The organism is Streptomyces sp. NPDC014801, assembly GCF_043082085.1.
Classification (GTDB): domain Bacteria; phylum Actinomycetota; class Actinomycetes; order Streptomycetales; family Streptomycetaceae; genus Streptomyces.
Window position 1 is genome coordinate 452608 of record NZ_JBIBXG010000003.1, and the last position, 55650, is coordinate 508257.

51 protein-coding genes and 2 tRNA genes (2 of these 53 cut by a window edge) are annotated in these 55650 nt (G+C 75.1%); 33 read left to right on the forward strand and 20 right to left on the reverse strand.

Annotated features, from left to right (window positions below):
* The 6 genes from ACF1AL_RS08685 to ACF1AL_RS08710 form a co-directional block, all read left to right on the forward strand.
* A protein-coding gene (locus ACF1AL_RS08685) for a mycofactocin-coupled SDR family oxidoreductase (RefSeq protein ID WP_391825635.1) crosses the window boundary here: on the forward strand, positions 1-685 show its 3' portion. It extends 101 nt beyond the left edge of the window; 685 of the gene's 786 nt are visible here — the last part of the coding sequence; its start codon lies beyond the left edge, outside the window; its stop codon occupies positions 683-685.
* Positions 682-2268, forward strand: a complete 1587-nt coding sequence (gene mftF, locus ACF1AL_RS08690) for a mycofactocin biosynthesis glycosyltransferase MftF (protein WP_391818515.1) — start codon at positions 682-684, stop codon at positions 2266-2268. The genes ACF1AL_RS08685 and mftF overlap by 4 nt, the downstream gene beginning before the upstream one ends.
* Before the next feature lie 64 nt (positions 2269-2332).
* Complete coding sequence (gene acs, locus ACF1AL_RS08695) at positions 2333-4276, forward strand: acetate--CoA ligase (protein WP_386911580.1); 1944 nt, start codon at positions 2333-2335, stop codon at positions 4274-4276.
* Positions 4277-4289: 13 nt separating this feature from the next.
* Positions 4290-4922 (forward strand): SDR family oxidoreductase, encoded by a 633-nt coding sequence (locus tag ACF1AL_RS08700; RefSeq protein ID WP_391695801.1) that lies wholly within the window; start codon positions 4290-4292, stop codon positions 4920-4922.
* A 46-nt stretch (positions 4923-4968) separates the two neighbouring features.
* On the forward strand, positions 4969-5526 hold the full coding sequence (locus ACF1AL_RS08705) for an adenylate kinase (protein ID WP_366834833.1): 558 nt from the start codon (positions 4969-4971) through the stop codon (positions 5524-5526).
* Positions 5527-6226: 700 nt separating this feature from the next.
* A complete protein-coding gene (locus ACF1AL_RS08710) occupies positions 6227-7405 on the forward strand; it encodes an MBL fold metallo-hydrolase (RefSeq protein WP_366834834.1) in 1179 nt (392 codons plus the stop codon).
* 69 nt (positions 7406-7474) lie between these two features.
* On the opposite strand, the gene ACF1AL_RS08715 is transcribed toward ACF1AL_RS08710, so the two are convergent.
* Positions 7475-8569 (reverse strand): glutamate--cysteine ligase, encoded by a 1095-nt coding sequence (locus ACF1AL_RS08715; RefSeq protein ID WP_391695807.1) that lies wholly within the window; start codon positions 8567-8569, stop codon positions 7475-7477.
* A gap of 546 nt (positions 8570-9115) precedes the next feature.
* On the opposite strand from ACF1AL_RS08715, the gene ACF1AL_RS08720 reads away from it, so the two are divergent.
* The 12 genes from ACF1AL_RS08720 (at position 9116) to ACF1AL_RS08775 (ending at position 19872) form a co-directional block, all read left to right on the forward strand.
* Positions 9116-11152, forward strand: a complete 2037-nt coding sequence (locus tag ACF1AL_RS08720) for an ATP-binding protein (protein WP_391825636.1) — start codon at positions 9116-9118, stop codon at positions 11150-11152.
* Between the two features lie 50 nt (positions 11153-11202).
* Entirely contained in the window at positions 11203-11637 is a 435-nt protein-coding gene (locus ACF1AL_RS08725) for a roadblock/LC7 domain-containing protein (protein WP_366834837.1), read from the forward strand.
* A gap of 2 nt (positions 11638-11639) precedes the next feature.
* Positions 11640-12011 carry a DUF742 domain-containing protein gene (locus tag ACF1AL_RS08730; protein WP_366835057.1) on the forward strand — a complete coding sequence of 124 codons (372 nt, stop codon included), beginning with the start codon at positions 11640-11642 and terminating at the stop codon, positions 12009-12011.
* The gene (locus tag ACF1AL_RS08735; protein WP_366834838.1) at positions 11989-12672 is read left to right on the forward strand and encodes an ATP/GTP-binding protein; all 684 of its coding nucleotides are present in this window, start codon (positions 11989-11991) and stop codon (positions 12670-12672) included. Before ACF1AL_RS08730 ends, ACF1AL_RS08735 begins: the two co-directional genes overlap by 23 nt.
* Positions 12673-12738: 66 nt before the next feature.
* Positions 12739-13299: a GAF domain-containing protein gene (locus ACF1AL_RS08740; RefSeq protein WP_386911582.1), complete on the forward strand. Its 561-nt coding sequence runs from the start codon at positions 12739-12741 to the stop codon at positions 13297-13299.
* Positions 13300-13500: 201 nt separating this feature from the next.
* Positions 13501-14529, forward strand: coding sequence for an L-threonine 3-dehydrogenase (gene tdh, locus ACF1AL_RS08745; protein WP_366834840.1), 1029 nt, complete (start codon positions 13501-13503; stop codon positions 14527-14529).
* A 27-nt stretch (positions 14530-14556) separates the two neighbouring features.
* Entirely contained in the window at positions 14557-15750 is a 1194-nt protein-coding gene (locus ACF1AL_RS08750) for a glycine C-acetyltransferase (RefSeq protein ID WP_366834841.1), read from the forward strand.
* Between the two features lie 62 nt (positions 15751-15812).
* Positions 15813-16715, forward strand: a complete 903-nt coding sequence (locus tag ACF1AL_RS08755; protein WP_386583701.1) for a LysR family transcriptional regulator — start codon at positions 15813-15815, stop codon at positions 16713-16715.
* Between the two features lie 85 nt (positions 16716-16800).
* Complete coding sequence (locus ACF1AL_RS08760) at positions 16801-17379, forward strand: helix-turn-helix domain-containing protein (protein WP_391780368.1); 579 nt, start codon at positions 16801-16803, stop codon at positions 17377-17379.
* Entirely contained in the window at positions 17376-17900 is a 525-nt protein-coding gene (locus ACF1AL_RS08765; protein WP_391825637.1) for a GNAT family N-acetyltransferase, read from the forward strand. The genes ACF1AL_RS08760 and ACF1AL_RS08765 overlap by 4 nt, the downstream gene beginning before the upstream one ends.
* A gap of 30 nt (positions 17901-17930) precedes the next feature.
* Entirely contained in the window at positions 17931-18290 is a 360-nt protein-coding gene (locus ACF1AL_RS08770) for an MmcQ/YjbR family DNA-binding protein (RefSeq protein WP_366834844.1), read from the forward strand.
* Positions 18291-18579: 289 nt separating this feature from the next.
* Complete coding sequence (locus ACF1AL_RS08775) at positions 18580-19872, forward strand: MFS transporter (RefSeq protein WP_391818506.1); 1293 nt, start codon at positions 18580-18582, stop codon at positions 19870-19872.
* A gap of 73 nt (positions 19873-19945) precedes the next feature.
* Here ACF1AL_RS08775 and ACF1AL_RS08780 read toward each other — a convergent pair whose 3' ends face one another.
* Both ACF1AL_RS08780 and ACF1AL_RS08785 read right to left on the reverse strand, forming a co-directional pair.
* Entirely contained in the window at positions 19946-20857 is a 912-nt protein-coding gene (locus ACF1AL_RS08780; RefSeq protein WP_391818504.1) for a transketolase family protein, read from the reverse strand.
* Between the two features lie 30 nt (positions 20858-20887).
* The gene (locus ACF1AL_RS08785; RefSeq protein ID WP_391695828.1) at positions 20888-21595 is read right to left on the reverse strand and encodes a transketolase; all 708 of its coding nucleotides are present in this window, start codon (positions 21593-21595) and stop codon (positions 20888-20890) included.
* A 171-nt stretch (positions 21596-21766) separates the two neighbouring features.
* Between ACF1AL_RS08785 and ACF1AL_RS08790 the strand changes: the two genes are divergently transcribed.
* Both ACF1AL_RS08790 and ACF1AL_RS08795 read left to right on the forward strand, forming a co-directional pair.
* A tRNA-Pro gene (locus tag ACF1AL_RS08790) sits at positions 21767-21840 on the forward strand.
* A 95-nt stretch (positions 21841-21935) separates the two neighbouring features.
* The gene (locus ACF1AL_RS08795; protein ID WP_366834848.1) at positions 21936-22364 is read left to right on the forward strand and encodes a VOC family protein; all 429 of its coding nucleotides are present in this window, start codon (positions 21936-21938) and stop codon (positions 22362-22364) included.
* 91 nt (positions 22365-22455) lie between these two features.
* On the opposite strand, the gene proS is transcribed toward ACF1AL_RS08795, so the two are convergent.
* On the reverse strand, positions 22456-23868 hold the full coding sequence (gene proS / locus ACF1AL_RS08800; RefSeq protein ID WP_391825638.1) for a proline--tRNA ligase: 1413 nt from the start codon (positions 23866-23868) through the stop codon (positions 22456-22458).
* A 251-nt stretch (positions 23869-24119) separates the two neighbouring features.
* On the opposite strand from proS, the gene ACF1AL_RS08805 reads away from it, so the two are divergent.
* Complete coding sequence (locus ACF1AL_RS08805) at positions 24120-25073, forward strand: XdhC family protein (protein WP_391818500.1); 954 nt, start codon at positions 24120-24122, stop codon at positions 25071-25073.
* 43 nt (positions 25074-25116) lie between these two features.
* Here the strand turns inward: ACF1AL_RS08805 and ACF1AL_RS08810 are convergent, their stop codons facing one another.
* From ACF1AL_RS08810 to ACF1AL_RS08820, 3 genes are read right to left on the reverse strand one after another with little or no spacing between them, the layout of a single operon-like run.
* Entirely contained in the window at positions 25117-25653 is a 537-nt protein-coding gene (locus tag ACF1AL_RS08810) for an NUDIX hydrolase family protein (protein ID WP_366834851.1), read from the reverse strand.
* 15 nt (positions 25654-25668) lie between these two features.
* Positions 25669-26790, reverse strand: a complete 1122-nt coding sequence (locus ACF1AL_RS08815) for an amidohydrolase family protein (RefSeq protein ID WP_391825639.1) — start codon at positions 26788-26790, stop codon at positions 25669-25671.
* Between the two features lie 2 nt (positions 26791-26792).
* Positions 26793-28196: a glutamine synthetase gene (locus ACF1AL_RS08820; RefSeq protein WP_391780359.1), complete on the reverse strand. Its 1404-nt coding sequence runs from the start codon at positions 28194-28196 to the stop codon at positions 26793-26795.
* A gap of 135 nt (positions 28197-28331) precedes the next feature.
* On the opposite strand from ACF1AL_RS08820, the gene ACF1AL_RS08825 reads away from it, so the two are divergent.
* The gene (locus ACF1AL_RS08825; RefSeq protein ID WP_391780358.1) at positions 28332-29201 is read left to right on the forward strand and encodes a Cof-type HAD-IIB family hydrolase; all 870 of its coding nucleotides are present in this window, start codon (positions 28332-28334) and stop codon (positions 29199-29201) included.
* Positions 29202-29238: 37 nt separating this feature from the next.
* On the opposite strand, the gene ACF1AL_RS08830 is transcribed toward ACF1AL_RS08825, so the two are convergent.
* Complete coding sequence (locus tag ACF1AL_RS08830; RefSeq protein WP_391659576.1) at positions 29239-29859, reverse strand: class I SAM-dependent methyltransferase; 621 nt, start codon at positions 29857-29859, stop codon at positions 29239-29241.
* A gap of 181 nt (positions 29860-30040) precedes the next feature.
* On the opposite strand from ACF1AL_RS08830, the gene ACF1AL_RS08835 reads away from it, so the two are divergent.
* Positions 30041-31285 (forward strand): amidohydrolase, encoded by a 1245-nt coding sequence (locus ACF1AL_RS08835; RefSeq protein ID WP_391825640.1) that lies wholly within the window; start codon positions 30041-30043, stop codon positions 31283-31285.
* 84 nt (positions 31286-31369) lie between these two features.
* Here the strand turns inward: ACF1AL_RS08835 and ACF1AL_RS08840 are convergent, their stop codons facing one another.
* From ACF1AL_RS08840 to ACF1AL_RS08850, 3 genes are all read right to left on the reverse strand, one after another.
* The gene (locus tag ACF1AL_RS08840; RefSeq protein ID WP_386416534.1) at positions 31370-31714 is read right to left on the reverse strand and encodes a DUF3140 domain-containing protein; all 345 of its coding nucleotides are present in this window, start codon (positions 31712-31714) and stop codon (positions 31370-31372) included.
* 41 nt (positions 31715-31755) lie between these two features.
* Positions 31756-32235, reverse strand: coding sequence for a Dps family protein (locus ACF1AL_RS08845; protein ID WP_384213183.1), 480 nt, complete (start codon positions 32233-32235; stop codon positions 31756-31758).
* Positions 32236-32418: 183 nt separating this feature from the next.
* The gene (locus tag ACF1AL_RS08850) at positions 32419-33243 is read right to left on the reverse strand and encodes an alpha/beta hydrolase (protein ID WP_391659577.1); all 825 of its coding nucleotides are present in this window, start codon (positions 33241-33243) and stop codon (positions 32419-32421) included.
* Positions 33244-33376: 133 nt separating this feature from the next.
* Between ACF1AL_RS08850 and ACF1AL_RS08855 the strand changes: the two genes are divergently transcribed.
* From ACF1AL_RS08855 to ACF1AL_RS08865, 3 genes are all read left to right on the forward strand, one after another.
* Positions 33377-34564: a thiolase family protein gene (locus ACF1AL_RS08855; RefSeq protein WP_391825641.1), complete on the forward strand. Its 1188-nt coding sequence runs from the start codon at positions 33377-33379 to the stop codon at positions 34562-34564.
* Between the two features lie 116 nt (positions 34565-34680).
* On the forward strand, positions 34681-36189 hold the full coding sequence (locus ACF1AL_RS08860; RefSeq protein WP_391780354.1) for a long-chain fatty acid--CoA ligase: 1509 nt from the start codon (positions 34681-34683) through the stop codon (positions 36187-36189).
* 135 nt (positions 36190-36324) lie between these two features.
* Positions 36325-37098: a sulfite exporter TauE/SafE family protein gene (locus tag ACF1AL_RS08865; protein ID WP_391780353.1), complete on the forward strand. Its 774-nt coding sequence runs from the start codon at positions 36325-36327 to the stop codon at positions 37096-37098.
* Positions 37099-37136: 38 nt separating this feature from the next.
* Here ACF1AL_RS08865 and ACF1AL_RS08870 read toward each other — a convergent pair whose 3' ends face one another.
* Complete coding sequence (locus ACF1AL_RS08870; protein WP_391695863.1) at positions 37137-39470, reverse strand: ATP-binding protein; 2334 nt, start codon at positions 39468-39470, stop codon at positions 37137-37139.
* Between the two features lie 293 nt (positions 39471-39763).
* Here ACF1AL_RS08870 and ACF1AL_RS08875 point away from each other — a divergent pair, with 293 nt between their 5' ends.
* Both ACF1AL_RS08875 and ACF1AL_RS08880 read left to right on the forward strand, forming a co-directional pair.
* The gene (locus ACF1AL_RS08875; RefSeq protein ID WP_391825642.1) at positions 39764-40468 is read left to right on the forward strand and encodes a DUF4232 domain-containing protein; all 705 of its coding nucleotides are present in this window, start codon (positions 39764-39766) and stop codon (positions 40466-40468) included.
* A gap of 308 nt (positions 40469-40776) precedes the next feature.
* Entirely contained in the window at positions 40777-41526 is a 750-nt protein-coding gene (locus ACF1AL_RS08880; RefSeq protein WP_391780350.1) for a cobalt-precorrin-6A reductase, read from the forward strand.
* A 93-nt stretch (positions 41527-41619) separates the two neighbouring features.
* Here ACF1AL_RS08880 and ACF1AL_RS08885 read toward each other — a convergent pair whose 3' ends face one another.
* From ACF1AL_RS08885 to ACF1AL_RS08895, 3 genes are all read right to left on the reverse strand, one after another.
* Positions 41620-43695: an MDR family MFS transporter gene (locus tag ACF1AL_RS08885; protein WP_391825643.1), complete on the reverse strand. Its 2076-nt coding sequence runs from the start codon at positions 43693-43695 to the stop codon at positions 41620-41622.
* Positions 43696-43755: 60 nt separating this feature from the next.
* The gene (gene cobF / locus ACF1AL_RS08890; RefSeq protein WP_384214294.1) at positions 43756-44529 is read right to left on the reverse strand and encodes a precorrin-6A synthase (deacetylating); all 774 of its coding nucleotides are present in this window, start codon (positions 44527-44529) and stop codon (positions 43756-43758) included.
* A 330-nt stretch (positions 44530-44859) separates the two neighbouring features.
* Positions 44860-45399, reverse strand: coding sequence for a DUF309 domain-containing protein (locus ACF1AL_RS08895; protein WP_386583685.1), 540 nt, complete (start codon positions 45397-45399; stop codon positions 44860-44862).
* A gap of 107 nt (positions 45400-45506) precedes the next feature.
* Here ACF1AL_RS08895 and ACF1AL_RS08900 point away from each other — a divergent pair.
* Positions 45507-45580 (forward strand) — tRNA-Pro (locus ACF1AL_RS08900).
* Positions 45581-45862: 282 nt separating this feature from the next.
* Entirely contained in the window at positions 45863-46195 is a 333-nt protein-coding gene (locus tag ACF1AL_RS08905) for an STAS domain-containing protein (RefSeq protein WP_391695878.1), read from the forward strand.
* 116 nt (positions 46196-46311) lie between these two features.
* Here ACF1AL_RS08905 and ACF1AL_RS08910 read toward each other — a convergent pair whose 3' ends face one another.
* Positions 46312-47076 carry an IclR family transcriptional regulator gene (locus ACF1AL_RS08910; protein ID WP_391825644.1) on the reverse strand — a complete coding sequence of 255 codons (765 nt, stop codon included), beginning with the start codon at positions 47074-47076 and terminating at the stop codon, positions 46312-46314.
* Positions 47077-47164: 88 nt separating this feature from the next.
* On the reverse strand, positions 47165-48718 hold the full coding sequence (gene hutH, locus ACF1AL_RS08915; protein WP_391825645.1) for a histidine ammonia-lyase: 1554 nt from the start codon (positions 48716-48718) through the stop codon (positions 47165-47167).
* Between the two features lie 283 nt (positions 48719-49001).
* Between hutH and ACF1AL_RS08920 the strand changes: the two genes are divergently transcribed.
* The gene (locus ACF1AL_RS08920; protein ID WP_391659590.1) at positions 49002-49604 is read left to right on the forward strand and encodes a GNAT family N-acetyltransferase; all 603 of its coding nucleotides are present in this window, start codon (positions 49002-49004) and stop codon (positions 49602-49604) included.
* 45 nt (positions 49605-49649) lie between these two features.
* Here ACF1AL_RS08920 and ACF1AL_RS08925 read toward each other — a convergent pair whose 3' ends face one another.
* Positions 49650-50486 carry a TetR/AcrR family transcriptional regulator gene (locus ACF1AL_RS08925; RefSeq protein WP_391825646.1) on the reverse strand — a complete coding sequence of 279 codons (837 nt, stop codon included), beginning with the start codon at positions 50484-50486 and terminating at the stop codon, positions 49650-49652.
* A gap of 166 nt (positions 50487-50652) precedes the next feature.
* On the opposite strand from ACF1AL_RS08925, the gene ACF1AL_RS08930 reads away from it, so the two are divergent.
* Positions 50653-51696 carry a glycoside hydrolase family 113 gene (locus ACF1AL_RS08930; RefSeq protein ID WP_391695890.1) on the forward strand — a complete coding sequence of 348 codons (1044 nt, stop codon included), beginning with the start codon at positions 50653-50655 and terminating at the stop codon, positions 51694-51696.
* Positions 51693-53507, forward strand: a complete 1815-nt coding sequence (locus ACF1AL_RS08935; protein WP_391695893.1) for a glycoside hydrolase family 15 protein — start codon at positions 51693-51695, stop codon at positions 53505-53507. The genes ACF1AL_RS08930 and ACF1AL_RS08935 overlap by 4 nt, the downstream gene beginning before the upstream one ends.
* Here the strand turns inward: ACF1AL_RS08935 and ACF1AL_RS08940 are convergent.
* Both ACF1AL_RS08940 and ACF1AL_RS08945 read right to left on the reverse strand, forming a co-directional pair.
* Positions 53428-54177, reverse strand: a complete 750-nt coding sequence (locus ACF1AL_RS08940) for a class I SAM-dependent methyltransferase (RefSeq protein WP_391695896.1) — start codon at positions 54175-54177, stop codon at positions 53428-53430. The two genes, ACF1AL_RS08935 and ACF1AL_RS08940, sit on opposite strands and share 80 nt — an antisense overlap.
* Positions 54178-54188: 11 nt before the next feature.
* Positions 54189-55650 carry the 3' end of an aminotransferase class I/II-fold pyridoxal phosphate-dependent enzyme gene (locus tag ACF1AL_RS08945; RefSeq protein ID WP_391825720.1) on the reverse strand. 3488 nt of this gene lie beyond the right edge of the window, so 1462 of the gene's 4950 nt are visible here — the last part of the coding sequence; the start codon falls outside the window, past its right edge — the gene reads right to left on this strand; its stop codon occupies positions 54189-54191.

The window sequence follows — 55650 nt, forward strand, 5'->3', positions numbered from 1 at the left end:
GGACCGCTGCGCCGACGACCCCGACGTGCCCTACCCGCTCGCCTCGGCGGCCCAACTCGACGCGCTGGCGGCCGAGTTCCCGGCGGTGCGCGCCGTCCGCGCCGACGTGCGCGACGCGGACACGCTGCACGGGGCCGTGGCCCTCGCCGAGCGGGAGTTCGGCGGCCTGGACGCCGCCGTGGCCGCCGCGGCCGTCATCCTGGGCGGGCGGCCGCTGTGGGAGCAGAGCGACGCCGAGTGGCGCACCCTGCTCGACGTGGACGTCCTCGGCGTCGCCCACCTGGCCCGCGCCGCCGTCCCCGCCCTGCTGCGCCGGCCCCGGCCCCGCGGCGGCCGGTTCGTCGCCCTCGCCTCGGCCGCCGCCCACCGCGGGCTGTGGGGCCTCGGCGCGTACTGCGCCGCCAAGCACGCCGTCGCCGGCCTGGTCCGCGCCCTCGCCTGCGACCTGCGCGACACCGGCGTCAACGCCGTCGCCGTCTCCCCGGGTTCCACCCGTACGGCCATGCTGCGCGCCACGGCCGACCTGTACGGGCTGCCCGGCCCCGACGCCCTCGCCGAGCACCAGCTCACCGGGCGCCCCCTGGAACCCGACGAGGTGGCCGCCGCGATCGCCTGGGCCTGCTCGCCGGACTCCTTCGCCGTCACCGGCTCGGTCCTGCACGCGGACGGGGGGTTCACGGCATGACCCGTCTCTCCCACGACGCCCAGGACACCCCTCGGCCGGCCCGCGCGCTCCGTCTCCTCCCACCGCCTGCCGCCGACGCGCTGCCCGCCCCGCCCGACGACCGTCTGCCCGACGGGTTCGCCGTCGAGCTCGCCGCCGACACGCACCGCTCCGCCGACGGGCGTCTGCTGCTCGGCGGTTCCCCGCCCCGGCTGCTGCGGCTGACGCGGGCGGCCGCCCGGCGGCTGGTGGACGGCGGGTTCCCCGTCACCGGCCCGGCGACGGCGGCGCTGGCCCGCCGGCTGCTGGACAGCGGCGTCGCCCACCCCCGCCCGCCGCTGCGCCCCGTCGGCGACACCACCCTCGCCGTCCCGGTGCGCGACCGGCCCGGACAGCTCGACGCCCTGCTGACCGCCGTGCGCGCGGACCCCGCGACCGCCGCCCTGCCCGTCCTCGTCGTCGACGACGGCTCACGGGACCCGGCCGCGGTCGCCCGCGTGGCCCGCCGCCACCACGCCCGCCTGCTCACCCACCCGCACAACCTCGGCCCGGCCGCCGCCCGCAACACCGCGCTGCGCCACGCGCGCACCGCCTACGTGGCGTTCTGCGACTCCGACGTGGTGCCCGAACGCGGCTGGCTCGCCCCGCTGCTCGCCCACTTCGCCGACCCCGCCGTCGCCCTCGTCGCCCCCCGGATCGTCGCCCTGCCCGCCACCCGGCCCGGCGCCCTGGACCACTACGAACAGGTGCGCTCCCCGCTGGACATGGGGGAGCGGGAGGGACCCGTCGTCCCCGTGTCGGCGCTCGCCTACGTGCCGAGCGCGACCATCGTGGTGCGCCGCGCGGCCCTCGGCACCGGGTTCGCGCCCGGCATGCGGGTCGGCGAGGACGTCGATCTGTGCCTGCGGCTGCACGCGGCGGGCTGGCGGCTGCGGTACGTGCCCGCCGTGCGGGTCGGCCACCGCCACCGCACCACGCCGCGCGGCTGGCTCGCCCAGCGCGCCGGATACGGCACCAGCGCCGCCGACCTGGCGCTGCGTCACCCCGGACTGGTGCCGCCGCTGCACGCCGCGCCCTGGTCGCTGGCCGCCTGCGCGCTGCTGCTGACCGGCAGACCCCGGCCCGCGCTCGCCGCCGGCGCCCTCACCGCGGTCGCCGCCGTCCGCGTCGCCCGCCGTATGCCCGACGCCGACCACCCCGCCCGGGCCGGTGCCCTGCTGGCGCTCGCCGGGCTGCGCGGCACCGCCGAACAACTGCTGCGCTGCGCCACCCGGCACCACTGGCCGCTCGCCCTCGCCGCCGCCGCGGCGAGCCGCCGCGCCCGCCGCGTGCTGCTCGTCGCCGCGCTCGCCGAGGGCCTCGCCGACCACCGCCGCTCCGGCACCGCGCTGGACCCCCTCACCCACACCGTGCTCCACCGCCTCGACGACCTGGCGTACGGCTGGGGCGTGTGGCAGGGCGCCCTGCGCCGCCGTACCGCCGCACCCCTGCTGCCCCGCCTCGCGCGGCGCCGCAGGCCCGGACCACCGCACGCTCCCCGCGCGCCGCGGCCGCCCGCACCAACCTCGCACCAACCACCCCACGCGACGGTGGAGCGCCGGTGACGCGTACGCGCCCCGTGACGCCCACCCGCCGACCCCCGCACCCGTACGTCCTGGAGGAAGCAGCATGTCCCCGCGCCCCGACCCCGTCCTCAGCGCCGGCAGCACGCTCGCCGGAGCGGAGCAGGCGGCACCCCGGCCGCACGACGCGGCGGCCGACGACCGCCTGGCGTACTGGGCCCGGCAGGCGGAGCACCTGCACTGGCAGACGCCGTGGACCGACGTCCTCGACTTCTCCCGCGCCCCGTTCGCCCGCTGGTTCACCGGAGGCCGGCTGAACGTCGCGTACAACTGCGTCGACCGGCACGTCGAGGCCGGCCGCGGCGACCGCGTCGCCTTCCACTTCGAGGGCGAGCCCGGCGACCGGCGCACCATCACCTACGCCGCACTGCAGCGCGAGGTGTGCAAGGCGGCCAACGCCCTCGCCTCCCTGGGCCTGAAGGCCGGCGACCGCGTCGCCATCCAGCTGCCGATGATCCCCGAGGCGATCTACGCCATGCTGGCCTGCGCCCGCCTCGGGCTGCCGCACAGCGTCGTCTTCGGCGGCTTCTCGCCGGCCGCGCTGCGCTCCCGCATCGAGGACGCCGGCGCCCGGCTGCTGATCACCTCCGACGGCCAGTACCGGCGCGGCCGGGCCGAGCCGATGAAGGCGCTCACCGACGAGGCCACCCGGCACACGCCCGGCGTCGAGCACGTCCTCGTCGTGCGGCGCACCGGCGCCGACGTGCCCTGGACCGAGGGCCGCGACCTGTGGTGGCACGACCTCGTCGAGGACCGGCCCGACCGGCACCACCCGGAGGCCTTCGACGCCGAGCACCCGCTGTTCATCCTCTACACGTCCGGCACCACCGGGAAGCCGAAGGGCATCCTGCACACCTCCGGCGGCTACCTCACCCAGGCCGCCGCCACCCACCGCACCGTCTTCGGCCTGGACCCCGACCGGGACGTCTACTGGTGCACCGCCGACATCGGCTGGATCACCGGCCACACCTACATCGTGTACGGGCCCCTCGCCAACGGCACCACGTCCGTGCTGTACGAGGGCACGCCCGACACGCCCAGCCAGGCGCGGCACTTCGAGATCATCGAGCGCTACGGCGTCAGCGTGTACTACACGGCCCCCACCCTCATCCGCACGTTCATGAAGTGGGGCGAGCAGGTCCCGGCCGCCCACGACCTGTCCTCGATCCGGGTGCTGGGCAGCGTCGGCGAACCCATCAACCCCGAGGCGTGGCGCTGGTACCGCGAGCACCTCGGCGCCGGCCGCGCGCCCGTCGTCGACACCTGGTGGCAGACCGAGACCGGCGCCGTCATGATCGCGCCGCTGCCCGGCGAGCGGGAACCCAAGCCCGGCTCGGCGCAGACCCCGCTGCCCGGCATCTCCGCCAAGGTCGTCGACGACCAGGGCGTCCAGGTCGGCAAGGGCGAGAGCGGCTACCTGGTGCTGGACGCGCCCTGGCCCGCCATGCTGCGCGGCGTGTGGGGCGACGACGAACGCTACCGCGAGACCTACTGGTCCCGGTTCGCCCAGCAGGGCTACTACTTCGCCGGGGACGGCGCCCGCTACGACGAGGACGGCGACATCTGGCTGCTGGGCCGGGTCGACGACGTCATGAACGTCTCCGGGCACCGGATCTCCACCGCCGAGGTCGAGTCGGCGCTCGTCGCCCACCCGGCGGTCGCCGAGGCCGCGGTGGTCGGGGCGACGGACCCGACGACCGGACAGGCGATCGTGGCGTTCGTGATCCTGCGCTCCGGGGCGCACGACGGGGACGACGTCACCGCCGCGCTGCGCGAGCACGTGGCCCGCGAGATCGGGCCCATCGCCAAGCCGCGCCGCATCCTGGTCGTCTCCGAACTGCCCAAGACCCGCTCGGGGAAGATCATGCGCCGGCTGCTGCGCGACGTGGCGGACAACCGGCAGGTCGGCGACGTCACGACGCTCGCCGACGCCTCCGTCATGGACCGCATCAACGCCGGGCTGGCCGCCGAGCGGCCCGCGGGCGACTGACGGGCACGGGACGGTGCCCCGCGCGCACGACACGGCCGGCGGCCCGCTCGCCGGCCGGGTCGTCCTGCTCACCGGCCCGGGCGACACCGCCGCCCTGCTCACCGAACGGCTCGCCGCCCGCGGCGCCCTGGTGGTCACGGCCGCGGACCGGGGCGACGACCCGGACCGCACGGTGGAACGGGTCGTGCGCGACCACGGCCGCCTGGACCACCTGGTGAACGTCGTGACGGTGCCGTCCCGGGCGCGTGCCCTGACCGACCTGGCCCCGAGCGACCTGAACGACGTGCTCGGGCACGGCCTGGTGACACCGCTGACCTGGATCCAGCGGGCTCACGCCCACCGGATGGCCGCCCACGGCGGCAGCGTGGTCAACGTCGTCCCCGACGGCCCTCGGGACGGCCTGCGGGACGCCGCGCTCGCGGCCCTGACCGAGCTGACCGAATGGCTGGCCGCCGAGCTCGCGCCCCGGGTCGCCGTCCACACCGTCCTGCCCGGACCCCGCCTGGAAGACGGCGTGTTCCGGGCGGGCCTCGCCGATATCGTGACCGGCCTGCTGGCCTGTCCGCGCCCCGCGCGGCCGGACCCGGTGCACGGCCCCGTCCTCGTCCTCACCGGCGCAGCGCCACGACCGCGCCGCGCCGCCTGATCACCCGCGACCCGACCGCCACCTCGACCGGAAGGCACACCCCCTGATGCGACTCGTCCTCATCGGCCCGCCCGGAGCGGGCAAGGGCACCCAGGCCGCCCTGCTCGGCCGCCGCCTCGGCGTTCCGCACGTCTCCACCGGCGACCTGTTCCGCGCCCACGTCGGCGACGGGACCCCGCTCGGCCGAGACGCACAGCGCTACCTCGACGCAGGCGAACTCGTCCCCGACCACATCACCGAGGGCATGGTCCGCCACCGGCTGGCCGAGCCCGACGCCCGGCGCGGCTTCCTGCTGGACGGCTTCCCGCGCACGGTCCGCCAGGCCCACGCGCTCGCCACGATGCTTGCCGCGACCGGGACGTCCCTGGACGCCGTGCTGGAGTTCACCGCACCCGAGGACGTGGTGGTGGACCGTCTGCTCGGCCGCGGCCGCGCCGACGACACCGAGGAGGTCGTCCGCAACCGGCTGCGCGTCTACCGCAAGCAGACCGTCCCGCTCCTCGCGTACTACGCCGACATCGTCCTGCAGATCCCCGCCACCGGCACGGTCGAGGAGGTCGCGGCCCACACGGAGACGGCCCTGACCACCCTGAGGGCGGCCTGACCGGGCCGGAAGCGGGCGGCGGTCGCGGCCCGCAGGGCGTGAGCCGGGGGTCCGGACCGGCCGGGCTCGGCGCGCGTCGCTGACCGGGGCGGTCCGCGACGCGCGAACCAGAGGCCAGGAGCGGGCCGCGGTCGGGCACGCCCGGGTCATGCGCCGGGCGCGCCGGAGTGCCCGGCATGGCGGCCCGCGAGACCCGCACCGGCGGGCCGCACCGGCAGGCCCACACCGGCAGGCCCGGAGCGGGCACGCGGCGGGCAGGTATCGGGCAAGCATCCGGCACGCGCTGGGCTCGCGGGAGCGGGCGGCAGGGCGTGCGCGCGGCGTGAGGCCAAGGGCGCGGCGCGGGTTGGACCGGCTCGCCGCGGCCCGGATTCGGGCACGCGCCGGAGTGGCCGGCAGGGCGGCCCGCGAGGCCCGTACCGGCGGGTCGCATCGGCAGCCCCACACCGGCAGGCCCGGAGCGGGCACCCGTCGGGCCACGCCTCGGGCACGCTCCGGGCTCGTGGGAGCGGGCGGGCAGGGCGGTGCGCGGGGCGTGGGCCTGGGGCGCGGTGCAGGTGGGACGGGCTCGACGTGGGCGGTATTCGAGCACGCGCCGGTGGTGCGCCCTCTGTGCGCGGGGCGTGCGCCGGGTCGTCCGGCCGGGCGGGGGCCGTCGGGCGGACCATAATGGAACGCCCCGACGTCCACTGGAGGTGCCGTGACCGGCTCCCGTCCCACGAGTTCCGGGCTGCGCGCGCTGCGGCCGGAGGCCTTCGGCGCCGACCCGGCGGGTGAGCGCCTGGCGCGCATCCGCCGCTCGCCCCACTTCAAGGACGGCGTGTTCGTGAACCCCGGCGGTGCCGCCCGCACCCGCCCGTCCGGTTCCGCGGTGGACTTCGCCAAGGTCTACTTCGACAAGGAGGCCCGGCCCCGGCGCTCGCCGACGGGCACGGTCCCGGTGCACGCCACGACCCTCGCCGACCTCGCCCGGCCCCCGGCCACGGGGCTGCGGCTGACCTGGATGGGCCACTCCAGCGTGCTCGCCGAGATCGACGGGCGGCGGGTGCTGTTCGATCCCGTGTGGGGCGAGCGCTGCTCCCCGTTCCCGTTCGCCGGCCCCAGACGGCTGCACCCGGTGCCGCTGCCGCTCGCCGCTCTGGGCCCGGTCGACGTCGTGGTCATCTCCCACGACCACTACGACCACCTCGACATGCCCACGATCAAGGCGCTGGCCGGCACGGACACCCTGTTCGCCGTACCGCTCGGCGTCGGCGCCCACCTGGAACGCTGGGGCGTCGCCGCGAGTCGGCTGCGCGAGCTGGACTGGCACGAGGAGACCGAGGTCGGCGGGCTCACCCTGACCGCCACCCCGGCCCGCCACTTCTGCGGCCGCGGCCTGCGCAACACCCAGCACACGCTGTGGGCGTCCTGGGTCGTCGCCGGCGCGGAGCACCGGATCTACCACAGCGGCGACACCGGCTACTTCGACGGCTTCCGGGACATCGGTGCCGCCCACGGCCCGTTCGACGCGACGATGATCCAGATCGGCGCGTACAGCGAGTTCTGGCCGGACATCCACATGACCCCCGAGGAGGGCGTGCGCGCCCACCTCGACCTCCAGGGCGGCGCGCCGCACGGCGTGCTGCTGCCGATCCACTGGGCCACCTTCAACCTCGCCCCGCACCCGTGGGCCGAGCCGGGGGAGTGGACGCTGGCGGCGGGGGAGGCGGTCGGCCAGAGCGTCGCCGTACCCGAGCCGGGCGCGCCCTTCGAGCCGGGCGGCGAGCTGCCCACCCACCCCTGGTGGCGCGGCGTGTCCCAGACCCTCGCCCGCAGCTGGCCGGCCCCCCGGATCGCCCTGACGACCACCCGCGGCCTGGACCTGGTGGAGGACTGACGCAGGACTGACCGCGAGCCGCGGCACGCACGGGGTGGACGCGGTGAACGGCCGGCCGCCGGACCGCCGTCAGGGGGTGCTCTCGCGGAGGATCAGGTCCACGGCCGCCTTCGGACCGCCGGCGGCGAGGGCCGCGCGCTGGCGGTCCGCGCCCGTCCCCTGCTGCAGCAGCCGGTGGATCAGCGAGCCGACCTCGCGCGCGTCGCCGGAGGCGTCCAGCGCCGCGGTGACGTGCCGCAGCAGCCGGAACAGCATGTCGCCCGCGCGGTGCACGTCACCGTCCGGGGCGATCAGCGTGTCGCTCAGACCGTGCCGAGCCGCGTGCCACATCGCGGCCTGCAGCAGCTCCGGGGCGATGTCCGGGACGCCCACGCCCTCGTCCATCTCGGCCAGGGCCGTCTCCACCAGCGCCCGCACCACGCCGGCCAGCATGACGGCCTCGTCGGGGCGCAGCTGCACGTCGAAGCAGCGGATCTCGACGGTGGGGTACCGCTCCGACAGCCGGGCCTGCCAGTACAGCTGGCCCCGGTCGGAGATCAGGCCGCAGGCGAGCAGGCGTCCCACGCGGCGCTCGTAGTCGTCGAGGTCCCGGAAGAGCGGGGGCGGCCCGGCCACGGGCCAGCGGCTGAAGATCACCGTCCGCCAGCTGGCGAAGCCGGTGTCGTGGCCGTCCCACAGCGGGGAGTTCGCCGACATCGCGGTGAGCGTCGGCAGCCACGGCCGCAGCCGGTTCATCACCTGCACGCCGGCCTCCCGGCTGGGCACGGCCACATGGACGTGCATGCCGTTGACGAGTTGCTCGGCGACCAGCTGGGGCGCCTGCGCGAGCATGGCCCGGTACCGGGCGTGGTCGGTGACCGCCACGGCGTGCCGGCTGTCGCGCAGCGGCGGGGTCGCGGCGGCCGCGATCCGGCAGCCGTGCGCCTCGGCGCCGGCCGCCATGGCGTGCCGCAGCCGCAGCAGATGCCCGCCGACCTCGCCGAGGCCGTCGCACACGGGGGTGGCGACCTCCACCTGGGCCTGGAGCAGCTCGCTCTGCACCTCCTGCCCGCCGGTGAGACGGGCCTGGTCGGTGGCCATGCGCACCTTCTCCGCGAGCGGTACGGGAAGGCCCCTGACCGGATCCAGCAGCAGGTACTCCTCTTCCACACCGATCGTCGCCATCGCTCGTCCTTCACTCGGCGCGCCGGCGTGGCCGGCTCGGTGACAACCCCGGCCGGCGCCCGGCGGGCGGCACGGCCGGTCCGGCAGAGGTGCCCCTGCCTGCCGGCGCCCCGAGTGCCACCACCCGCCGCCCGGCAAACGGCGCCGCCCCGGCGAAAACGCACCGGCGGCGGAGACGGTCCGTCCGGGAACCAGCCTGATTACTCTAAGTGATGTTAAGGGGGTGACTTCGGGGTGACCCGGACGCGTCCACGCGGTCCGGACGGGGTGCCGTCCGGACGGAAAACCGAGCGCGCCGGACCTCGGCCGGCGACTCCGCCCGCAGGCGGCGTGACCGGTTTCGACCGGCTCTGATCGGTAATTTTACACCCCTGCCCGCCCCGGACGCGGACTTATCGGTCTGTCGTACGAAGGCTCATACCAGAGCGGGATGCTGAGCGGGGGACTTTGTCAACTGCCCACCGCACATGATGCTGAGGCGACTACTGTGAGTGTCCGTCGGGTGCCGCCCACCCGACCGACCAGGACCCCAGTACGAGGACACCGATGTCTCACCTCCGCGCACCGGCCGCACGCGCAGACCGCCGTGAGGGCGGCGGGCGGCACGGGCGGCCGGCAGTCCGCACCCACCCCTCCGTCCCCGAGGCCCACATACGACCGCAGCTGCTGCGTCTCGCGGTGCTCCCGCCGACCGCCGTCGCCCTGAGCGCCTGCGCGGCCGTGCTCTTCACCGTCCGTTCCTCGGGAGCACGGCCCGGCGCCACCCTGTGGGGCGTACTGGCCGGCGCCGCCGCCGTCGCCCTCGCGGGCATCGTCATCGCCGCCGTCGCCGCCGACCGCACCGCACGCTCCGTCGGCGACCGGGTCGGCGCGCTGCGCCACCGCAGCGCGCGCGGCGAGGCGGACCTGCGGGCCCTCGTCGAAGCGCTGCGCCGCGGCGACGCCCCGCCCGCCCGTGTCCCGCGCGGCACCCCGCCCCCCGACGCCGACGAACTCGACCTGCTCGCCGCCGACCTGGCCCGCGCCCACGACGCCGCCGTCGCCGCCGTCGTCCAGGCCGCGCAGCTGTCCAGCCAGGCCGGCAGCGAGCAGAAGCTGGAGGTCTTCGAGAACCTCGCGCGGCGTCTGCAGTCCCTGGTGCACCGGGAGATCTCCATCCTCGACGAGCTGGAGAACGAGATCGAGGACCCCGACCTGCTCAAGGGCCTCTTCCACGTCGACCACCTCGCCACCCGCATCCGCCGCCACGCCGAGAACCTCGCCGTGCTCGGCGGTGCCGTCTCCCGCCGGCAGTGGAGCCACCCCGTCTCCATGACCGAGGTGCTGCGCTCGGCGATCGCCGAGGTCGAGCAGTACTCCCGGGTCAAACTGGTCCCGCCGATCGAGGGCACCCTGCGCGGGCACGCCGTCGCCGACGTCATCCATCTGCTCGCCGAACTCGTCGAGAACGCCAGCGTGTTCTCCGCCCCGCACACCCAGGTGCTGCTGCGCGCCAACCTCGTCACCTCCGGGCTCGCCGTCGAGGTCGAGGACCGCGGCCTCGGCATGCCGGTCGAGGAGCAGAACCGGATGAACCAGCTGCTCGCCGACCCCGACCAGGTCAACGTCGGGCGGCTGCTCGCCGACGGCCGCATCGGGCTGTACGTCGTCTCCCAGCTGGCCCGCCGGCACGGCATCCGGGTCCGCCTGCAGAGCAACATCTACGGCGGTGTCCAGGCCGTCCTCGTCGTCCCGCAGGCCCTCCTGGGCACGGACACCGGCCTCCTCGGCGCGGACACCGGCCTCGGCACCGCACCGGCGCAAGCGGCCCCGCCGCACGACACCGGCACCCGCGCGCACCCCGTCGTCGTACCGCCGCACGACACCGGCGGGCACCCCGTAGCCGTACCGCCGCACGACAGCGGCGCGCACCCCGTCGTCGTACCGCCGCAGCAGGCGTACGCGACCGGGGCGCACCTGCACGCCGTGCCGCCGACCGAGCACCGGGCCGCCCCCGCCGGTCACGCCCACGCCGGCGTCCCGGACGGCGACGGCGCGGCGGCCGTACGGCCGGCGGACGGGGGCGGCGAGGCCGGAGTGCCGCCGCTGCCCGTGCGCGGGCGGCAGCCCGAACGGGCCACCCCCGCCGCGGCCGTGCCCGGCATCCGGCCCGAGGACCGGCCCGCCGTCGAGGAGATCGCCGGCATGCCGCCCGTCGCCCGCGCCACGGCCGTCCGCGGCACCATGGACAAGCCCCGGCTGCCCCGGCGCCGCGCCCAGGAGCACATCGTCCCGCAGCTGCGCGGCGGCCCCCAGCCCCGTCCCGAGGACGACGACGCCGGGCCCGACCCCCAGCTGATGGCCGCCTTCCAGCGCGGCATCGGCCTCGCCGAGGCGCAGCACGGCCCCGCCCCGGCGGGCACTCTCCGCCCGGAACCGGCCCCCGGCGCCCCCGCCCTGCACCTGCCGCACCCCCAGGGCCCGCCGGCCCCGTACGACACGGGCGCGCACCCCGTGCGCCTGCCCGTGCCACCCGACGGCCCCGGCACCCGCGCACCCGACCACCTCACCACCCGGCAGGACGGGAGCGCACCCGCCGGATGACCACCCCCACCGCTCCCGCCCACCCCCGTACCCCAAGGAGTCGATCCACCATGGCGAGCGAAGCGCCGACCGCCCAGGCAACCGACCTCGACTGGCTGTTGAGCGGCCTCGTCCAGCGCGTCCCCCACACGCACAGCGCCGTCCTGCTGTCCTGCGACGGCCTGGTGAAGTCCGTGCACGGACTCGACGCGGACAGCGCCGACCACATGGCCGCCCTGGCCTCCGGGCTGTACTCGCTCGGCCGCAGCGCCGGCGTCCGCTTCGGCGACGGCGGCGACGTCCGGCAGGTCGTCGTCGAACTCGACGCGACGCTCCTGTTCGTCACCACCGCCGGCTCCGGCACCTGCCTCGCCGTGCTCGCCGGACGCGACGCGGACGCCGCCGTGCTCGGCTACGAGATGGCCATGCTCGTCAAGAGCGTCCGCCCCTACCTGGCCACCGCGCCCCGCCAGCAGTCCGTCGAACCCCCGGTGATGCGGCCTTGAGCATGGCGGCGGCCGGGGAAGGGCCCTGGCTCGACGACGCGGCCGGACGCCTCGTACGCCCCTTCACGGTGAGCAACGGCCGCACCCGGCCCAGCGTCGCACTCGACCTGATGTCACAGGTGATGGCCACCGGGGCGACCCCCCTCGGCTATCTCGGCCCCGAGCACGCCCAGGCCCTCGACCTGTGCCGGGCACCCGTCTCGGTGGCCGAGATCGCCGCCCACCTGAGGCTTCCGGCGGCGGTCACCAAGGTGCTGCTGTCCGACCTCGTCGACACCGGGGTGCTCACCACCAAGCCCCCGGCGTACCACCACCAACCCACCGACCGGGCCCTACTGGAGGCAGTGCTCGATGGACTACGACGACAGCTCTGAGACGGCCCACGCCCGCTCCGGCTACGGCGGCCGTCCCGAGTACCGCGGCCGCGCCCCCGAGAGCACCGGGCACGGCGAGGCCGGCGACCCCTTCCCGACCGCGCTGAAGATCCTCGTCGCGGGCGGCTTCGGGGTCGGCAAGACCACCTTCGTCGGCGCCGTCAGCGAGATCGCCCCGCTCAGCACCGAGGAACTCCTCACCACGGTGAGCGCGGCCACCGACAGCCTCGAAGGCGTCGAGAACAAGATGGAGACCACGGTCGCCATGGACTTCGGCCGCATCACCCTCGACGCCGAGCACGTGCTGTACCTGTTCGGCACGCCCGGGCAGGAGCGGTTCTGGTTCATGTGGGACGAGCTGTGCGAGGGCGCCCTCGGCGCGGTCGTGCTCGCCGACACCCGGCGGCTGCAGGACTGCTTCGCCGCCGTCGACTTCTTCGAGGAACGCGGCCTCGGCTTCATCGTCGCCGTCAACGAGTTCGACGGCGCCCACCGCTACGACCCCGAGGAGGTCCGCGCCGCCATCGACCTGGCCCCCGAGATCCCCGTCGTGCGCTGCGACGCCCGGATCTCCGCCTCCGGCGTCCAGACCCTGCTCACCCTCGTCCGCCACCTCATCGCCTACGCCCCCGTCGCCCCCGCGCCCATCCGGGGCCTGTGACGTGACGCCCGCCGACCGCCCACGGAGCCCGTCCATGCCCCACGCCCACACCACCGGAGTCCGGCCATGAGGTACGAGCCGCCGAGCCCCGTCGGCCGGCTGCTGCTCACCCCCGAGGACCGCGACGCGCCCGCCCGCACCCGCCGGCTGCACCTGCTCGGCCTCGGCGAGCGGCCCGAACCCGCCCTCGACTCCTACGCCGCCCACCTGGCCGCCCTCACCGGCGCGCCGTTCGGGATGGTCAACTTCCTCGGCGCGGACGGGCAGTTCTTCGCCGGACTGCACGCCCCGCCCCCGCCGCCGCCCGCGCCCGGCGAACGCCCGCGCCCCGGGCTCGGCCGCGTCCTGCCCCGCGACCACGGCTACTGCCCGCATGTCGCCGTGCGCCGCCGCGCCCTGGCCCTGGAGGACGTCGCCGACTACCCGCGCTTCGCCGGCAACCCGGTCGTCGACGCGTACGGCATCCGCTCCTACCTCGGCGCCCCGCTCATCGACTCCACCGGCATCGTGCTGGGCACCGTGTGCGTCGCCGACCGCGCACCACGGACCTGGGGCACGGCCGGCCTGGAGACCATCAAGTCCGCGGCCGCCGACCTCGTGGGCCGGCTGGAACACGGGCTGGTGTGACCCGCAGGACCGGCAGGCAGGGGCCGGTGTGACGACTGGACCGAAGGCGTGAAGGAAAGCTGAGACGCCGCTTAAGAAAAGCTCGATGGACCCCGGCGTGCGCTATACGGCAGATTGCTGAACGCATTCCCATCCCTCTCCCGCACGCGGGCTTCTTCGGCCTGCCCGCGCCCGGGCCCGAGCACCACAGGAGCCGTAGCGTTGAAGGCGCTGGTCAAGGAGAAGGCGGAGCCCGGACTGTGGCTCACGGACGTCCCGGAGCCGGCCGTCGGCCCCGGTGACGTCCTGATCAAGGTGCTGCGCACCGGCATCTGCGGCACCGACCTGCACATCCGTGCCTGGGACGGCTGGGCGCAGCAGGCGATCGACACCCCGCTGGTGGTCGGGCACGAGTTCGTCGGCGAGGTCGTCGCCACCGGGCGCGACGTCGGTGACATCGCGGTCGGCGACCGGGTCAGCGGCGAGGGCCACCTGGTGTGCGGCAAGTGCCGCAACTGCCTGGCCGGCCGCCGCCATCTGTGCCGGGCCACCGTCGGGCTCGGCGTCGGCCGCGACGGGGCGTTCGCCGAGTACGTCGCGCTGCCCGCGTCCAATGTGTGGGTGCACCGCGTGCCCGTCGACCTCGACATCGCCGCGATCTTCGACCCGTTCGGCAACGCCGTGCACACCGCGCTGTCGTTCCCGCTGGTCAACGAGGACGTGCTGATCACCGGCGCCGGGCCGATCGGCCTGATGGCCGCCGCCGTGGCCAAGCACGCGGGCGCCCGCCACGTCGTCGTCACCGACGTCAGCGAGGAGCGCCTGGAGCTGGCCCGCAAGATCGGCGCCAGCCTGGCCCTGGACGTCTCCCGGACCTCCATCGCCGACGGCCAGCGCGAACTCGGCCTGCGCGAGGGCTTCGACGTCGGCCTGGAGATGTCCGGCAATCCCGCCGCGATGCGCGACATGATCGCCAACATGACCCACGGCGGCAAGATCGCCATGCTCGGCCTGCCCGCCGAGGAGTTCCCCGTCGACTGGGCCCGCATCGTCACCTCGATGATCACCATCAAGGGCATCTACGGCCGGGAGATGTTCGAGACCTGGTACGCGATGTCGGTGCTGCTGGAGGGCGGCCTCGACCTCGCCCCCGTGATCACCGGCCGCTACGGCTACCGCGACTTCGAGGCGGCGTTCGACGACGCCGCGAGCGGCAAGGGCGGCAAGGTCATCCTCGACTGGACCGCGTAAGTCATCTGTCTTCCCAGGAGCTTCAGCATGTTCGACTCCGTGCGCGACGACCTGCGCGCCACCCTCGACGAGATCCGCGCCGCCGGCCTGCACAAGCCCGAGCGGGTCATCGACACCCCGCAGTCCGCGACCGTCAACGTCACCGCCGGCGGCCGCCCCGGTGAGGTCCTCAACTTCTGCGCCAACAACTACCTCGGCCTGGCCGACCACCCCGAGGTCGTCGCCGCCGCCCACGCGGCCCTGGACCGCTGGGGCTACGGCATGGCCTCGGTGCGCTTCATCTGCGGCACCCAGGAGGTGCACAAGGAGCTGGAGGCCCGCCTGTCGGCCTTCCTCGGCCAGGAGGACACGATCCTGTACTCCTCCTGCTTCGACGCCAACGGCGGTGTCTTCGAGACGCTGCTCGGCGAGGAGGACGCCGTCATCTCCGACGCCCTCAACCACGCCTCCATCATCGACGGCATCCGCCTGTCCAAGGCCCGCCGCTTCCGGTATGCCAACCGGGACCTGGAGGACCTGGAGCGGCAGCTGAAGGAGGCGGCCGACGCCCGCCGCCGCCTGATCGTCACCGACGGCGTCTTCTCCATGGACGGCTACGTGGCCCCGCTGGCGGAGATCTGCGACCTCGCCGACCGCTACGACGCGATGGTCATGGTCGACGACTCGCACGCCGTCGGCTTCGTCGGCCCCACCGGCCGCGGCACCCCCGAGCTGCACGGCGTGATGGACCGCGTCGACATCATCACCGGCACCCTCGGCAAGGCCCTCGGCGGCGCCTCAGGCGGCTATGTCGCCGCCCGCGCCGAGATCGTCGCCCTGCTGCGCCAGCGCTCGCGTCCGTACCTGTTCTCCAACACGCTCGCCCCGGTGATCGCGGCGGCCTCCCTGAAGGTCCTCGACCTGCTGGAGTCGGCCGACGACCTGCGCGTCCGCCTCGCCGAGAACACCGCGCTGTTCCGCCGCCGGATGACCGAGGAGGGCTTCGACATCCTCCCCGGCGACCACGCCATCGCCCCGGTGATGATCGGCGACGCGGCCGTCGCCGGCCGGATGGCGGAGCTGCTGCTGGAGCGCGGCGTGTACGTGATCGGCTTCTCCTACCCGGTCGTGCCGCAGGGCGCCGCCCGCATCCGCGTCCAGCTCTCCGCCGCGCACTCCACCGAGGACGTCAACCGCGCGGTGGACGCCTTCGTGGCGGCGCGCGCGGAGCTGGGCGGCTGATCCCACGGCAGCGTTGAGGCCAGGGGATCCGGGAGGGTACGGGACCTGAGAGAATCGGTTCCGTGATCGAAGCGCGGCGGCTCCACATCCTCCGTGCGGTGGCCGACCACCGCACGGTGACGGCGGCTGCCGCCGCGCTGTACCTCACGCCCTCGGCGGTCTCCCAGCAGCTCACCGCGCTGGAGCAGGAGACCGGCCACCGCCTGGTCGAGCGGGGAGCCAAGGGCGTACGGCTCACCCCGGCCGGCGAGATCCTGCTCAGTCATACCAACGCGGTCCTCGCCCAGCTGGAGCGGGCCGAGGCCGAACTCGCCGCGTACGGCTCCGGTGAGGCCGGCACCGTCACGGTCGCCGCCTTCGCCACGGGCATCGCCCTGGTCGTCGCCCCCGCGGTCGCCCGGCTCGCCCGCACGGCGCCCGGCATCCGCATCCGCGTCCAGGACGCCGAGGGCGACGCCAGCCTGCCGATGGTCCTCGACCGGCAGGTCGACGTGGCGGTCGCCGTCGAGTACCGCGGGGCGCCGCCCGCCGACGACCCGCGCCTCGCGCACGTCCCGCTGTACGCCGAGCCCTTCGACGCCGTCGTGCCGGTCACCCACCGCCTCGCCGACGCCGACGAGGTCCCGCTCGCCGAACTGGCCAAGGACCCCTGGATCGGCCCCTACCCGGGCAACCCCTGCCACGACGTGGTCGTCCTGGCCTGCGAGCACGCCGGTTTCCAGCCCCGCCTGGAGCACTCCTCCGACGACTTCCGCGCGGTCGTCGCGCTCGCCGCCGCCGACGCGGGCGTGGCCCTCGTACCGCGCTCGGCCCTGCGCGGCATGGACCTCACCGGCGTGGTGGTCCGCCCGGTCGACGGCTCCCCGCCCACCCGCCGCGTCTTCGCCGCCGTACGCCGAGGCGCGGAGGAGCATCCCCTGATCCGCCCGGTCCTGGACGCGCTGAGCGCGGCGGCCGAGGCGTAGACGTTCCCGGTCCTGCGCTGTCCGTCGGTTCCGCCGTGAGCTTTCCGTAACGGGGGCGTCTCATATATGGGATAGCTTCCCGGATATGAGAACCGAGGAGAACCTGCCCGACTCGGTCGACGTACGTCTCGGCGTACGCCTGGCCGCCCTGCGGGCCGAGCACGGCTGGTCGCTGGGCGAACTCGCCGAGCGCAGCGGGATCAGCCGCTCAACGCTGTCGCGTGCGGAGCGCGCCGAGACCAGCCCGACCGCCGCGCTGCTCAACCGGCTCTGCCATGTCTACGGGCGGACCATGTCGCAGCTGCTCAGCGAGGTGGAGGCGGAACCCGCGCCGGTGCTGCGGGTGGGTGAGCAGCCGGTGTGGGAGGACCGGGCGTCGGGGTTCGTGCGGCGCTCGGTGTCCCCGCCGCACGCAGGGCTGCGGGGCGAACTCGTCGAGGGCCGGCTCTCCGCCGGGGCGGACATCGCCTACGACCGGCCGCCCGTCGCCGGCCTGGAGCAGCACCTCTGGGTGCTGGAAGGGGCGTTGGAGGTCACCGTGCAGGACGTCACGCACCGGCTGGACGCCGGTGACTGCCTGCGGATGCGGGTCTGGGGGCCGACGCGGTTCCGGTGCGCGGACGACGCCGGCGTGCGCTACCTGCTGGCGGTGGTACGGCCGTGAAGCGCCTGGACGCCTCTCATATCCGAAGCTCCGCCGGGGAGTTGGCCGAGCTGCTCGTGGACACGGTGGACGGGGGAGCCTCCGTCGGATTCCTCGCGCCCCTGGACACGGCCGAGGCCGCCGCGTGGTGGCGGGAGCGCGCCGCGGCCGTGGCCGCCGGGCGGCTGCTGGTGTGGGCGGCGTACGACGACGGGGGGCCGGCCGGTACCGTGAGCCTCGCCCTGGCCGACAAGCCCAACAGCCGGCACCGCGCCGAGGTCGTCAAACTGATGGTGCACCGCCGCGCCCGCGGCCGGGGACTGGGCCGCATCCTGCTGCGCACCGCCGAGTCGGCGGCCGGCGCGGCCGGCATCACGCTGCTGCACCTGGACACCGAGACCGGCAGCCCCGCCGAGGCCCTCTACCGGTCCGCCGGCTGGACCCGTGCCGGGACGATCCCCGACTACGCGGCGAGCCCCGACGGCGTGCCGCGGCCGACGACCCTGTACTACAAGCGGATCGGCGCGGCCGCCGCCGGGTGAGTGTCAGTGGCAGCGGCTACGGTTCCTGCCATGCCGGATGCCGAAGACGTACGCCGTGTCGCGCTGTCCCTGCCGGACACGACGGAGAAGACCGCCTGGAGCATGCCCACGTTCCGGGTCGCGGGGAAGATGTTCGCCACCCTGCCGGAGGACGAGACCTCCATGGCGGTGCGCTGCCCCAAGGAGGAGCGCGACGAACTCGTGCTTGCCGAGCCGGAGAAGTTCTGGATCGCGGGGCACGAGGCGCAGTTCGCCTGGATCCGGGTGCGGCTCGCGGCGCTGGAGGACGAACAGGAGCTGCGTGACATCCTCGGCGACTCCTGGCGCCAGGCAGCCCCGGCGCGGCTGCTGGAGGCGTACCCGGCAGTGGGGCGTCCCGGTCCGGGGTGAACGGCGTCCCGGTGCTGGGTGCCCGGTGTCCCGGTCCGGGGTGCCCGGTGTCCCGGTCTCGGGTGCACACGCGCGGTGCCGGCCGCGGCTCCGGGCGGTGCGGGCCGGGCTTCGCGCGGTGCGGGCCGCGGCTCCGCGCCCGGGTGGGAGGTCGCGCCGCGGGGGCGTTCCCGCCCGGAAAAACCCCGGGGCGTTGTCAGTGGGGCGTGGCATGATCCGACGGCAGTGAGTGGAGGCCGGGGCGGAGGGGGCTCCGGCATCCACGGACACCGGGAGGGGAGGACCGGGGGTGGGTGACGCCGGGAGCGGGGCCGCGCGCGCCACGTCGGGGGTGTGGTCGCGGGACTTCGCGCTGTTCTTCGCGGCGCGGGCCGTGGCCCGGCTCGGCGACACCATGCTGCCGGTCGCCCTCGCCGCGGGCCTGCTGGAACACGGGTACGGCGCGGGCGCGGTCGGCCTCGCCATGGCGGCGACCGCGGCGGCCTTCGCCGGGCTCGTCGTGTTCGGCGGGGTGATCGCCGACCGCTTCTCCACCCGCAAGCTGATGATCGGCGCCGACCTGGTCCGGCTGGGCACGCAGTCCCTCGCCGCCGCGCTGTTCTTCGCCGACCACGTCGTGCTGTGGGAGATCTGCGCGATCGGCTTCGCCAACGGCGTGGCGGGCGCCGTCTTCCAGCCGGGCGTAGCCAGCACGGTGCCGCGCCTGGCCACCGACATCCAGGGCGCCAACGGCGCCATCCGCATCGCCGAGTCCGCCGCCCAGCTGGCCGGCCCCGCGCTCGCCGGCCTGCTCGTCGGCTTCGCCTCCCCGGGCGGAGTGTTCGCCGCGCATGCCGCCACCTACGCGATCAGCGCCCTGTGCCTGCTGCTGATACGGCTGCCCGCGCCCGCCCCGGGCGAGGGCCCGCAGCGGCGCGGGGCCCGCGCCTTCCGCGCCGATCTCGTGGAGGGCTGGCGGGAGTTCCGGGCACGCACCTGGCTGTGGGGCGTGATCGCCGTCTGGTGCCTGTACATGATCGCCGTGTGGGGTCCGAGCGTGCCCCTGGTCGCCGCCGAGGTGGTGCAGCACCACGGGCCGCGCGCCTACGGACTGGTCAACTCCGCCCTCGGCGCCGGCACCGTCGTCGGCGGTCTGCTCGCGCTGCGGCTGCGGCCCCGGCGGATGCTGCGCGCCGGGGGGATCGCGCTGTTCGGCTTCGCCGCCTTCCCGGCGGCCGTCGGCGCGGGGCTGGGCGTGCCCGCCATGGCGGCGGGGGCGGCGGTCGCCGGGGCGGCGATGTCGTTCTGGGGCGTGATGTGGGCGACGACCGTGCAGACCCAGGTCCCCGCCGAGGTCCTCAACCGGATCCACGCCTACGACGTCGCCGGTTCCCTCGCGATGATGCCCGTCGGCCAGGCTCTCGCCGGACCGGCCGCCTCCGCGCTGGGCACCTCGCATGTGCTGCTGGTGTCCGCGGCGATGAGCCTGGTGGTCGCCGCGGCGCTGCTGGCGGTGCCCGCGATACGCGGCCTGGTCCGCGCCGACGCCGCACCGCGCGGCGGCCTGCCGGCCGGGCAGCCGGCGACGACGGACCACGGCTGACGGGGCCGTTCCCGCGCACGGCAGGTCGCCCTCACGGGCGGGTCCGCGTCCCCGTGCCCGCGCGCGGCCGGACTCAGGCCGCCGTCCCCGCCGCGAGGAATGCGCTGATGCGGGCCCGCAGCGAGCGGGCGTCCAGGCCGTGCGCCGCCACGTGTTCCTCGATCGTGCCGTAGCGCCGCAGCTCGCGCCGCCCCACGCCCAGTCCCAGCACCCGGTGCGGCAGATCGGCGAGGGCGTCGTTCGCGGCGGCCGTCGACGTGCCCGCCAGATACGGCTCGACCAGCACGACGTCCGGCCGCGCCACGTCGGCCGCCCAGCGCAGGGACGCCGCGTCGAAGGGCCGCACCGTCGTCGCGTACAACACGGCCACGTCCAGGCCCTCGGTCGCCTCCAGCACCGCGTCCAGCGTCGGGCCGACGGCGACGACCACACCCGCGCGGCCCTCCCGCACGGTCAGGAAGCGCTCCCCGTCCACCGGCCGCGCCTGGGCGTGGGACTGCACCGACAGCCGCACGTACACCTTGTCGTCGCCGGCCGCGACGGCGTGCCGCAGCAGGGCCTCCGCCTCGTCGGGGTGGCCCGGCACGTGCACGGTCCAGCCGTCCAGCGTGTCCAGCAGGGCCACGTCGCCGGGCGCCATGTGGGTGAACCCGCCCGCCGGCCAGTCGAAGGAGGCGGCCGCGCTGACCAGGACCCCGCCCAGCCCCTGGTGCCCGAAGTCCAGCTTGACCTGCTCGAAGGGACGTTCGACGAGAAAGCTCGCGAAGGTGTGCATGACCGGGCGCAGCCCGGCCAGCGCCAGCCCGGCGCCCGCGCCGATCAGCAACTGCTCGCGGATGCCCACGTTGACCACCCGGTCCGGGTGGCGGCGCAGCGCCTCGCCGAAGTCCGCCGCACCGATCTCGGCGAGGACCACCGCGACGCGCGGATCCTCGTCCAGCAGCCGGGTCATCACGGGGGCGAACCGTTCACGCATGGTGTCCATGAGAAAGCTCTTCCTTCCGGGCTTCGGGGTTCAGGAGTTCTTCGGCTCGACCCGGGCGACCACGACATGCGGGCGGCCCGGATGGGGTGCGGTGAAGGCGTCGTACAGCGCGTCGTGGTCCCGGCCGTCCACGGTCACCGCGGACCAGCCCGCCGCCTCGAACCGGGCGGTGATCCCGCCGGGCCGGGCATGCCGGGCGGAGGCGTTGTCGATGACGACGGTGTGCAGCCGCTCCAGCCCGGCCGGGCCGGCGAACGCGATCGCCTCGTGATTGCTGCCCTCGTCCAGTTCCGCGTCCCCGACGAGCACCCACACCGCCGGCTCGGTCAGCCGCCGTGCGCGCAGTCCCAGCGCGGTGCCCACCGCGATCGGCAGCCCGTGCCCCAGCGAGCCGCTGCCGATCTCGGCGCCCGGCACCAGCATCCGGTCCGGGTGGTGCCCGAGGGGCGAGTCGTACGACCCGAAACCGGGCAGCCACTCCACCGGCACGAACCCCTTCGCGGCCAGCACCGCGTAGTACGCCATCGGCCCGTGCCCCTTGGACAGCAGGAACCGGTCACGCGCCGGGTCGTCGAGCCGGCCGGGCGCGACGCGCAGCACCCGGTCGTAGAGCACCCACAGCACGTCCAGCGTGGACGTGGCGGCGGGCCCGTGTTTCTCGTCGCCGGTCATCAGCCCCATCAGCCCGGGCAGGTCGGCGTATCCGTAGGTGCGGACGTCTTCGTCGATGATCGCCATGCCGACGAGCGTGCAACCTCGAGCGGACTTGAGGTCAAGCGCGAGGGAGAGGACACCCGGCACCGAGACCCGGCACCCCGCGAGCCCTAAAGGGGCGCGCGACCACCGACACGAGTGCGGTATTGTTTCCCTGTCCGTACGGCCGGGGGAAACCCCAGGTCAGGCGGGCAACGGGACGTGGCGCAGCTTGGTAGCGCACTTGACTGGGGGTCAAGGGGTCGCAGGTTCAAATCCTGTCGTCCCGACGGAAGCACTGCTTCATGGTCGTAGGTCCAAGGGCTCTGCCCCGCACAGCGGGGCGGGGCCCTTGGCCGTGTTCCGGATGTCGACGGGGGAGCCGATGGCGTCGGTCAGGCAGGTCCAGGTCACCTTCGACTGCGCGGAGCCCGAGCGGCTCGCGCGCTTCTGGTGCGAGGTGCTGGGGTACGTCGTACCGCAGCCGCCTCAGGGGTGCGCCACCTGGGACGACTACTGGCGCTCCCGGCCGGAGGAGGAGCGGGACGCGTGGTTCGCGTGCGTCGATCCCTCAGGAGTGGGTCCGCGGCTGTACTTCCAGCGCGTGCCCGAGGGGAAGGCCGCCAAGAACCGGGTCCACCTCGACGTACGGGTCGCCCCCGGGCTCGTGGGCGAGGAGCGCCTCGCCGCGCTGGAGGCCGAGTGCGCACGGCTGATCCCGCTCGGCGCGGTGCACGTACGGACCCTGTACGACGGCACGGACGCGTGCCTGCCGATGCTGGACATCGAGGGCAACGAGTTCTGCCTGGACTGAGCCGCGGACGGTCGTCCCGGCCCGCTCGGACACACGGCGCAGGGGGCTCCGGACGGTTCCGGAGCCCCCTCGTTGCCCTTCCGGCGCGGCGTCAGTAGGCGCGCGCGACCACGGCCACGGTGCCCGGCTGGTCGTCGCTCGCGGGGACCGAGCCGTCCTCGGCGACCAGGCACCGCACGGTCACGCCCTGCTCGGCGAGTGCCGCCTCGCCCTGCGGGCCGAGCGCGGCCCACGGGATGCGGGCCCAGCCGGTGGCCGCGGCCTCGGCGGCCTCCTCGATCGTGGTCACGTCGACGGTGCGTTCCTCGCGGTGCCGGCGGGACTGCGCGAGCAGCAGCGCCTGGTCGTCCTCCAGCACCTTCGGCAGCAGCTCGCCCAGCGCCTCCACGGGCAGCGCCTCCTTGCTGCCGGGGATGCGGCGGACCAGGACGGCGGTGCCGGCGTCCACGTCGCGCGGCCCGACCTCGATCCGGACCGGTACGCCCTTGAGCTCCCAGTCGACCGCGCGGCGGCCGAACGGCGTGTCGGTGCGGTCGTCGACGTGGACACGGACGCCCGCCGCCGTCAGCCGGTCTCCGATCTCCCGGACCCGCGCCAGGACCGCCTCGTCGCCCTTGACCGCGAGCACGACGGCCTGGATCGCGGCCAGCCGCGGCGGGACGCGCAGCCCGTGGTCGTCGCCGTGGACCATCACCAGGCCGCCGACCATGCGGGTCGTGGAGCCCCAGGAGGTCTGCCAGACGTACTCCTGGCGGCCGTCCCGGGACAGGTAGCGGGTGTCGAAGGCCTTGGCGAAGTTCTGGCCGAGCTCGTGGCTGGTGCTCATCTGCAGGGCCTTGCCGTCGCCCATCATCGCCTCGAGCGTGAGCGTGTTGATCGCGCCGGCGAACCGCTCCCGGGCCGTCTTGCGCCCCGCGACGACGTCGATGGCGAGGACGTTCGCCATGAAGTCGGCGTAGACGTCGCGGTGGATGCGCGCGGCGTAGGCCCGGGCGTCCTCGTAGCCGGCGTGCGCGGTGTGCCCCTCCTGCCACAGGAACTCCGTGGTCCGCAGGAACACCCGGGGGCGCAGTTCCCAGCGGACCACGTTCGCCCACTGGTTGATCAGCAGGGGCAGGTCGCGGTAGCTCTGCACCCACTTGGAGAAGTAGTCGTTGACGATCGTCTCGGAGGTGGGCCGCACCACGACCGGCTCCTCCAGCTCCTTGCCGCCGGCGTGCGTGACGACGGCCAGCTCGGGGGCGAACCCCTCGACGTGCTCGGCCTCCTTCGTCAGGTACGACTGCGGGATGAACAGCGGGAAGTAGGCGTTCTGCGCGCCGGCCGCCTTGATGCGCGCGTCCAGGTCCTGCTGCATCCGCTCCCACAGGCCGTAGCCGTACGGTCGGACGACCATGGTGCCGCGCACCGGCCCGTTGTCGGCCAGTTCGGCCTTGCCGATCAGCTCCTGGTACCAGCGCGGGAAGTCGTCCGCCCGGGGCGTGAGAACGGGTGCTTGTGCCATGGCGGCATGGTAGGGACCGCTCCGGTCGCCTGCGACCGTGTTTTCCGGCGTCCACCCCGCGCTTCGCGCACGGGACGTCGCGGCGCCCACGCGGTGCCGCGCGCACGGGCGGGTGCGCCCACGCGGTGCCGCGCGCAGGGGGCTTTGCGCCCGCGCTACGTCGGGCCGCGCGCGTCCTCGCCGCCGCCCCGGGCGCCCGCCGGGCCCCGAGTACGCTGACCCCGCGAGGCCCCGACGAGGAGGAGCTGGTCATGCGGGAGCTGGCGGGCACGGCGCGGCAGTGGGCCGCCGAGGGACGCGGCGGGGTGCTCGCCCGGCCGCTCACCGAGCGCGGGTTCGGGCCCAAGCGGCCCGCCGACGCGCTGCTGATCGACGCGGACGGCCGCTGCCACGGCTCCCTGTACCGGGGCGCCTTCGACCGGCGGCTCGCCGAGGAGGCCGCCGCGCTCACCGCCTGCGGCCGCACCGCTCGCGTGTGCGCGGTCTCCGTCCACGACGACGAGGTGCGGCGCGCGCGGCTGACCTGCGGCGGGCAGGCCGAGATCCTGCTGCAGCCGCTGTCCGCGGTGCCCGCCCGCTGGTGGGAGCTGCTCGCCGAGGGCGCCGACGCCGCCCTGCTGACCCGCCTCGACGCGCCCCGCACCGGCGCCGTGAGCACGGTGCTGGACGCGGGCGCCGGCACCGGACCGTCCGACGCGGCCGCCGAGCAGGCCCGCGCCCTGATGGCCCGCCACCGCGCGGGCCGCGAGACCCTCCCGGCCGGCGACGGTGTCGTACTGATCGAGACCTGCCCGGCCGTGCCGCATCTGGTGATCGTCGGCGCAGGGGAACTCGCCGAGCTGCTCCAGGCGCAGGCCCGGCTGCTGGAGTGGCGGGCCACCGCGACCGAGGACCTCGCGCGGGCCCGGGAGCTGATCGCCGCGGGCCCGGCCGCCGCGTGTGTCGTCGTCCTCAGTCACGAGCCCGACGTGGACGCGCCCGTGCTGCACACGGCGCTGACCGGCGGCGTCCCCTACGTAGGCGCGCTCGGCTCCCGGCACACCCAGGAGCGCCGCGCCGCCGCCCTGCTCGCGGCCGGCCTCGACGAGGAGGTGCTGCGCGCCGTCCACGGCCCGATCGGGCTGGACCTCGGGGCGCGCACCCCGGCGGAGACGGCGCTCGCGATCTGCGCGGAGGTCCTCACGGCGCTCGCCGGGAAGCCGTAAGGCCGCACCGGACGCCGGCCCGACGGGCGGCTCGGCGGCGCCGTCAGTGCGACAGCCCCAGGTGGGCCAGCGCCTGGCGGAGCAGGAAGCCGTGCCCGCCGGGCATCTCGCTCTGCACGCCCGGCGAGGCCGCCTCGTGCGGGTCGAACCAGACCAGGTCCAGCGCGTCCTGCCGCGGCCGGCAGTCGCCCGTCACCGGCACGATGTAGGCCAGGGAGACCGCGTGCTGACGCGGGTCGTGGTACGGGGTGATGCCCTGCGTGGGGAAGTACTCGGCCACCGTGAAGGGCTGGAGCGAGGCCGGGATGCGCGGCAGGGCCACCGGGCCGAGGTCCTTCTCCAGGTGGCGCAGCAGGGCGTCGCGGACCCGCTCGTGGTGCAGGACCCGGCCGGAGACCAGTGTCCGGCTGACCGTTCCGTCCGGCCCGATGCGCAGCAGCAGGCCGATGCTGGTGACTTCGCCGCTGTCGTCGACCCGTACGGGAACGGCCTCCACGTACAGGATCGGCATGCGCGCCCGCGCCTGCTCCAGCTCGTCGGAGGAGAGCCAACCGGGCGTGGTTTCGGTCATGTCAGACATTGCTTGATCATACTTTCAGGAGGGACCGGAAAGGCGGTAGACCTGGCGGGCGTTGTGTGCTCCCGCCCACTCGGCGATGCGCAACGCGTCGCGCGCACCGATGTCGTCGGCGGCCACCCGTGCGTCGAGCAGCTCGCCCAGACCCCGGCGGAAGGCCAGCGCGCCGAGCGCGTAGAACTCCGCGAGGCCGCAGGCGTCGGAGCTGTACAGCAGCTTGTGGAACGGCGTGATCTCCAGCGCCTCCGCCAGCACCGCCCGCGCGCGGGCCGGGCCGACGTGGTGCAGGGTGAGGCCGACGTCCACGTACACCCGCTCGAACACGGCGGCGAGATAGGCGGCCTGCCGCTGATAGGGCCAGCAGTGCAGCAGCAGGACGGGGATCGCCCCGGCGGTCCGATGCAGCCAGTCCGTCAGCAGGGCGGGGTCCGAGCGGTGCAGCCGCAGGTCGTTGTCGCCGAAGCCGACGTGCAGCTGGAGCGGCAGCCCCAGGTCGACGGCCGTCCACAGCAGGTGCCGTACCAGGACCGGGTCGTCCAGGCGGCCGCCGCGCGCCAGCCAGGTGCCGGCGGCGGCGGTGACCTCGGCGCGGGTGGGGCGGGCCGCATCCAGCGCGAAGCCGGTGCGGTAGGCGGCCACCGACTTCACGGCGACCACCCCGGGCCGCCGTACGGCCTCCTCGGCGGCCGCGGGGAAGGCGTCGGCGTAGGCGTCCGCCCCGATCCCGCCGGCGGCGACCGCCTCGGCGACCGACTCCAGGCGTACCACCTCGTACGCGGCCGCCCCCGGGGCCGCCTCGGCGGGTCCGACGGAGCCGGCGGGCGCGAACCCGGTGTCGACGCAGAACACCTCCGTGCCCGCGGCGGCGAGAAGACGCCGGTTCACCTCCCGCGCGCCCAGCTCGATCCGCCGCGCCAGGTACTCCCGCGCCGGGGCGTGCCGCTCCAGGTCCAGCAGGGGCGCGCAATGCCGGCGCACGGCGAGCCCGGCCGGCGTGTCGAAGGAGGAGAACCCGGCCCAGCGGTCGCCCTCGGTGAGCAGCGCCTCGAAGCCGGCCTCGTCCAGGTCGTCGGCGACGACGCCGTGGCAGTGGTGGTCCACCAGCGGCAGCGCGGCGAGCGCGTCGGTGACGGCCCCCATGGTCAGTACCGCCACCGGTAGGCCGCCGCGATCCGCGCGTCGTCCATCCCCGCGACGGCGGCGGCCTCCCCTTCGCGTACGGCGATCACGGCGTCCGCGAGGACCGGGCCGAGCGCCTCGCGCAGCACGCCGTCGGCCCGGAACGCCTCCACCGCCTCCGTCAGCGACTCGGGCAGCCGCCGCACGCCCCGCCGGTCCGCCTCCTCCTCGGGCAGGAACGCCGGATCACCGGTGACCTCCTCGGGCAGGACGGCGCCCGAGCCGATCCCGTCCAGCCCGGCGGCGATCAGGCAGCCCAGCGCGAGGTAGGGGTTGGCGGCCAGGTCGACCGGCTTGATCTCCACGTTGGCGTCCTGGTCGCGGCGGCCCGCCGTGCCGGCGACCACCCGCAGTCCGCACTCGCGGGTCTCCAGGCCCCAGGCGGTGAACACCCCGGCCCACTGCGAGGGCCGCAGCCGCAGCCGGCTGGCCGGGCTCGGCGCGGTCACCGCGGTCAGCGCGGGCAGATGGCCGAGCAGGCCCGCCACGAAGGACTCCGCCTCGTCGGTCATGCCGTGGCGCCTGGCGCCGCCCGCGTGCAGGTTGCCGCCGTCGCGCCAGGCGGAGAGGTGGACGTGGCCGCCGTTGCCGACGCCCTCGGCGAGCACGGCCGGCGCGAACGACACCCGCAGCCCGTGCCGCCGGGCCACCGCGCGGATCGTCTGCTTCAGCAGCACGCTGCGGTCGGCCGCCGCCACCGGGTCCAGCGCGCCGGCGGAGATCTCGAACTGCCCGCGCGCGTACTCGGGATGCAGCTGGTCGACGTCCACGCCCTGCGCGTGGCAGGCGGCCAGCAGATCGGCGAGGAACTCGCTCACCTCGACCTGCCGTACGGCGCCGTAGGCCGGCCCGCTCGCCGCGGGCACGAACTCGCCCTCCGGCGCCGAGCCGAGCCCCAGCGACCACTCGATCTCGATCGCGGCGCGCAAGGACAGCCCGTGCGCCCGCGCCGCCGCGGCGGTGATCCGGCGCAGGGCGGTGCGGCTGCACCCGGGGTGCGGCGCGCCGTCCTGGCCGATCCGGTCGACCGGCGCCCAGGCCCACCCGGGCTGCGCGGCCAGCACCGTCAGCTGGTCGAGGTCGGGGAAGAGCCGCAGATCACCGTCGGGGGAGCCGAGCACGTCGGTGGTGACGACGGAGTCGTCGGCGAGGAAGGTGTCGAACACGGGCGACATGCCGACGCCCCAGGCCGCGGCCGCCGGAAGCTTCGCGGTGGGGACCGTCTTGATCCGGGCGACACCGGCGGTGTCGACATAGGCCAGGACGATGCCGTGCACGCCCCGCCCGGACAGCTCCCCGGCGAGCGCGGTGGCCCGCTCCACGTCGCCGGGGCGCCCGCCGGGGACGGGATCGGCAAGGGTGGTCATCGCATCCTCCTCGTCGCACCGGGCGTCGCCGCCTCATTCTGCCGTCCGGTGATCCGGCAGTCCCGGGAATCGGCACACGGGGCGTCGCACCTCCTCCCGTAGGGTGGAAGGGACGCCTCCGACCGAAAGCAGGACATGCCCTACAGCAGCGCGCCCCTCGTCAGCACCCCCGAGCCCCGCCCCGGCGACACCCCGGCCGACATCCGGCTGATCGTCACCGACATGGACGGCACGCTCCTGGACGACGACAAGCAGGCACCGCCCGGCCTGCGGCGCATGCTGGAGCGGCTGCGTGAGCGGGGGGTGCTGTTCTGCCCGGCCAGCGGACGCCAGTACGCCAGCCTGGCGCGGGAGTTCGCGGACGTCGCCGACGGCATGGTCTTCATCGCCGAGAACGGCACCTATGTCGTCCGCGACGGCGTGGAGCTGAGCTCCGACCCGCTCGCGCGGGAGGCGGCCCTCCGTATCGTCGGCGCGGCCCGCCGCCTGGCGTCCGGCGGCGTCGACCTCGGCGCGGTGCTGTGCGGCAAGCGGGCCGCCTACGTCGAGCGGGCGGACGAGCCGTTCCTCGCGGAGGCGCGCAAGTACTACGCCGAGCTGCGCGTGGTCGAGGACGTCACCGCCGTCGAGGACGACTTCATCAAGGTGGCCCTGTTCGACTTCGGCTCCGCCGAGCACACCACCGCGCCCGGGCTCGCCGACTTCACGGCCACCCACCAGGTCGTCGTCTCCGGCGAGCACTGGGTGGACGTGATGAACCGGACGGCCGACAAGGGTGCGGCCGTGCGGCGCCTGCAGCGCGAGCTCGGCATCACCCCGGCCCAGACGATGGCGTTCGGCGACTACCTCAACGACCTGGAGATGCTGGACGCGGCCGAGTGGTCCTTCGCGATGACCGGCGCCCACCCCGAGGTCGTCCGCCGGGCCCGCCATCTGGCCCCGTCCAACAACGACAACGGCGTGCTGCGCACCATCGCCCGCGTCCTCGGCCTGCCTTCCGACTAGCGCCTGTTGCGCAACAGGCCCTCGGCCGGTCGAGGCCTCAGGCGGCCACCTTGCCGACCAGCACGAACTCGTTGTACGGGAAGACCGTCCCGACGCTGCGCGGGAAGGGGAAGGAGTACGTCCGTCCCACGGTCAGTCCCGCCTTCTCCGCGTGCCGCACGAGGCCGTCGAAGTCGACGAAGCGCACATGCGTGGCGTCGGTCTTGTAGCCGGCCTCCTGCGGGGTGATCAGCACCACCGAACCGCCCGGCTTCACCAGCGGCAGGTACTGCTCCAGGACGTCCTGGGCGAGGGACTCGTCCATGTGCTCCAGGACGTGCGCGCACAGCAGGCTGTCGAACGAGCCGGGCCCGCAGCCGGGCGCCTCGGCGAGCTCCTCGGGCGTGTAGGCGGTCAGCCCGCGCTCCCGGCACACGGCCACGGAGTGCGCGTTGTGGTCGACACCCACGCTGTCCGGCCCGCAGTTCAGCAGGTTCCTCCCCAGGCCGCAGCCCACGTCGAGGACCCGGCCCAGATTCAGCCGCCGCAGGTTCCACCGGTAGGGGGCCTGCGTGGGCAGCAGTCGCTTGAGACCGGCCGTCTCCAGCCGCGCGAGCCGTTGGGTGTAGCCGGAGGATGCCGTGGCTGAGCCGAGACCTTCGTCCTGGGCTCCGGACATGGATACGCCGTCCTTTCGCATGCGGGGCAGGGAAAAGAAGGCGCGGGCGACGTCGGACACCCGCATCCCCCGCGCAAGTGATCAGCACCACAACCCTATGGCATAAATCATACGAAGGTGCGGTGGCGGGGAAACTGTGTCGCGGAGTTGTCGCGCAGGCCGCTCACGAGGAGGCAGCAGCATGACCGACACGGCCGCCCTGGCCCGACGGACGCGCGAGGTCACCGACGCGGTGAAGACCGCGGAACTGGAGGACTTCTACCGCGACCTGCACCGCCACCCCGAACCGGCCTTCCAGGAGCACCGCACCGCGGGCAGGCTCGCCGCGCGGCTGCGCGCCGCCGGCTTCTCGGTGACCGAGGGCGTCGCCCGCACCGGCGTGGTGGGCGTGCTCACCAACGGCGACGGGCCGGTGGTGTGGTTGCGCGCCGACATGGACGCGCTGCCGGTGCGCGAGGCGACCGGGCTGCCGTACGCCTCGACCGTGGACGGCGTGATGCACGCCTGCGGGCACGATCTGCACGTGACCTGGCTGGCCGGCGCCGCCGAGGCCCTCGCGGCGGCCCGCGCCGTCTGGTCCGGCACGCTGGTGGTCGTCGGGCAGCCCGCCGAGGAGAGCGGCGGGGGAGCGGCCGCGATGGTCGCCGACGGCCTGCACGAGCGTTTCCCGCGCCCCGACGTGCTCCTCGGCCAGCACGTCGCCCCCGGCCTCGCGGGCCTCTACCCGCACACTCCCGGCCTGATCATGTCGGCCGCCGACGACATCGACGTCGTGGTGCACGGCGTCGGCGGCCACGGCTCACGCCCCGAGTCCACCGTCGATCCCGTGGTGACGGCGGCGTACGTCGTCACCCGCCTGCAGAGCGTGGTCTCCCGCGAGATCGCCGCGAAGGACTCCGCGGTGCTGACGGTCGGCCAGTTCCACGCCGGGACCAAGCACAACATCATCCCCGACCGGGCGCGGCTCGCCCTGAACCTGCGCACCCAGGACACGGCGGTACGCGCACGCGTCCTCGACGCGATCCGCCGCATCGTCCACGGCGAGTGCACGGCGGCCGGCTGCCCGGCACCGCCCGAGATCACCGTGCACCCCGGCTACCCCACCACCGTCAACGACGCCGTCCTCGACGGGGAGATCGCCGCGGTCCACCGCGCGCTCTTCGGCGAGCACACAGTGTTCGACTTCGGCCCCGCCATGGGCAGCGAGGACTTCTCCCTGCTCGCCCCCCACGGGGTGCCGTACGACTACTGGTTCGTGACGTCGACCCCGCCGGACGTCTGGGACGCGGCACCGGGCGACGACCTGGCCCAGAAGCTGGGCAACGTCCCCGGCAACCACAGCCCCCTGTTCGCCCCCGACCTGTCGGTCCTGCTGCCGGGCGTGCAGACCCTGGTCTCGGCGGCCCTCGGCCGGCTGACGGTCTGACGCCCCGGCGTGGGGCGAGCCGCACGCCGGGGCGTCACACCGGGCGGCCACCAAACCTGCGGGGGCCGCCGCGGGCAGGAGCGTTCACGGCTTCAGCGGATCGTGTCCGATCGTCATCAGCCGGTGCCGGCGCCGCGTGTCCTCGGCGGAGCTCTCGGGCTCCGGCTCGTTCTCGACGTCGGCCTGCTCGTCCACCAGGTCGACGACCTTCCGCATCACGCGCAGGTCGTCGTCCGTCAGGTCGGTGCGCCGCTTCTGCAGGATGGCGAGCACGTGCTGCCCCGTGGGGCTGCCCGCCTCCTCCGGCAGGGGCTCGCTCTCCTCGGCGGCGTCCCGCACCTTCAGCCAGGCCGCCAGTTCGGCCGAGGTCATGTTCACCGCGCGGTGGAAGTCCTCCCACAGCGCGTCCATCTCGAGGGCGTCAGCCATCAACTGCCCCTTTCCTCGCGTTCGTCGCGTCCTCGCGCCCGTCAGTCCCGGGGCCAGTTCTCCGCCTCGAACATCCACCGCTGCTTCTCCAGCTCCGCGGTGATGCCGATCAGCAGGTCCTGGGTGACCGGGTCCGGCTCGTCGGTGGCGTCGATGCGCTTGCGCAGCCGCCCGACGGCCTCCTCGAGCGACCGCACCATCAGCTCCACGACCTCCGTGTCGCGCAGCCACCCCTCCTTGGGGCCGGGCAGCCCGTAGGCGGCGGCCACGGTCTCGGGGCGGCCGTCCGGCGTCACGCCGAGCGCGGCGGCCCGCTCGGCCACCGTGTCGGCGAAGCCGCGCACGGCCGAGACCACCTCGTCGAGCTGGAGGTGGATCGAGCGGAACCGCGGCCCCACGACGTTCCAGTGCGCCTGCTTGGCCACCAGCGACAGGCCCAGCAGGTCCACCAGGGTCTCCTGCAGCGCCTCGCCGGTGATGCGGCGGGCATCGTCGGGCAGCGTGCTCTTCACGACGGTCATGGCGCGCTTCTCCTCCTCACGTCGTCCTGCGGATGCGGGGGCGGCGCGGGCGGCCACCGGGCCGTGAGAGAAACCGCCCGGGGCCGGCACGCACGGTGGGCGTGCCGCAACCGCTCCCTGCAGGCGCGGGTGCCCTGGGGCAGGAGTGACAAACCGCCGGGGCCCGGGTGTGCCAGGCACGTCTCAGCGGCCGAGCACCCCGTCGAGGAAGCCGGTGACCTCGGCGAACACCTCGTCCTTGATCGTCTCGTGGAACACCTCGTGCCGCGCCCCGGCGTACGTCCGCGCCGTCAGCCCGCCGCTCCCGGCCAGCCGCTCGACGCCGGCCCGGCTGCCCGGCAGCGGCACCAGCCGGTCGTCCTCCCCGTGCAGCCACAGCAGCGGCAGCGGGCCCACGTCGCCGCCCTCGGCGACGGTCTCCAGGGTGCGCACGAACGCCTCCAGCGTCGGCCGCTTCATCGGCCCGTGCCACACCAGCGGGTCCGCCGCGTACGCCGCCCCGACGGCGCCGTCCCGGGAGAGCGCGGCCGGGCTGACCGGGACGTCGGGGATCTCGCCGTGCTCGGCGGCGTGCGCGAGCAGCCGCTCGGGGGTCTCCCAGGCGCCGATCACCGGCCCGGACAGGACCAGCGCGGCCAGTTCGCTCCCGTGGCGCTGGGCGTGGCGGGAGGCGATGAGGCCGCCCATGGAGTGACCGATCACCACCACCGGCAGCCCCGGGTGCGCGGCCCGTGCCAGGCCGGCCACCGCGTGCAGATCCGTGACGACGTCCTCGAAGTCCTCGATCACCACCCGCTCGCCCGCCGACCGGCCGTGCCCGATGTGGTCCGGTCCGTACACCGCCGCGCCGTGCCGCACCAGGACGTCCGCGAGGGAGGCGTAGCGGCCGATGTGCTCGCCGTAGCCGTGCACGACCAGCGCGACGTACCGGGCTCGCGCGTTCGGCCACTCGCGCGCGACGATGGTGCCGCGCGTTCCGGGCAGGGTGTGCTCGCGGGCCTCGGCCATGTCTCCTCCGCCGGGTCGGTGCAGCCGGACGGGGGGATCTTCCCAGGGAGCCGCCCGGCGGTCTATAGTCCAAAACTAGCAGTGCTAATTAAGAGCTCGCTGGTCCACAGCGCCGTAGGTCAGGAGTCCTCCGTTGCGTCCCGTCCACTTCACGGCCGCCCGCCGCACCCCCATCGGCAAGCTGCGCGGTGCGCTGTCTTCGGTGCGGCCGGACGACCTCGCCGCCGCCGTGATCCGCGGCCTGGTGGCCGACGTGCCCGCGCTCGACCCGGCCCGCGTCGACGACGTCTACTGGGGCGCCGCCAACCAGGCCGGCGAGGACAACCGCAATGTCGCCCGCATGGCCGCCCTGCTCGCCGGCCTGCCCGAGACCGTGCCCGGCGCCACGGTCAACCGGCTGTGCGCCTCCGGCCTCGAAGCCGTCACCGCCGCCGCCCGCACCATCGCCGCGGGCGAGGCCGACATCGTCATCGCCGGCGGCTCGGAGTCGATGAGCCGCGCGCCCTTCGTGCTGCCCCGCCCGGACGAGGCCCTGCCGCACCGCATCGAGACCTACGACACCCGGCTCGGATGGCGGCTGGTGAACCCGGCGATGAAGGAGCTGCACGGCCTGCTGTCCATGGGGGAGACCGCCGAGGAGGTCGCCGACCGCCACGGCGTCCCGCGCGAGCGGCAGGACGAGTTCGCGCTGCGCAGCCACCAGCGCGCCGCCGAGGCACGCAAGCTGGGCCACTTCGACGACGAACTGCTGCCCGTCGAGCGCCCGGACGGGGTCGTCGTCGACCGCGACGAGTGCATCCGCGAGGACACCTCCTACGACAGGCTCGCGCGCCTCAAGCCGGTCTTCCGGTCCGGCGGCACGGTCACCGCCGGCAACGCCTCCCCGATGAACGACGGCGCGGCGGGCCTGATCCTGGTCAGCGAGGAGGCGCTGAACGAGCTGGGCCTGGAGTCCATGGGCCAGTACGTCGCGGGCGGCTCCGCCGGGGTCCACCCCGACGTCATGGGCCTCGGCCCGGTCCCCGCCACCCGCAAGGTGCTCGCCCGGACCGGCTGGGACATCGGCGACATCCAGGAGGCCGAGTTCAACGAGGCGTTCGCCGCCCAGGCCCTCGCCTGCGTCGACCAGCTCGGCATCGACCCCGACCTGGTCAACCCCAGCGGCGGCGCCATCGCGCTGGGCCACCCGCTCGGCTGCTCCGGCGCCCGCATCCTGACCACGCTGCTGCACCGCATGCGCCGCACGGGCGCGGAGCGCGGCCTGGCCACCATGTGCGTGGGCGTGGGCCAGGGCAGCGCGGTGCTGGTCGAGCGGCACTGACGCGACGGGCACCGGCCCAGCGGTGCCGCACGGCGGCTCCCCCCGCGGGAGCCGAACGGGGGCTCCCCGCCGGGGGATCCGGCAACACGAGCGTGAAGGAATCGGAGCGACACTCCATGGCAACCCTCTCCCTGGCCGTCATCCTCGCCGAGAACGCCCGGCGCCGTCCCGACAAGACCGCCCTGATCGAGGGCGAGCGGCGGCTGACCTTCGCGGAGGTCTGGCAGCAGGCGCTGGCCCAGGCCGGCGCGCTGGCCGGGCTGGGCGTGGCGCCGGGGGACCGGGTGGCGCTCATGGCGCCCAACACCGCCGAGTTCCCGCTCGCCTACTACGCGATCGCCGCGGCCGGCGGGGTCGTCGTCCCCGTGCACCTGCTGCTGTCCGCGCCGGAGGTCGAGCACGTGCTGCGCGACAGCGGCGCCACCCTGCTGCTGGTCCACCCGGCGCAGGCGGCGACCGGGCGGGCCGCCGCCGAGGCGGCCGGCGTGCGGGTCCTCACGCTCGGCGAGGAGTTCGACAAGCTCGCCGCGAACGCCGACCCGCTCCCGTCGTACGTCACGCGCGCCGCCGACGACCCCGCGGTCGTCTTCTACACCAGCGGCACCACCGGCGTCCCCAAGGGCGCCGTGCTCAGCCACTTCAACCTGGTGATGAACGCGACCGTCAACGCCTTCGACGCCAACGACATCCGGCCCGACGACATCGCGCTGGGCGCGCTGCCGCTCTTCCACGCCTTCGGGCAGACGGTGTCGATGAACTCCACCTGGCGGGCGGGCGCCACCCTCGTCCTGCTGCCCCGCTTCGACGCGGCACGCGCGATCGAGCTGATGGTGGCGGAACGGGTGAACACCTTCCACGGCGTGCCGACCATGTTCGTCTCCCTGGCCGCCGCCGCGCCCGAGGCGCCCGCCCTGCCCACGCTGCGGGTGTGCATCTCCGGCGGCGCCTCGCTGCCCGTCGCGGTGCTGGAGCGGTTCGAGGCGGCCTTCGGGGCGCGGATCTACGAGGGGTACGGCCTGTCGGAGACCTCGCCGACGGCGACGGTGAACCAGCCCTGTTTCGGCACGAAGGCCGGCACCATCGGGCACCCCCTGTGGGGCGTCGACGTGGAGATCGCCCGCGCCGAGGTCGAGGGCCGGATCGAACTGCTGCCGCCCGGCGAGCTCGGCGAGGTCGTCATCCGCGGCCACAACGTCTTCTCCGGCTACCTGGGCCGCCCCGAGGCCACCGCGGAGGCCGTCGTCGACGGGTGGTTCCGCACCGGCGACCTCGGCACCAAGGACGAGGAGGGCTTCCTGCGGATCGTCGACCGCAAGAAGGACGTCATCATCCGCGGCGGCTACAACGTCTACCCGCGCGAGGTCGAGGAGGTCCTGATGCGCCACCCCGACGTCGCGCAGGTCGCGGTGATCGGCCTGCCGGACGAACTGCACGGCGAGGAGGTCTGCGCGGTCGTCGTCCCGGCGCCGGGCGCCGCCCCGGACGCCGCCGCGCTCACCGCGTGGTCCAAGGAGCACCTGGGCCGGCACAAGTACCCGCGCCGCGTCGAGTTCGCCGACGCGCTGCCGCTGGGCCCGAGCATGAAGGTGCTCAAGCGGGAGCTGCGCACGCAGTACGCCGGCTGACCGCCCACGGACCGGCGACCCGGACTCGCGCCGGCCGGGCGGGCCGGCCGACGCGCCACCGGCAGGGGCGGCCGTGATCACCTGGCGAGACGGTCCTGACGCGACCGGATGTACGGACATAGCATCGGTGCCCGCATGGACACGATGACGCTCTGGCACATATCCGGATGGGGGTTCGCCGCGCTGGCCTTCGCGGCGCTGCTCGTCGGCTTCTCCAAGACCGCCGTCAGCGGCGCGAACACGGTCAGCCTCGCGATCTTCGCGGCCGTCCTGCCCGCCCGCGCCTCCACCGGCGTCCTGCTCCCGGTGCTGATCGCCGGGGACGTGCTCGCGGTGCTCACCTACCGGCGGCACGCCCACTGGCCCACGCTGTGGCGGCTCTTCCCGGCGGTCGCCGCGGGCGTGGTGGTCGGCACGCTGTTCCTGGTGTGGGCCGACGACGGGGTCGTACGGGTCTCGATCGGCGTGATCCTGCTGCTGATGGCCGGGGTCACGGTGTGGCGCCGGCGCACGGCCGAACGGGCGGCGGAGCCCGACGCGGTCACCACCCGCGCGGGCCGGACGAAGGCCCGCTCCTACGGCGTCCTCGGCGGCTTCACCACCATGGTCGCCAACGCGGGCGGCCCCGTGATGTCGATGTACCTGCTGTCGGCCGGCTTTCGCAAGCTGGGGTTCCTCGGCACGTCGGCGTTCTTCTTCCTCATCGTCAACGTCTCGAAGGTGCCGTTCAGCGCCGGGCTCGGCCTGATCGACGGCCGCTCGCTGCTGCTGGACGCGGCGCTCGCGGTGTTCGTGGTGCCGGGCGCGCTGTTCGGCAAGTGGGCGGTCACGCGGATCAACCAGCGTCTCTTCGAGCAACTGGTCATCGCGGCCACCGTCGTCGGCGGCCTGCAACTCCTCCTGCGCTAGCCCGCGCTCCGCGCCCCGTCTGATGGGCGGGACACCGCCTAGGGCCGGTCGCGCGCCAGGTCCCGGCCGGTGCGGACGGCGGCCTCGTCGAGCGCGGCCAGGGCGTCCGCCGCCTCCATCCGCAGCGGGCTGCGCAGCGCGGCGAGGGCGTCGCGGGCGGTCCGCAGCGTCTCCCGGGCCTCGGCGTGCCCCAGGGCCGCGAGCACCCGGCCGAGGTCGAGACGGGCCTGCTCGGTCCAGGACGGCATGTGCGCGGCCTCGAAGGCGGCGAGCGCCTGCCGCAGCGGCTCCTCGGCCTCCTGCCGCCGTCCCAGGGCCGCCAGGTCGTTGCCGATCTGCTGCCGGGCGACCGCCCGGTACACCGCGATCAGCTCCTGCGTACGCCCCGGGACCCCCGCCCGGCAGATCCGTTCGCAGCGGAGGTGGAACTCCAGTGCCTCGGCCGCCCGGCCGGTCTGGCGCAGCAGGGCACCCAGGGTGCTCAGGATCGTCAGCTCGCCCAGCCGGCCCTGCGGCGACTGCTGCGAGGCGAAGCAGCGGACCCCCGCGCGCAGCCGCTCCTCGGCCTCCTCCATACGGCCCTGCCGTTGCAGCGCGCCCGCCCCGTAGCCGAGGGCCCAGCCCTCCTGCAGCCCGTCACCGCACTCGCGGGCCGCCACGAGCGCCGCCTCGGCGCTCTCCCCGGCGGCGTGCGGGTCGTGCACGCACAGGTTGTACGCCCAGGCGAGGTAGTTGAGGTGCACCGCCTCCTCCCGCCGACTGCTCAGCAGGCGGGCGCAGTCGGCGGAACGCCGGAACACCTCCACCCACTGCTCCCAGTGCTGGCACAGATCGGAGAACCAGTGCATCGCCTCCGCCGTGTCCAGCACCTGCCGGTAGCGGCCGGCGTCATGGGCCCGGCGCAGCGCGGCGAGCCACTGGGCCCGCTCCGCCTCCAGCCACGCCCGCGCCTCGTCCCGGCCCCTGGGCGCGGTGTCCGGGTCCGGGTCGCCCGGGGACGAGGGGTGCTCGTGGTCGACGTCGAAGTGCAGCGCGGCGGCGGTGGCCCGGCGCAGCATCCACTCCTCGGCCCGGTCCAGCGCGGCGGCGCGGGCCTCGGGGCCGTCCTCCGCCTCCACCTGCTCGGCCGCGTAGAGCCTGAGCAGGTCGTGGAAGCGGTACCGCTCGGCGGCGGCGTCGCTCCACAGCAGCCCCGCGTCGGTCAGTTCCTCGGCGCAGGCGACCGCCTCGTCGTAGGACAGACCGGCCAGCACCGCGGCCGTCTCGGGGCTGAAGTCCGCTCCGGCGGCCAGTGCGGCGCGCCGCAGCACCAGCGCCGAGTCCGGCGGCAGCTGACGGTACGACAGCGCGAAGGCGGCCCGCACCCGCAGGTTCCCGGCCTGGAGGCCGTCCAGCCGCCGGCCCTCGGCGGTGAGGCGGGCGGCGAGCTTGCCGAGGCGTTCGTGCGGGCGGCTGAGGAGCCGCTGGCCGGCGATCCGGACGGCGAGCGGCAGGTGCCCGCACAGGTCGGCGAGGTCGCGGGCGGCCTGCGCCTCCGCCCGCACCCGGTCCGGGCCGATGATCCGGGTCAGCAGCTCCACCGCCTCCTCGCGCCGCAGCAGCGCCAGATCGGTGCGGTGCACGGACTCCAGCCCCGCCAGGGCGTTGCGGCTGGTGACGAGCGTCAGGGACGGGCCGGAGCCCGGCAGCAGGGCGCCGACCTGGTCCTCGTCGGCCGCGTTGTCCAGCAGCAGGAGAAGCCGCCGCTCACTCGCCAGGGACCGCCACAGACCGGCACGGTCGTCGGTGCCGGCCGGGATCGCCGCGTCCGCGACGCCGACCGCGCCGAGCAGCCGGGCCAGCGCGTCCCGCGGGGTGGTCGGCTCGGCGTCCATGCCGTGCAGGTCCAGGGCGAACTGCCCGTCCGGGAAGTGCGGGGCGAGACGGTGCGCGGCGTGCACCGCGAACGCCGTCTTGCCCAGGCCGGGCTGCCCGGCGACCACGGTGACCACCGCGCGGCCCGCACCGGCCCCGCGTGCCAGGTCCAGCAGCCGGGCCAGCGCCGGGCCGCGGGCGGTGAAGTCCTCGATGTCGCGCGGCAGGGCCAGCGCGCCGGAGCCGGCCGGGCCACCGGCCGTCCGGGGGCGCGGCCGCCCCGCCGCGGCGGCCTTCTCCAGGCGCGCGGCCTCCTCGCCGTCCAGCCCCAGCGCCTCCGCCAGCGCCCGCACCGTACGGCGCTGCGGGCCCCGGGTCCGCCCGCGCTCCATGTCGGCCAGCGCCCGCACGCTCACCCCGGCCTCGTGGGACAGCGCCTCCTGGCTCAGTCCGGCGTTCACCCGCAAGGCCCGCAGCGACTGCCCGAAGTCCCCGCCCGAAGACGTGCCGTCGCGCACCGTGGATGTCCCCGATCGTCCGGCCCGTCCGGTTGAGAGCCCCCCGGCAGAAGTATCGCCGACCGTACTTCTGCCGGGGGAACCGCCTGGGCGAGGACGACCGGAAGTGGTCGACTGAAGGCCGACACGGAGCGCCTGTTCACGGGCCTGCGCGGGTCCGGCCGTGCCGGCGGGCACAACGGCCGGGCACCGGGGCGCACGGGCCGGGACCCCTCCGTCGTCGACCGACCGGCACCACCATCCGGGCCGGCGGCACCGCGCCGCGGCCCGCACCACACACGGGGGATCTCTCCATGAACACGCTGCACCGCTCCACGCTGCTCGCCGTCGCGGGCACGGCTCTCGCCCTGTCGCTCACCGCCTGCCAGAGCGACTCCGGCAGCACGTCGTCCCGGCCGACCACCTCGGCCACCGTGGCGTCGTCCCCGGCGGCCGGCGCGACGACGGCGGCCAAGGACACGGGCACCTCCGAGGCGGCGGGATCGGGCGGCTCCGCGCGCTCGGCGGGGGCGAAGGGCTCCACCGGCGCCTCCTCGACCGGCACCACCGGCTCCACCGGCGGACGCGGGACCGCCTCCACCCCGGTCTGCACCGCACGGGACGTCCGCGTCACCGCCGCCACGCAGGACGGCCCGCCCTACACCCACATCGTCCTCACGGCGCGCAACACCTCCGGGCACTCCTGCCGGCTGGCGGGCTTCCCGCACATCCAGTTCCTGGAGAGCCACAAGCAGGACGTCCCGGCCGTCGCCAAGAGCAAGCCGGCCACGCCGGTCGTGCTCACGGCCGGCGCCCCGGCCTACGCCCTGGTGAAGCTGTCCGACGGCGGGGCCGACGAGGACGTCGAGCCCGTGTCGGCGTTCTCCCTGCAGCTGGAGGGCGACGCCACGGTCATCGCCGTCACCGCCCCCGGCAGCGAGGGCATCGCCGTCGACCCGGCCAAGGCCCTCACCGGCTACTGGACCCCGGAACTGCGCAACGGCGCGGACGACTTCTGAGTCCGGTCCCCGAGCGGGGGGACGCGGCCGCACCGGCACCGGAGTCATGGCTGAGACCCGCGCCGGTGCGCCCGCGGCCGACGGTCCGCGGGCGGCCGTCGTGTCCCACCGGAGCCACCGGCCGCCCGTGTCCCACAGGAGCCACCGGCCGCCGTGGCCGACCGGAGCCACCGGCCGCCGTGGCCGACCCGACCCGGCCCGTCGGCCGGCATGCGCCGCGCCTGCGGAAGCCGACGGTCCGCCGGTGTCCGTCCTGCTCCACCGGGCCGGTGACCGGCCCCGACCGGACGCCTCGTACCCTCGACGCCATGCCGACCCCGCACGTGCTGATCCTCGGCGGCACCACCGAGGCCCGCCGTCTCGCCGCCGCCCTCGCCGGGCGTGCGGACGTGCGGGTGACGACCTCGCTGGCCGGACGGGTGACCCGGCCGGGAGCCGTCGACGGCGAGGTGCGCGTCGGAGGGTTCGGCGGCGCCCAGGGGCTCGCCGCGTGGCTGGCGGAGCAGCGCGTGAGCGCGGTCGTCGACGCCACCCATCCCTTTGCCGCCGGCATCACGGCGAACGCCGCCGAGGCCGCCGCGCTCACCGGCGTACCGCTGGTGGTGCTGCGCCGGCCGGGCTGGCGGCCGGGACCCGGCGACCGGTGGCACCCCGTCGACTCCCTGGACGCGGCCGCACGGGAGCTGCCGCGTCTCGGCCGCCGGGCGTTCCTCACCACGGGCCGCCTCGGCCTCGCCGCCTTCGCGCACCTGACGGACACCCATCTCCTCGTACGGTCCGTGGAGCCGCCCGAGCCTCCGCTGCCGCCGCGCCTCGAGGTGATCCTCGCGCGGGGCCCCTTCACCGTGGCCGACGAGACCGCGCTGCTGCGGGAACACCGCATCGACGTCCTGGTGACCAAGGACAGCGGGGGAGAGGCGACGGCGGCCAAACTGACGGCGGCACGCGCACGGGGCCTGCCGGTGGTGGTCGTACGGCGTCCGGCGCTGCCGGAAGGGATCCACGCGGTGCCGGACGTCCCGCAGGCGCTGGAGCGGCTCGGATTCGGCCCCGGGTGAGCCGAGCGCGCCCCGGTGCCCTCGGCACACCGATGGTCGCCGGCAGGGGCGCGACCGGGCGGAGGCCAGGGCCGGGACCTTCGAGGACCCCGCTCAGGCGGCCCCCACGCGCGCCGGCTCGCCCGGGCGCAGGGGGAGCCCGGTGCTCAGGTCCTCCACCAGGAGCCGTTTGGCGATGGTGTCGACCGCTGCGCGCAGGTCGGCGCCCGCAGGGCGGCCGATGTCCTGCTCGACGCAGGACTCCAGCCAGGCCGCCCACGCCCGGGTGACGGCGCGGGCCTCGCGGGCGCCGGCGTCCGTGTGCGAGAGCAGGTTGCCGAAGCGGGACAGATAGCCCTCGTCGACCATGCGCTCGAACACCGGCAGCAGGACCTCGGGCGGCATGTGGCGGCGGGCGGCGATCAGGCCGAGGCTGGCATGGCCGGTCATCCGCGTGAACAGTTCCACCTGCATCACCGCCCACGCCCCGGCCACGTCCAGCCGGGTGTCGGAGTCCTGGATGATCCGGCGCGCGGTCGACAGGTCCGTACTGCCGATGATCTTCGCGACGGACGCCTCCAGCACCCGCTGCGCGTTGGCGTCGTGCGGCGAGGCGAACCCCTCGCCGAGGTCCGCCGAGCCCAGCCGCGCGCTGTCGCGCAGCGGGACCTGCTTCAGGAACAGCGCGACGAGGAAACCGAGCGCGGCGACCGGCACCGTCCACAGGAACACCGTCTGGATGGTGTCCGCGTAGGCGTCGATGATCGGCCGGGCGGCGGCCGGGGGCAGCCGGTGCAGGCCCTCGGGGCTGGTCGCCGCCCGCGCGACGACGGCCGGAGAGGCGGCTGCCGTGCGCACGGCGGCCTCGACGCCGTCCGCCAGGTTCGGTTTGAGCGTGTTGGTGTAGATCGTGCCGAAGACGGCGGTGCCGAAGGAACTGCCCAGGGTGCGGAAGAAGGTGACACCGGAGGTGGCGGTGCCCAGGTCGGCGTAGTCGACGGTGTTCTGCACGGCGATCGTCAGCACCTGCATGCACAGGCCGATGCCGGTGCCCAGCACGAACATGTACAGCGACTCCAGCGCCGCCCCGGTCGACGGGCCCATCAGCGACATCAGGTACAGGCCCACCCCCATCACCAGCGAGCCGGCGATCGGGAAGAGCCGGTAGCGGCCGGTGGTGCTGACCACGTTGCCGCTGAAGACGGACGCGATGAGCAGGCCGGCCACCATCGGCAGGGTCCGCACCCCGGAGATCGTCGCCGAGTCCCCGTCGACGTACTGCAGATAGCTCGGCAGGTACGTCATCGCGCCGAGCATGGCGAAGCCGACGATGAAGCTGAGGACCGAGCAGACCGTGAACACCGGGTTGGCGAACAGCCGCATCGGCAGCATCGGTTCGGCCGCACGGGTCTCCACCAGGCAGAACAGCGCCAGCGCGGCCGCCCCGCCCGCGAACAGGCCGATGATGACGCCGGAGCCCCACGCGTACTCGTTGCCGCCCCAGCTGGTCGCCAGGATCAGCGCGGACGCGCCGACCGCGACGAGCGCGATGCCCAGGTAGTCGATGACCGGCCGGGACGCCGCCTTCACCACCGGGATGGTGCGGGCGGCCGCGAAGACCACCAGCACCGCGATCGGCACATTGACGTAGAACGCCCACCGCCAGGACAGATGGTCGGTGAACAGCCCGCCCAGCAGCGGCCCGATCACCGTGGACACGCCGAACACGGCACCGATCGCGCCCTGGTACTTGCCGCGCTCCCGCAGCGGGATGACGTCGGCGATCAGCGCCATCGCCGTCACCATCAGCCCGCCCGCGCCGACGCCCTGCATCGCCCGCCAGGCGATCAGCAGCGACATGTCGGTCGCCAGGCCGCACAGGAAGGACCCGGTGATGAAAACGACCGCCGAGACCTGGAAGACCACCTTGCGGCCGAACAGGTCGCCGAACTTGCCCACCAGCACCGTCGCGACGGTCTCCGCGAGCAGATAGGAGGTGACCACCCAGGACATGTGCGCCGCGCCGCCCAGGTCCGAGACGATCGTGGGCAGCGCCGTGCCCACGATCGTCTGGTCGAGGGCCGCGAGCAGCATGCCCAGCATGATCGTGACGAAGACGATGTTCCGGCGGCGGGTGTCCAGCACCGGTGGCTGCACGGCCGCGGGTGCGCTTTCCTCGGCGACTGTCACGAGGTCACGATCACACCGGCGGACCGCCCGCGCACGCCCGGTGGGCCCGGGCGGGTGGGGTCAGGCGTCCTTCGGCCGGCGCCGCAGCAGATACGTGTCCATGATCCAGCCCTTGCGCTCCCGCGCCTCGGCCCGCAGCCGCTCGATGCGCGGCGCGGCCTCGGCGATCGGGCCGGAGGCAAGGATCTCGTCCGGCGTGCCGATGTAGGCGCCCCAGTAGATGTCGAGGTCCTCGTCCGTGTACTGCCGGAAGGCCTGGTGGGCGTCCAGCATCACCACGACGTCGTCCACGCCGTCCGGGAAGCCCTCCGCGAGCCGCCGGCCGGTGGTGATCTGCACCGGGCGCGCCACCCGGTTCAGCCCCGTGCGGTGCCGGGCCACGAGCGCCGAGACGCTGCTGATGCCGGGGACGACGTCGTAGTCGAAGGTCACCGACCCGCGCTCGAGCACCTCGTCCAGGATCGCGATCGTGCTGTCGTAGAGCGCCGGATCGCCCCACACCAGGAAGGCGCCGGTCTCCTCCTCGCCCAGCTCCTCGGCGATCATCCGCTCGTAGATCCCGGCGCGGGCGCTGCGCCAGTCGTCGACGGCCGGGGAGTACGCGGCGCCGCCCGCGCGGCGGTCCCGCTCCGGGTCGCGGGCCTCCACCACGCGGTAGCCGCCCTCGGGTATGTGCGCCTGCAGCATGTCCCGGCGCAGCCGCACCAGGTCGGACTTCACCTCGCCCTTGTCGAGGACGAAGAACACGTCCGTGGCGCGCAGCGCCTTGACCGCCTGCAGGGTCAGCTGGTCGGGATCGCCGGCACCGATCCCGATGACATGAATCTTTCGCACACCCCGAGTCTGCCGTACGCCGCCGACAGCGACGGCACCGCCTGCCGGTCGGGGCGGTCGGGGCGGTCGGGGCCCACGGTGGCGTGCGCAGGCCGGGGCGCCCGGGGCGCTCGGGGCGCTCGGCGCGGACGGCGCGGACGGGGGCGGGGCGGTCGGGGCCACGGTCGCGTCGGCCGGTCGCCGCAGTCCCGCCGCAGCGCACGTCGCCGGTACCCGCCGGTCGCCGCCCCGGCCCCCGGGTCCGGTACGTCGGCGCAGTGCCCCGCGTCCGGTACGTCAGCGCAGTGCCCCGCGTCCGGTACGTCGGCGCAGTGCCCCGCGTCCGCTACGTCAGCGCAGTCTCGGCGCCCGTTCCCCGGCGTCCACCGGGCCGTCGCCGGACTCCACCGCGCTCGCCAGGTCGCGGGCCCAGCCGACGACAGCGCCGAGGTCCATGCCGTGGGGCCGCTCCTCGCCCGTGGCCGCCGTCCACTCCTCGACGGCGCCCGCCCCGCGCCGCAGCAGCCGCGCCCCGCCGGTCGCGTTCCCGCGGGCCGCGTGCGTGAGGCCCACCGCGAGCTGGGCGAGCCCCCGCCACAGCCCGCGCTCCCGCTCCGGCCCCGACTTCCAGGCGTCCTCGAACACCTCGTGCGCGTGGAAGGGCCGCCCCGCGTCCAGCAAGGCCTGCGCCTCGGTCACCGTCTGAGCCGGGGTGCGCACCACGCCCTCCGGCTGCCGGGCCACGCCCGGGGTGCCGTACGGCAGGGGCCGGCCCAGCCCGTCCCGGGGCCGCGCGTTGCGCGCCCGCCCCTCGCCGTCCCGGTCCCGGTCGCCGCCGGGCCGCGGGGAAGAGATGCCGTCGTCGGATGCCGTGCCACCGGTGCCTGCCATGCCTCGATTGTCCCGTGCGGCCCGTGCCCCCTTCGGCGCAGCCCCCGGCGTGGGGTAAAGTGCTGTTCGCGCGATCACGCGGGGACATCCCCGTGCGACGGCGCGGCCGGGACGTGGCGCAGCTTGGTAGCGCACTTGACTGGGGGTCAAGGGGTCGCAGGTTCAAATCCTGTCGTCCCGACGGGAGCAACGCTCCATCGTCGCAGGCCGAAGGGCTCTGTCTCACTTGAGTGAGGCGGGGCCCTCGGTCGTTTCCGGGCGCGTGTGCGGCGCCCCCCCCGCCATCCCCGCGCCCCCCGCCATCCGGCCGCGCCCCGTGCCATCCAGGACACCCAGCGCCCCACAGGGGCCGAACGGCCCTGTCGCGGTGCATCCGCTCTCGCCAGGCTGCCTGTATGGGCGTGAGCGGAGGTGTGCGATGGGAGACAGCGGCCGGCGGGGGGAAGACAACGGGAAACTGAGAGTGTCGGTGGAGCGCGTGGGCGGCTGGACGGTGGCCCGGCTGGCCGGCGAGATCGACCTGCTGACCGGACCGGGGCTGCGCACGCACCTCGTGGCGCTCGTGGCCGACCACGGCGGACGGCCCCAGGTGGTCATCGACCTCGGGGACGTCACGTTCTGCGACGCGCACGGGCTCGGCGTGCTCGTCGGCGCGCAGCGCTCCGCCGTGCGGCGCGGCGGCACGGTCCGCGTGGTGGTGCCCGAGGGAGGCGTCCGCCGGATGCTGCGCGTGACGCGGCCCACCCACGACCTGGAGGTGCACGGGACGATCGGCGACGCCGTCGCCCCCCGGTGAGCGGCAGGACGGCGACCACGGGGCGACACGCGAGCACGACCACGCGAGACGACACGCGCGCGTGCGCGGCCCTGCGGCGCGCCCCTCGCGCCGCCCGCCCGCCCGGCGCGTGCGGGTCAGTCCGTCACGCCGCCCACCCGGCGGGTCAGTTCGCGGGCCACCCGGCCCACCTCCGCCGCCATGCGCTCCCGCTGCTCCTCGTCGACCTCCGCGCCGGGGAAGGTGACCGCCACGCCCGCGATCGGGTGGGCGCTGTGGTCCAGCACCGCCGCGGCCACCGACGAGAAACCGGTCGTGATCTCGTCCTCCTCCGTCGCGTAGCCGCGCCGGCGCACCTCCGTCAGCAGGTGGCGCAGCGCCGACAGCGAGGCCGGGCCCAGCTCGTTGCGGCGTACGAACGCCGACGGGTCCGGGAACAACGCCCTGACCTGCGCCTGCGGCAACCGGGCCAGGACGGCGCGCCCGCTGGCCGTCAGATGCGCGGGCAGACGTACCCCCACCTCGGTGACCAGCGGCGGACGGCCGGGCGCGCGCTCCTCGATCACGTAGACGACCTCGCGGCCGTGCAGCACCGCGAGGTGCGCGTTGTGCCCCGTGCGGTCCACGAGCCGGGCGAGCGGCACCCGCGCCAGGCGTTCGAACGGCGCCTGGCGGCTGTAGCCCGAGCCCAGCTCGAACGCGCTCAGACCGAGCCCGTACCGCCGCTCCTCCGGCAGGTGCACCACGAACCCCTCACGGGCGAGCGTGTCGAGCAGGTGGTACGTCGTCGAGCGGGGCACCCCGACGTCCCGGCTGATCGCCGCGGCGGGCACCGGACCGGCCTGCCCGGCGAGGTAACGGAGGATGGCGAGCACCTGGGCGGCGGCTGGTACGACGGACATGGCGCGAGCGTACGTCCGCCCGAGCCGTCCGGACTCCGCCCCGAGCCGTCCGGACTCCGCCCCGTCCGTCAGCGTCCGTCGGCGTCCGTCAGGCCAGCGGACCCACCGCCGCCTCCGCCCGCGCCAGTGCCGCGCCGGAGGCGACGTACGCGACCGTGGCCTCGATCTCGGGCGCCAGCCAGCGGTCGGGGCCGGGGCCCGCCACGACCTCGCGCAGGCCGTCGCGCACCGCTCCCGTGCCGGGCGCGGGCGTGAGCGGGGCACGCAGGTCGAGCGCGCGGGCGGCCGTGTACAGCTCGACGGCGAGGACCCGGCCGAGGCCGTCCACCGCGCGGCGCAGCTTGCGGGCGGCGGCCCAGCCCATCGACACGTGGTCCTCCTGCATGGCGCTGGAGGGGATCGAGTCGACGGACGCGGGCGCGGCGAGCCGCTTGAGCTCCGAGACGATCGCGGCCTGCGTGTACTGGGCGATCATGTGGCCGGAGTCCACGCCGGGGTCGTCGGCGAGGAAGGCGTTGAGGCCGTGGTTGCGGGCCGGGTCCAGGAAGCGGTCGGTGCGCCGCTCGGAGATCGACGCCAGGTCGGCCACCGAGATGGCGAGGAAGTCGAGGACGGCGGCGACCGGCGCGCCGTGGAAGTTGCCGTTGGACTCCACGCGCCCGTCCAGCGTGACGACGGGGTTGTCGACGGCGCCGGCCAGCTCGCGCGAGGCGACCAGTTCGGCGTGCGCGAGGGTGTCCCGCACGGTGCCGTGCACCTGCGGCGAGCAGCGCAGCGAGTACGCGTCCTGCACGCGGGTGCACTCGGGGCCGCGGTGGCTGGCCACGACGGCCGAACCGGCGAGCAGCGCCCGCAGGTTGGCGGCGCTGTCGGCCTGTCCCGGGTGCGGCCGCAGGGCCTGCAGGTCGGCGGCGAACACGGCGTCCGTGCCGAGCTGCCCCTCGACGCTCATCGCGGCCGTGATGTCGGCGATCCGCACCAGGCGCCGCAGGTCGTGGCAGGCGAGGACGAGCATGCCGAGCATGCCGTCGGTGCCGTTGATGAGGGCGAGCCCCTCCTTCTCGCGGAGCACGACGGGGGTGATCCCCGCCTCGGCGAGCGCGTCGGCCGCGTCCCGCGGCTCGCCCCGCGCGTCACGCACCCGGCCCTCGCCCATCACGGCGAGCGCGCAGTGCGCGAGCGGCGCGAGGTCGCCGGAACAGCCGAGCGAGCCGTACTCGTGCACCACCGGCGTGATCCCGGCGTTCAGCAGTGCCGCGTAGGTCTCGGCGACCTCGGCCCGCACCCCGGTGCGGCCGGTCGCGAGTGTCGACAGGCGCAGCAGCATCAGCGCGCGGACGACCTCGCGCTCCACCTCGGGCCCGGAGCCAGCGGCGTGCGAGCGGACCAGGCTGCGCTGCAGCTGGGCGCGCAGCGCGGTGGGGATGTGCCGGGTGGCCAGGGCCCCGAACCCGGTGGAGACCCCGTAGTGGGGCACCACGTCGTCCGCGAGGCTCTCGATGACCTCACGGCTGCGCGCGATCTCCTTCAGCGCGTCCTGGGCGAGCACGACGGGCGCGTCGTGGCGGGCGACCGCGACGACGTCCTCGGGGGAGAGGGGGCCGACATTCACTTCCACGTTCATGACTCCATGAACCCCCATCCCGGTGTCGTCCCGCGACGGCTCCGGCGGAGTCCGTGTCCGGTATCCCAGACGTTCCGCCGCCGGCCGATGCGGCGCCGGCGACGACCAGCGCTGTGGGGGTGCCGGACCTGGACCCGGTGCTCGACGTGGGCGCCCGCACGGCCCGCGCCGGGGCGCGGCTGATCCACACGGTGCCGACCGCGCGGGCGTGACCGGTGCGCGGGGACTACCCTGAGCAGCTTCGAGCCGGGCTCCGCGGTGGTGCCCCGGCCGCTGCCCACGACACGGCGGAAGGAGCGCGGTGATCCCCGTCCCCGCGGAAGCGACGGTCCTGACGTATCCCGAGGAGGCCGTCCCGGCCGCGCTGCGACGGCAGGTGCGGGCGCTGCAGGAGGACGCGTGGCCGTCCTCCGACCCGGCGGACGCGCTGTCCGACGCGCCCGTCCACGACCCCGCGCTGCGCCCGCTGTCGATGCTGCTCGTGGCCGACGGCACGGTGCTCGCCGCGCTCGACGTGCTGACCAAGGAGATCACCCACGCCGGGCGGCGCTGGGCGGCCGGCGGGCTGAGCACGGTGGTGACCCGCCGGGAGGCGCGCGGCCGGGGCCACGGCAGGCGCCTGGTGCGCACCGCCCGGGAGGCGATGGCCGAAGCGGGCCTGGAGATCGGCCTGTTCACCTGCGACCGCCCGCTGCAGGCGTTCTACGAGAGCGCCGGCTGGCGGCGCCTGCCCGGCACCGTCCTGGTCGGCGGCACGCCCGAGTCGCCCTTCCCGAGCGACTGGTCGCCCTTCGACAAGGTCACGATGGCCTGCTTCTTCACCCCCGACAGCCGCGCCGCCGAACCGTCGTTCCACGACAGCCGGATCGCCCTGCACTCGGGGCGCATCGACAAGCTCTGGTGACGGACGGGCTGCCCGGCTCCCCGTCGACGCGGGCCCCCACTCCCGTCAGGGCGAGGGCGACGCCGGCTTGGTGAAGCGGTCGAGGAGGGCGTCCAGGCCGGTGGCCAGGCCCTCGGGGCCGCCGCGTTCGGCCACGGCCGGCGCGAGGCGGCGCAGGGTCGGCAGTTCCTGGGACGGCAGCCGGTGCAGGCCCAGGCGGAAGGCCGGGTCCGGTTCGTCGGGGTTGTCGACCATGGGGCGCAGTTCGACGGAGACGTAACCGAGCAGCCAGCCGAGGACGGCCTCGAAGGCGGCGGCGGTCGTGGACTCCTCCAGCCCGGCCTTCTCCAGCAGCGCCAGCACCCGTTCGTGGCTGCGCAGCACCGGCAGCGGCCGGCGGGCCATCGGTACGGCCAGGAGCCGGGTGGTCAGCAGCGGTACCGCGTGCGGGTGGTCCAGGCACACGTCGTACAGCGTCCGGGCGAAGCGGTGCAGGCCGGCACGCCAGTCGTCCGCGTCCGTGCCGTCCGCGTCCGTGCCGTCCGCGCGCGTGTCGGCCGCCTCGGCCGCCCCCGTGCCGTCCGCGCTCTTGTCGTCCGCGTCCGGCTCGTCCGCGTCCGGCTCGTCCGCGTCCGGGCGGTCGGCGTCCAGGCGGGCGTGCAGCTCCAGGTGCATCGCCTCCACCAGGCCGTCGAGCAGCGCGTCCTTGCCCTCCGCGTACCGGTACAGGGCCATCGCCTCAACGCCCAGTTCGGCTCCCAGCCGCCGCATGCTCAGGGCGCTCAGCCCCTCGCGGTCGACCAGCTCCAGCGCGGTCGCCAGCACACGCTCGCGGCTCAGCCGGCCGTAGCGGCCCCGGTCGCTGGCACGCCGGGCCGGCGGGGTCTGCGGATTCTTCGCCATACGCGGGTCCCTCCTCGCTGACTTGACCATACGCGTACCAGGGGTCATCCTGTCTGTATACGGCGTAAACGTACGGGTTACGGATACGGCCACGCGACACGGCCGCCGGGACCCTACGCGCACGCCCGTCCCCCGACCCCCGGCAAGCGGCGGCAAGGTGAGCGACATGGGGCTTTCCTTCCTGCACGGACCCCGCGACCGGGGTGGACCCGGCCTCCCGGCCCCCGGGGACCTGCCCCCGCAGCGCGGCTTCGCGTTGCCCGCCTACGCCCGTGACGGCTACGACGATCCGCGCGCCGCCGAGCACCTGCGCCAGATCGCCTACGCGGGCGCCAACTGGGTCCAGCTCACGCCCACCTGGTACCAGCCGGCCGCCGCGGCCGACGTCATCCGTCCCTCCGTCACCACGCCCACCGACGAGGGCATCGCCCGGATGATCCACCTGGCCCACGCCCACGGCCTGAACGCCCTGCTCAAGCCCCACCTCGACCTGGACGACGCCGGCCCCCGAAACACGATCCGCCCCACCCGGCCCGACCTGTGGTTCGCCGCCTACGCCGAGTTCATCGCCCACTACGCGCGCCTCGCGGCCCGCTACGGCGCCGACGCCTTCGCCGTGGGCACCGGACTCGCCGGCACGGCCGGCGACCGCGACCGCTGGATCGCCGTGGTCGAGCGCACCCGCGTGGTCTACGGCGGCTCGCTGCTCTACGCGGCGGACCACGACACCTACGAGCGCGTCGCGTTCTGGGACGCGGTCGATCTCATCGGCGTCGACGCCCACTGGCCGCTGCCCGGGCCGGACGCCGACGCCCGGGCCCTCGCCCAGGCGTGGCGCCCCATCCGTGACACGCTCGCGGAGTTCGCCGCCCGCACCGGCCGCCCCGTCCTCTTCGCCGAGGCCGGATACAGCAGTGTGCGCGGCGCGCTCACCACACCCGGCGGTGCGGTACGACCCGTCACGCCCGACACGGCGCACCAGGCCGCCGGCTACGAGGCGCTGCTGCGCACGTTCACCGGACAGCCCTGGTGGGCCGGCGTCCACTGGTGGGTCTGGGCGCAGCTGCCGGCGCCGGTGGACCGCGTCCGGTCGCTGGACTACTCCGCGCACGGCAAACAGGCCGAGCACGTCGTCGCCCGGTGGTGGGCCGGTCCGAGAGAAGCCGCCCTGTCCGCGCGGGACGGCCCGGTGGGAGGCAGGGCACCATGACGGCCATCGAGGACTACGCGTTGCTCGGCGACATGGGCACCGCGGCCATGGTCGGCCGCAACGGCTCCGTCGACTGGCTGTGCCTGCCCCGCTTCGACTCCCCGGCCTGCCTGGCGACCCTGGTCGGCAGGCCCGACAACGGGTTCTGGCGGATCGCCCCGACCGGCGGCGCGAGCGTCTGCGCCGGCCGCGCCTACCGGCCCGACACCCTGATCCTGGACAGCTGGTGGCGCACCGGGACCGGCGTCGTACGGGTCACCGACTTCATGCCGCCCGCCTCCCCGCTGCCCTGTCTCGTACGGATGGTGGAGGGCGTCGCGGGCGAGGTGACGCTGCGCAGCGAACTGCGGCTGCGCTTCCACCAGGGCCGCGTCGTGCCCTGGGTGCGCGCCGTGGACGGCTGCACCATCGCCGTCGCCGGGCCGGACGCGGTGTGGCTGCGCATCGACGGCGACGCCCGGCTGTCCGGCGACGAGCACGCCACCGTCGCCGAGTTCACCGTGCCCGCCGGACGGCGGATCGCGCTCGTCCTGGCCTGGGCCCCCTCGCACCACACCGCCCCGCCCGCCCCGCTCGCCGTGCCGGCCGAGACCCTGCTGAAGGAGACCGCCGACCACTGGCGCGACTGGGCCGGCAACTGCCGCTACCAGGGGCCCTGGCGGGACGCCGTGGTGCGCTCCCTGATCACCCTCAAGGCCCTCACCTACGCCCCCACCGGCGGCATCGTCGCCGCCCCGACCACCTCGCTGCCCGGCTCCATCGGCGGCGAACGCAACTGGGACCAGCGCTACTGCTGGCTGCGCGACTCCACCATGACCCTGTCCTGCCTGCTGCGCAGCGGCTACCGGAAGGAGGCGGAGGCCTGGCTGGACTGGCTGGTGCGCGCGGTCGCCAGCGATCCGGCCGACCTGCAGTCCGTCTACGGCGTGCTGGGCCAGCGGCTGCTGCGCGAGACCGAGGCGCCCTGGCTGGCCGGCTACGAGGGCTCACGCCCCGTCCGGTTCGGCAACACCCCGGAGGGAGGCTTCCAGCTCGATGTCTACGGCGAGGTGCTCGACACCCTCTACCAGTCGCTGCGGGCGGGCATCCCCATGCCGGCGCACGTCTGGGAGCTGGTGGACGCCCTGATGGGCTTCCTGCTGCGGCACTGGCGCGAACCCGACCAGGGCGTCTGGCAGGTGCGCGGCCCCCGCCGTCACTTCGTGCACTCCAAGGTCATGGTGTGGGTGGCCGCCGACCGCGCCCTGCGCATGGGCAAGCTGCTCGGCCGCAACGGGTCCTCCGAGCAGTGGTGGGCCCTGCGGCAGGAGGTGCACCGGCAGGTCTGCCGGGAGGGCTGGGACGCCGGGCAGGGCTCCTTCGTGCAGTCCTACGGCTCCACCGCCCTGGACGCCACCGCCCTGCTGCTGCCCCGGCTCGGCTTCCTCTCCGCGCGGGACACCCGCGTGCACGGCACCCTGCGGGCGCTCGGCGCCCTGGAGGAGGGCGGCTTCCTGCGCCGCTACGCACCCGGCGGCGACCGGGTGCACACCGTGGACGGCATGGCCGGCCGCGAAGGAGCGTTCGTCTCCTGCTCCTTGTGGTATGCGGATACCCTCGCCGCGACCGGCCATGTCCCGCAGGCGCGCGAGGTGTTCGAGCGGGTCCTCGCCGTCCGCAACGACGTGGGACTGCTCGCCGAGCAGTGGGACCCGGTCGCCGGCCGGCAACTGGGCAACGCCCCCACGGCGGTCAGCCACCTGGCCCTGGCCGAGACCGCGTTCTCCCTGTCAGGAGCACCATCCCCGTATCCCCGTACGCCGGCAGCGTAGGGTCGGCGTCGATCCGGGTGACCGTCAGCTCCTCCGTCAGCGGCGCGAACACCTCGGCGACCCGCTCACCGTCCACCGGGCAGCCCGGCCAGCGCGAGGCCGCGCCGATGCGGTAGGTGGGCAGGTTCTCCATGAACGCCGCCACCAGGTGCCCGCCGGGGACCACACACCGCGCGAAGTGCCCGCAGAAGGCGGCGAACTCCTCGGCGTCCTCGCTCGCCCCCTCCGCCACGAAGTGCATCGACGCCAGCGCGTACTGCCCGGACGGCAGCGCCCGCACGTCGCCGTGGATCACGCGCACCCCGGCCAGCGCTTCCGGCAGCGTCCCCGGCAGCCGCGGGTCCAGCCGCCGGCACAGCGCGTGGAAGCGGCGCCAGCACGCGTCCGGGCCGGCCGCCAACTGCCGTCGCAGATAGGCCACGTTGGCCGCGCCCGTCTCGACCGCGTCGATGCGGCGGCTGACCGGGGCGGCCGACAGCAGCGGGTAGAGGTTGGGGCCGGCGCCGAACTCCACCGTGCGGGCCAGGGAGCCGGCGGGCAGCGTCCGGTAGTAGGCGGCGTGGTGGGCGATGACGGCGGCGTCGCACGGGTGCAGCTCGCGGTAGTTCTCGGCGAGGTAGTCCTCGACGGGCCAGCCGTCCCAGTCCACGTCGTCGTTGCGGATCGGCATCGGCGCCCCCCTCAGGCGCGGTGCCGCAGCGCGCCCCGCGCGTCCAGCGCGGTCAGCGCCTCGCCCAGCCGGTCGATGTCCTCGTCGGAGTTCAGCGCCGTGATCTGCGCCCGGAAGCCGACCTGCCGGCGCGGCACCAGCGGATACGCCGCGAGCGTGACGTAGATGCCGCGCTCCCACAGGAAGGCGGCGGTGTCCTCCAGGGTGCCCGCGTCCGCCAGCGGGATCTCCACGAGGGGCAGCTCGCCCTCGCACGGCGTGTCCAGGCGCAGCGCGCGCACCAGCTCCAGCACCCGGGCCGACTTGCGGTACAGGTCGGCGCGGATCGCGTCGCCCCGGCGGTCGTTGACCTCCAGCCCGGCCAGCGCGGTGGCCAGCGAGGCGGTGGGCGAGGGACCGGAGTACAGGTAGGGGCCGGCCGCGATCTTCAGCTGGTTCTTCAGCGCGGTCGGCAGCGCGAGGAAGGCCAGCAGCGAGGAGTACGCCTTGGAGAAACCGCCCACCAGCACGATCCCGTCGTAGGAGGTGCCGGTGTGGCGGACCACGCTGTTGCCGCGCGAGCCGTACGGGCAGGGCTCGGCGGGCGAGCGTTCGCCGATGACGCCGAAGCCGTGGGCGTCGTCGACGTACAGCGTGGCGCCGCGCCGCCGGCAGATCGCGGCCAGCTCCGGCAGGTCGGGCACGTTGCCGCTCATGCTGTTCACGCCGTCCAGGCACACCAGCCGCGGGGTGTGCGACGGTGCGTCCCGCAGCAGCGCGTCCAGCTCGTCCGGCCGGTCGGCGTGGAACCGGTGCAGGGTCGCGCCCTGGCCCCGGGCCACCAGGCACCCCTCGTACACGGTGCGGTGGGCGGTGGCCTCCACGAACACGTCGCCCTGCTCCGCCAGCACCGGGATCACCGCGTGGTGGATGAGGGTGGCCGTCGGCAGCAGCAGGGTGTCCTCGGCGCCGAGCAGCGCGGTGAGCCGCTCCTCGATGTCCGGGTAGAGCCGGGGGTTGCCGAGCAGCCGCGACCAGCTCGGGTGGGTGCCCCAGTGCCGGACGGCCGGGCCGATCGCCTCCATGATCTCCGGGTCCTGGTCGAAGCCGAGGTAGTTGCAGGAGGCGAAGTCGATCAGCCAGTGGTCGCCGCAGCGGATGTGCCGGCCGCGCACCTCGTCGAGCACCGCGTCGGTCATCGGACTGGTCCGGCGCAGCCGGTCCAGGTCCCGCCACCGGGGGTCGCGCCGTACCGGCGCCAGGGGGGCGTACGGCTCGGCCATGGCGGGGGGTCCCCACACGGGGGGCTCGGGCGGCACGAGGGGCTCGGCGGACTCGGGGGCGGCCCTCCTGCGCGGGGGGCTTGTGCGGTGGGTGGCGCTCCGGCCGTCGTGGGCGCCCGCCCGGTGCGGGGTGGCCGGGCGCGGCGTGGCGGTCCTGCCAGCGGCGCCGCCGGAGCGCGGGGCGTTCCCGTTGCCCGTGGCGCCGCCGAGG

Excerpts from the sequence above, each read along its gene's own strand:
- ACF1AL_RS08705 (WP_366834833.1), top strand. The coding sequence starts at position 4,969 with ATGCGACTCGTCCTCATCGGCCCGCCCGGAGCGGGCAAGGGCACCCAG.
- ACF1AL_RS08770 (WP_366834844.1), top strand. The coding sequence starts at position 17,931 with ATGCCGGATGCCGAAGACGTACGCCGTGTCGCGCTGTCCCTGCCGGAC.
- ACF1AL_RS08785 (WP_391695828.1), bottom strand. The coding sequence starts at position 21,595 with ATGGCGATCATCGACGAAGACGTCCGCACCTACGGATACGCCGACCTG.
- acs (WP_386911580.1), top strand. The coding sequence starts at position 2,333 with ATGTCCCCGCGCCCCGACCCCGTCCTCAGCGCCGGCAGCACGCTCGCC.
- ACF1AL_RS08780 (WP_391818504.1), bottom strand. The coding sequence starts at position 20,857 with ATGGACACCATGCGTGAACGGTTCGCCCCCGTGATGACCCGGCTGCTG.
- ACF1AL_RS08875 (WP_391825642.1), top strand. The coding sequence starts at position 39,764 with ATGAACACGCTGCACCGCTCCACGCTGCTCGCCGTCGCGGGCACGGCT.
- ACF1AL_RS08815 (WP_391825639.1), bottom strand. The coding sequence starts at position 26,790 with ATGGGGGCCGTCACCGACGCGCTCGCCGCGCTGCCGCTGGTGGACCAC.
- proS (WP_391825638.1), bottom strand. The coding sequence starts at position 23,868 with ATGGCACAAGCACCCGTTCTCACGCCCCGGGCGGACGACTTCCCGCGC.
- hutH (WP_391825645.1), bottom strand. The coding sequence starts at position 48,718 with ATGGGGGTTCATGGAGTCATGAACGTGGAAGTGAATGTCGGCCCCCTC.
- ACF1AL_RS08910 (WP_391825644.1), bottom strand. The coding sequence starts at position 47,076 with ATGTCCGTCGTACCAGCCGCCGCCCAGGTGCTCGCCATCCTCCGTTAC.
- ACF1AL_RS08740 (WP_386911582.1), top strand. The coding sequence starts at position 12,739 with ATGAGGTACGAGCCGCCGAGCCCCGTCGGCCGGCTGCTGCTCACCCCC.
- ACF1AL_RS08845 (WP_384213183.1), bottom strand. The coding sequence starts at position 32,235 with ATGACCGTCGTGAAGAGCACGCTGCCCGACGATGCCCGCCGCATCACC.
- ACF1AL_RS08840 (WP_386416534.1), bottom strand. The coding sequence starts at position 31,714 with ATGGCTGACGCCCTCGAGATGGACGCGCTGTGGGAGGACTTCCACCGC.
- ACF1AL_RS08810 (WP_366834851.1), bottom strand. The coding sequence starts at position 25,653 with ATGTCTGACATGACCGAAACCACGCCCGGTTGGCTCTCCTCCGACGAG.
- mftF (WP_391818515.1), top strand. The coding sequence starts at position 682 with ATGACCCGTCTCTCCCACGACGCCCAGGACACCCCTCGGCCGGCCCGC.
- ACF1AL_RS08930 (WP_391695890.1), top strand. The coding sequence starts at position 50,653 with ATGGGGCTTTCCTTCCTGCACGGACCCCGCGACCGGGGTGGACCCGGC.
- ACF1AL_RS08795 (WP_366834848.1), top strand. The coding sequence starts at position 21,936 with ATGGCGTCGGTCAGGCAGGTCCAGGTCACCTTCGACTGCGCGGAGCCC.
- ACF1AL_RS08735 (WP_366834838.1), top strand. The coding sequence starts at position 11,989 with ATGGACTACGACGACAGCTCTGAGACGGCCCACGCCCGCTCCGGCTAC.
- ACF1AL_RS08835 (WP_391825640.1), top strand. The coding sequence starts at position 30,041 with ATGACCGACACGGCCGCCCTGGCCCGACGGACGCGCGAGGTCACCGAC.
- ACF1AL_RS08750 (WP_366834841.1), top strand. The coding sequence starts at position 14,557 with ATGTTCGACTCCGTGCGCGACGACCTGCGCGCCACCCTCGACGAGATC.
- ACF1AL_RS08820 (WP_391780359.1), bottom strand. The coding sequence starts at position 28,196 with ATGACCACCCTTGCCGATCCCGTCCCCGGCGGGCGCCCCGGCGACGTG.
- ACF1AL_RS08940 (WP_391695896.1), bottom strand. The coding sequence starts at position 54,177 with ATGCCGATCCGCAACGACGACGTGGACTGGGACGGCTGGCCCGTCGAG.
- ACF1AL_RS08880 (WP_391780350.1), top strand. The coding sequence starts at position 40,777 with ATGCCGACCCCGCACGTGCTGATCCTCGGCGGCACCACCGAGGCCCGC.
- ACF1AL_RS08935 (WP_391695893.1), top strand. The coding sequence starts at position 51,693 with ATGACGGCCATCGAGGACTACGCGTTGCTCGGCGACATGGGCACCGCG.
- ACF1AL_RS08805 (WP_391818500.1), top strand. The coding sequence starts at position 24,120 with ATGCGGGAGCTGGCGGGCACGGCGCGGCAGTGGGCCGCCGAGGGACGC.
- ACF1AL_RS08830 (WP_391659576.1), bottom strand. The coding sequence starts at position 29,859 with ATGTCCGGAGCCCAGGACGAAGGTCTCGGCTCAGCCACGGCATCCTCC.
- ACF1AL_RS08850 (WP_391659577.1), bottom strand. The coding sequence starts at position 33,243 with ATGGCCGAGGCCCGCGAGCACACCCTGCCCGGAACGCGCGGCACCATC.
- ACF1AL_RS08720 (WP_391825636.1), top strand. The coding sequence starts at position 9,116 with ATGTCTCACCTCCGCGCACCGGCCGCACGCGCAGACCGCCGTGAGGGC.
- ACF1AL_RS08865 (WP_391780353.1), top strand. The coding sequence starts at position 36,325 with ATGGACACGATGACGCTCTGGCACATATCCGGATGGGGGTTCGCCGCG.
- ACF1AL_RS08730 (WP_366835057.1), top strand. The coding sequence starts at position 11,640 with ATGGCGGCGGCCGGGGAAGGGCCCTGGCTCGACGACGCGGCCGGACGC.
- ACF1AL_RS08825 (WP_391780358.1), top strand. The coding sequence starts at position 28,332 with ATGCCCTACAGCAGCGCGCCCCTCGTCAGCACCCCCGAGCCCCGCCCC.
- ACF1AL_RS08860 (WP_391780354.1), top strand. The coding sequence starts at position 34,681 with ATGGCAACCCTCTCCCTGGCCGTCATCCTCGCCGAGAACGCCCGGCGC.
- ACF1AL_RS08895 (WP_386583685.1), bottom strand. The coding sequence starts at position 45,399 with ATGGCAGGCACCGGTGGCACGGCATCCGACGACGGCATCTCTTCCCCG.
- ACF1AL_RS08715 (WP_391695807.1), bottom strand. The coding sequence starts at position 8,569 with ATGGCGACGATCGGTGTGGAAGAGGAGTACCTGCTGCTGGATCCGGTC.
- ACF1AL_RS08760 (WP_391780368.1), top strand. The coding sequence starts at position 16,801 with ATGAGAACCGAGGAGAACCTGCCCGACTCGGTCGACGTACGTCTCGGC.
- ACF1AL_RS08725 (WP_366834837.1), top strand. The coding sequence starts at position 11,203 with ATGGCGAGCGAAGCGCCGACCGCCCAGGCAACCGACCTCGACTGGCTG.
- ACF1AL_RS08925 (WP_391825646.1), bottom strand. The coding sequence starts at position 50,486 with ATGGCGAAGAATCCGCAGACCCCGCCGGCCCGGCGTGCCAGCGACCGG.